Origin of the sequence: Lentibacillus cibarius, assembly GCF_005887555.1 — a bacterium.
Lineage (GTDB): Bacteria > Bacillota > Bacilli > Bacillales > Amphibacillaceae > Lentibacillus > Lentibacillus cibarius.
The window spans coordinates 403,700-461,370 of sequence record NZ_VCIA01000001.1; the positions used below are offsets into that span (position 1 = coordinate 403,700).

At 42.0% G+C, this 57,671-nt stretch carries 54 protein-coding genes, 1 other RNA gene, 4 pseudogenes and 2 other annotated features (2 of these 61 running past the window's edge); of the genes and pseudogenes, 7 read left to right on the forward strand and 52 right to left on the reverse strand.

Annotation, left to right across the window (positions count from 1 at the left end):
* A protein-coding gene (gene sigK / locus FFL34_RS02100; RefSeq protein ID WP_138600902.1) for an RNA polymerase sporulation sigma factor SigK crosses the window boundary here: on the forward strand, positions 1–596 show its 3' portion. Its footprint begins 112 nt before the window's first position; the window shows 596 of its 708 coding nt (coding positions 113–708); its start codon lies beyond the left edge, outside the window; its stop codon occupies positions 594–596.
* Between the two features lie 326 nt (positions 597–922).
* The gene (gene betA / locus FFL34_RS02105) at positions 923–2,608 is read left to right on the forward strand and encodes a choline dehydrogenase (protein WP_138600904.1); all 1,686 of its coding nucleotides are present in this window, start codon (positions 923–925) and stop codon (positions 2,606–2,608) included.
* Positions 2,609–2,713: 105 nt separating this feature from the next.
* On the opposite strand, the gene mtnN is transcribed toward betA, so the two are convergent.
* The 17 genes from mtnN to cymR form a co-directional block, all read right to left on the reverse strand.
* On the reverse strand, positions 2,714–3,403 hold the full coding sequence (gene mtnN / locus FFL34_RS02110) for a 5'-methylthioadenosine/S-adenosylhomocysteine nucleosidase (RefSeq protein WP_138600906.1): 690 nt from the start codon (positions 3,401–3,403) through the stop codon (positions 2,714–2,716).
* Between the two features lie 24 nt (positions 3,404–3,427).
* Entirely contained in the window at positions 3,428–4,108 is a 681-nt protein-coding gene (locus tag FFL34_RS02115) for a YrrS family protein (RefSeq protein WP_138600908.1), read from the reverse strand.
* Between the two features lie 204 nt (positions 4,109–4,312).
* On the reverse strand, positions 4,313–4,789 hold the full coding sequence (gene greA / locus FFL34_RS02120) for a transcription elongation factor GreA (RefSeq protein WP_138600910.1): 477 nt from the start codon (positions 4,787–4,789) through the stop codon (positions 4,313–4,315).
* 225 nt (positions 4,790–5,014) lie between these two features.
* Positions 5,015–5,656 carry a uridine kinase gene (udk, locus tag FFL34_RS02125; RefSeq protein WP_138600912.1) on the reverse strand — a complete coding sequence of 214 codons (642 nt, stop codon included), beginning with the start codon at positions 5,654–5,656 and terminating at the stop codon, positions 5,015–5,017.
* A gap of 19 nt (positions 5,657–5,675) precedes the next feature.
* On the reverse strand, positions 5,676–6,308 hold the full coding sequence (locus FFL34_RS02130) for an O-methyltransferase (RefSeq protein WP_138600913.1): 633 nt from the start codon (positions 6,306–6,308) through the stop codon (positions 5,676–5,678).
* 170 nt (positions 6,309–6,478) lie between these two features.
* Positions 6,479–7,597, reverse strand: coding sequence for an endolytic transglycosylase MltG (mltG, locus tag FFL34_RS02135; protein WP_138600915.1), 1,119 nt, complete (start codon positions 7,595–7,597; stop codon positions 6,479–6,481).
* A 230-nt stretch (positions 7,598–7,827) separates the two neighbouring features.
* The gene (locus FFL34_RS02140) at positions 7,828–8,118 is read right to left on the reverse strand and encodes a DUF1292 domain-containing protein (RefSeq protein WP_138600918.1); all 291 of its coding nucleotides are present in this window, start codon (positions 8,116–8,118) and stop codon (positions 7,828–7,830) included.
* Between the two features lie 2 nt (positions 8,119–8,120).
* Positions 8,121–8,549, reverse strand: coding sequence for a Holliday junction resolvase RuvX (ruvX, locus tag FFL34_RS02145; protein ID WP_138600920.1), 429 nt, complete (start codon positions 8,547–8,549; stop codon positions 8,121–8,123).
* Entirely contained in the window at positions 8,550–8,819 is a 270-nt protein-coding gene (locus FFL34_RS02150; protein ID WP_138600922.1) for an IreB family regulatory phosphoprotein, read from the reverse strand. It lies immediately after the preceding gene.
* A gap of 139 nt (positions 8,820–8,958) precedes the next feature.
* Positions 8,959–11,601, reverse strand: coding sequence for an alanine--tRNA ligase (gene alaS, locus FFL34_RS02155; protein WP_138600924.1), 2,643 nt, complete (start codon positions 11,599–11,601; stop codon positions 8,959–8,961).
* Positions 11,602–11,945: 344 nt separating this feature from the next.
* Positions 11,946–13,013: an AI-2E family transporter gene (locus FFL34_RS02160; RefSeq protein ID WP_138600926.1), complete on the reverse strand. Its 1,068-nt coding sequence runs from the start codon at positions 13,011–13,013 to the stop codon at positions 11,946–11,948.
* A 46-nt stretch (positions 13,014–13,059) separates the two neighbouring features.
* Positions 13,060–13,251: a hypothetical protein gene (locus tag FFL34_RS02165; protein ID WP_138600928.1), complete on the reverse strand. Its 192-nt coding sequence runs from the start codon at positions 13,249–13,251 to the stop codon at positions 13,060–13,062.
* A 62-nt stretch (positions 13,252–13,313) separates the two neighbouring features.
* Positions 13,314–15,638, reverse strand: coding sequence for an SF1B family DNA helicase RecD2 (recD2, locus tag FFL34_RS02170; protein WP_138600930.1), 2,325 nt, complete (start codon positions 15,636–15,638; stop codon positions 13,314–13,316).
* 23 nt (positions 15,639–15,661) lie between these two features.
* Positions 15,662–16,330 carry a tetratricopeptide repeat protein gene (locus FFL34_RS02175; protein WP_138600932.1) on the reverse strand — a complete coding sequence of 223 codons (669 nt, stop codon included), beginning with the start codon at positions 16,328–16,330 and terminating at the stop codon, positions 15,662–15,664.
* A 110-nt stretch (positions 16,331–16,440) separates the two neighbouring features.
* A complete protein-coding gene (gene mnmA, locus FFL34_RS02180; protein ID WP_138600934.1) occupies positions 16,441–17,550 on the reverse strand; it encodes a tRNA 2-thiouridine(34) synthase MnmA in 1,110 nt (369 codons plus the stop codon).
* Between the two features lie 54 nt (positions 17,551–17,604).
* The gene (locus FFL34_RS02185) at positions 17,605–18,747 is read right to left on the reverse strand and encodes a cysteine desulfurase family protein (RefSeq protein WP_138600936.1); all 1,143 of its coding nucleotides are present in this window, start codon (positions 18,745–18,747) and stop codon (positions 17,605–17,607) included.
* A 29-nt stretch (positions 18,748–18,776) separates the two neighbouring features.
* Positions 18,777–19,196, reverse strand: a complete 420-nt coding sequence (cymR, locus tag FFL34_RS02190) for a cysteine metabolism transcriptional regulator CymR (RefSeq protein WP_138600938.1) — start codon at positions 19,194–19,196, stop codon at positions 18,777–18,779.
* 1,010 nt (positions 19,197–20,206) lie between these two features.
* On the opposite strand from cymR, the gene FFL34_RS02195 reads away from it, so the two are divergent.
* Positions 20,207–21,490 (forward strand): replication-associated recombination protein A, encoded by a 1,284-nt coding sequence (locus tag FFL34_RS02195; protein WP_138600940.1) that lies wholly within the window; start codon positions 20,207–20,209, stop codon positions 21,488–21,490.
* A 197-nt stretch (positions 21,491–21,687) separates the two neighbouring features.
* Positions 21,688–22,388: pseudogene (locus FFL34_RS02200) on the forward strand (RsfA family transcriptional regulator).
* 98 nt (positions 22,389–22,486) lie between these two features.
* Here FFL34_RS02200 and ssrS read toward each other — a convergent pair.
* The 4 genes and pseudogenes from ssrS to FFL34_RS18115 form a co-directional block, all read right to left on the reverse strand.
* A non-coding RNA gene (gene ssrS / locus FFL34_RS02205) (6S RNA) lies at positions 22,487–22,673 on the reverse strand.
* 122 nt (positions 22,674–22,795) lie between these two features.
* Positions 22,796–24,564, reverse strand: a pseudogene (gene aspS / locus FFL34_RS02210) (aspartate--tRNA ligase).
* The gene (gene hisS / locus FFL34_RS02215; RefSeq protein ID WP_138604645.1) at positions 24,557–25,840 is read right to left on the reverse strand and encodes a histidine--tRNA ligase; all 1,284 of its coding nucleotides are present in this window, start codon (positions 25,838–25,840) and stop codon (positions 24,557–24,559) included. The pseudogene aspS and the gene hisS overlap by 8 nt, the downstream one beginning before the upstream one ends.
* Before the next feature lie 61 nt (positions 25,841–25,901).
* Positions 25,902–26,125: a binding site (T-box leader), on the reverse strand.
* A gap of 49 nt (positions 26,126–26,174) precedes the next feature.
* Complete coding sequence (locus FFL34_RS18115) at positions 26,175–26,348, reverse strand: hypothetical protein (protein ID WP_171046244.1); 174 nt, start codon at positions 26,346–26,348, stop codon at positions 26,175–26,177.
* A 155-nt stretch (positions 26,349–26,503) separates the two neighbouring features.
* Between FFL34_RS18115 and FFL34_RS02220 the strand changes: the two genes are divergently transcribed.
* Positions 26,504–27,388: an N-acetylmuramoyl-L-alanine amidase gene (locus FFL34_RS02220; protein WP_171046245.1), complete on the forward strand. Its 885-nt coding sequence runs from the start codon at positions 26,504–26,506 to the stop codon at positions 27,386–27,388.
* Positions 27,389–27,423: 35 nt separating this feature from the next.
* Here the strand turns inward: FFL34_RS02220 and dtd are convergent, their stop codons facing one another.
* From dtd to FFL34_RS02255, 7 genes are all read right to left on the reverse strand, one after another.
* Positions 27,424–27,870 (reverse strand): D-aminoacyl-tRNA deacylase, encoded by a 447-nt coding sequence (gene dtd, locus FFL34_RS02225; protein ID WP_138600944.1) that lies wholly within the window; start codon positions 27,868–27,870, stop codon positions 27,424–27,426.
* 30 nt (positions 27,871–27,900) lie between these two features.
* Entirely contained in the window at positions 27,901–30,096 is a 2,196-nt protein-coding gene (locus FFL34_RS02230) for a RelA/SpoT family protein (RefSeq protein ID WP_138600946.1), read from the reverse strand.
* Between the two features lie 238 nt (positions 30,097–30,334).
* A complete protein-coding gene (locus FFL34_RS02235; RefSeq protein ID WP_138600948.1) occupies positions 30,335–30,847 on the reverse strand; it encodes an adenine phosphoribosyltransferase in 513 nt (170 codons plus the stop codon).
* Entirely contained in the window at positions 30,847–33,165 is a 2,319-nt protein-coding gene (gene recJ / locus FFL34_RS02240) for a single-stranded-DNA-specific exonuclease RecJ (protein WP_138600950.1), read from the reverse strand. Before recJ ends, FFL34_RS02235 begins: the two co-directional genes overlap by 1 nt.
* Positions 33,166–33,215: 50 nt before the next feature.
* Complete coding sequence (locus FFL34_RS02245; protein WP_138600952.1) at positions 33,216–33,557, reverse strand: LapA family protein; 342 nt, start codon at positions 33,555–33,557, stop codon at positions 33,216–33,218.
* A gap of 185 nt (positions 33,558–33,742) precedes the next feature.
* A complete protein-coding gene (gene secDF, locus FFL34_RS02250; protein ID WP_138600954.1) occupies positions 33,743–36,019 on the reverse strand; it encodes a protein translocase subunit SecDF in 2,277 nt (758 codons plus the stop codon).
* Positions 36,020–36,067: 48 nt separating this feature from the next.
* A complete protein-coding gene (locus tag FFL34_RS02255) occupies positions 36,068–36,352 on the reverse strand; it encodes a post-transcriptional regulator (RefSeq protein ID WP_138604646.1) in 285 nt (94 codons plus the stop codon).
* Positions 36,353–36,487: 135 nt separating this feature from the next.
* Between FFL34_RS02255 and spoVB the strand changes: the two genes are divergently transcribed.
* Entirely contained in the window at positions 36,488–38,041 is a 1,554-nt protein-coding gene (spoVB, locus tag FFL34_RS02260) for a stage V sporulation protein B (protein ID WP_138600956.1), read from the forward strand.
* A gap of 239 nt (positions 38,042–38,280) precedes the next feature.
* Here the strand turns inward: spoVB and FFL34_RS02265 are convergent, their stop codons facing one another.
* Positions 38,281–39,573: an ArsB/NhaD family transporter gene (locus tag FFL34_RS02265; protein ID WP_138600958.1), complete on the reverse strand. Its 1,293-nt coding sequence runs from the start codon at positions 39,571–39,573 to the stop codon at positions 38,281–38,283.
* 139 nt (positions 39,574–39,712) lie between these two features.
* Here FFL34_RS02265 and FFL34_RS02270 point away from each other — a divergent pair, with 139 nt between their 5' ends.
* Positions 39,713–40,093: a TIGR04086 family membrane protein gene (locus FFL34_RS02270; protein WP_138600960.1), complete on the forward strand. Its 381-nt coding sequence runs from the start codon at positions 39,713–39,715 to the stop codon at positions 40,091–40,093.
* 72 nt (positions 40,094–40,165) lie between these two features.
* On the opposite strand, the gene yajC is transcribed toward FFL34_RS02270, so the two are convergent.
* The 23 genes and pseudogenes from yajC to FFL34_RS02385 form a co-directional block, all read right to left on the reverse strand.
* A complete protein-coding gene (yajC, locus tag FFL34_RS02275) occupies positions 40,166–40,432 on the reverse strand; it encodes a preprotein translocase subunit YajC (RefSeq protein WP_138600962.1) in 267 nt (88 codons plus the stop codon).
* 16 nt (positions 40,433–40,448) lie between these two features.
* Positions 40,449–41,587: pseudogene (gene tgt, locus FFL34_RS02280) on the reverse strand (tRNA guanosine(34) transglycosylase Tgt).
* 112 nt (positions 41,588–41,699) lie between these two features.
* On the reverse strand, positions 41,700–42,728 hold the full coding sequence (gene queA, locus FFL34_RS02285; RefSeq protein WP_138600964.1) for a tRNA preQ1(34) S-adenosylmethionine ribosyltransferase-isomerase QueA: 1,029 nt from the start codon (positions 42,726–42,728) through the stop codon (positions 41,700–41,702).
* Between the two features lie 18 nt (positions 42,729–42,746).
* A complete protein-coding gene (locus FFL34_RS02290) occupies positions 42,747–42,938 on the reverse strand; it encodes a DUF2905 domain-containing protein (RefSeq protein WP_138600966.1) in 192 nt (63 codons plus the stop codon).
* A gap of 1 nt (position 42,939) precedes the next feature.
* On the reverse strand, positions 42,940–43,941 hold the full coding sequence (ruvB, locus tag FFL34_RS02295; RefSeq protein WP_138600968.1) for a Holliday junction branch migration DNA helicase RuvB: 1,002 nt from the start codon (positions 43,939–43,941) through the stop codon (positions 42,940–42,942).
* A 15-nt stretch (positions 43,942–43,956) separates the two neighbouring features.
* Positions 43,957–44,562 carry a Holliday junction branch migration protein RuvA gene (gene ruvA, locus FFL34_RS02300; protein ID WP_138600970.1) on the reverse strand — a complete coding sequence of 202 codons (606 nt, stop codon included), beginning with the start codon at positions 44,560–44,562 and terminating at the stop codon, positions 43,957–43,959.
* Between the two features lie 190 nt (positions 44,563–44,752).
* Complete coding sequence (locus FFL34_RS02305) at positions 44,753–45,484, reverse strand: YebC/PmpR family DNA-binding transcriptional regulator (protein ID WP_138600972.1); 732 nt, start codon at positions 45,482–45,484, stop codon at positions 44,753–44,755.
* Between the two features lie 173 nt (positions 45,485–45,657).
* Positions 45,658–46,215: a YhcN/YlaJ family sporulation lipoprotein gene (locus tag FFL34_RS02310; RefSeq protein ID WP_138600974.1), complete on the reverse strand. Its 558-nt coding sequence runs from the start codon at positions 46,213–46,215 to the stop codon at positions 45,658–45,660.
* A 70-nt stretch (positions 46,216–46,285) separates the two neighbouring features.
* Positions 46,286–47,029 (reverse strand): NAD(+) synthase, encoded by a 744-nt coding sequence (nadE, locus tag FFL34_RS02315; protein ID WP_138600976.1) that lies wholly within the window; start codon positions 47,027–47,029, stop codon positions 46,286–46,288.
* A 136-nt stretch (positions 47,030–47,165) separates the two neighbouring features.
* Positions 47,166–48,239, reverse strand: coding sequence for a SafA/ExsA family spore coat assembly protein (gene safA / locus FFL34_RS18895; protein WP_138600978.1), 1,074 nt, complete (start codon positions 48,237–48,239; stop codon positions 47,166–47,168).
* A gap of 340 nt (positions 48,240–48,579) precedes the next feature.
* Positions 48,580–49,431, reverse strand: coding sequence for a prephenate dehydratase (gene pheA / locus FFL34_RS02325; protein ID WP_138600980.1), 852 nt, complete (start codon positions 49,429–49,431; stop codon positions 48,580–48,582).
* A gap of 37 nt (positions 49,432–49,468) precedes the next feature.
* Positions 49,469–50,752 (reverse strand): GTPase ObgE, encoded by a 1,284-nt coding sequence (gene obgE, locus FFL34_RS02330; RefSeq protein ID WP_138600982.1) that lies wholly within the window; start codon positions 50,750–50,752, stop codon positions 49,469–49,471.
* 15 nt (positions 50,753–50,767) lie between these two features.
* Complete coding sequence (locus FFL34_RS02335; protein WP_138600985.1) at positions 50,768–51,289, reverse strand: Spo0B domain-containing protein; 522 nt, start codon at positions 51,287–51,289, stop codon at positions 50,768–50,770.
* 151 nt (positions 51,290–51,440) lie between these two features.
* Positions 51,441–51,731 (reverse strand): 50S ribosomal protein L27, encoded by a 291-nt coding sequence (gene rpmA / locus FFL34_RS02340; RefSeq protein WP_138600987.1) that lies wholly within the window; start codon positions 51,729–51,731, stop codon positions 51,441–51,443.
* A 16-nt stretch (positions 51,732–51,747) separates the two neighbouring features.
* The gene (locus tag FFL34_RS02345) at positions 51,748–52,074 is read right to left on the reverse strand and encodes a ribosomal-processing cysteine protease Prp (RefSeq protein WP_138600989.1); all 327 of its coding nucleotides are present in this window, start codon (positions 52,072–52,074) and stop codon (positions 51,748–51,750) included.
* Between the two features lie 11 nt (positions 52,075–52,085).
* Entirely contained in the window at positions 52,086–52,394 is a 309-nt protein-coding gene (rplU, locus tag FFL34_RS02350) for a 50S ribosomal protein L21 (protein ID WP_138600991.1), read from the reverse strand.
* A gap of 12 nt (positions 52,395–52,406) precedes the next feature.
* Positions 52,407–52,498 (reverse strand) — a sequence feature (ribosomal protein L21 leader region).
* Between the two features lie 71 nt (positions 52,499–52,569).
* Positions 52,570–53,433 (reverse strand): site-2 protease family protein, encoded by an 864-nt coding sequence (locus tag FFL34_RS02355; protein ID WP_138600993.1) that lies wholly within the window; start codon positions 53,431–53,433, stop codon positions 52,570–52,572.
* Positions 53,420–54,202 (reverse strand): M23 family metallopeptidase, encoded by a 783-nt coding sequence (locus FFL34_RS02360; protein ID WP_138600995.1) that lies wholly within the window; start codon positions 54,200–54,202, stop codon positions 53,420–53,422. Before FFL34_RS02360 ends, FFL34_RS02355 begins: the two co-directional genes overlap by 14 nt.
* A 182-nt stretch (positions 54,203–54,384) precedes the next feature.
* Positions 54,385–55,184, reverse strand: a pseudogene (gene minD / locus FFL34_RS02365) (septum site-determining protein MinD).
* The gene (minC, locus tag FFL34_RS02370) at positions 55,177–55,863 is read right to left on the reverse strand and encodes a septum site-determining protein MinC (protein WP_138600996.1); all 687 of its coding nucleotides are present in this window, start codon (positions 55,861–55,863) and stop codon (positions 55,177–55,179) included. The pseudogene minD and the gene minC overlap by 8 nt, the downstream one beginning before the upstream one ends.
* A gap of 38 nt (positions 55,864–55,901) precedes the next feature.
* Positions 55,902–56,444 carry a rod shape-determining protein MreD gene (gene mreD, locus FFL34_RS02375; protein ID WP_138600998.1) on the reverse strand — a complete coding sequence of 181 codons (543 nt, stop codon included), beginning with the start codon at positions 56,442–56,444 and terminating at the stop codon, positions 55,902–55,904.
* Between the two features lie 2 nt (positions 56,445–56,446).
* Positions 56,447–57,319 (reverse strand): rod shape-determining protein MreC, encoded by an 873-nt coding sequence (gene mreC / locus FFL34_RS02380; RefSeq protein ID WP_138601000.1) that lies wholly within the window; start codon positions 57,317–57,319, stop codon positions 56,447–56,449.
* 13 nt (positions 57,320–57,332) lie between these two features.
* Positions 57,333–57,671 carry the end of a rod shape-determining protein gene (locus FFL34_RS02385; RefSeq protein ID WP_138601002.1) on the reverse strand. 702 nt of this gene lie beyond the right edge of the window, so 339 of the gene's 1,041 nt are visible here — the last part of the coding sequence; its start codon lies beyond the right edge, outside the window — the gene reads right to left on this strand; it ends in the stop codon at positions 57,333–57,335.

Genomic DNA, 57,671 nt, shown 5'->3' on the forward strand with positions numbered 1-57,671 from the left:
AATACATTAAACAAATGCAGGATGGTGATGAAGATGCCAGGAACAAACTAATTGAACATAATTTACGGTTAGTTGCACACATTGTAAAAAAATTCGAAAATACCGGGGAGGATATGGAGGATCTAATATCCATAGGTACCATTGGGTTAATAAAAGGAATTGAAAGCTATTCGGCGGATAAAGGAACAAAACTGGCAACCTATGCTGCCCGATGCATCGAAAATGAAATTCTAATGCATTTACGGTCCCTGAAAAAAGTAAAGAAAGATGTTTCTCTTCACGATCCAATTGGTCAAGACAAAGAAGGCAATGAAATCAGCCTGATGGATATTCTAGAAGCAGAAAACCAAAACATCATTGAGTACATCCAGTTGAACATGGAGATTGAAAAAATGAATGAATACTTGGCTATTCTTGACAGCAGAGAAAAAGAAGTTGTCGTGTATCGTTATGGGCTGAACAATTATAAAGAAATGACACAGCGTGAAATTGCAAAAATGCTTGATATTTCACGGAGCTATGTATCTCGAATCGAAAAAAGAGCACTTATGAAGGTGTTTCACGAATATTACCGAAAAGAAAAAGAGAGGGAATGATGCGCGCATATTTCATGCGCGCTCTTTTTTATGACGTCGGAAAGTATAAAATATGGATGACCTTATAATAAAAACTTCGGTATTCGCTGTAAGACGAGGTGAATGCCAAGTTTTTCTAATATGTTCCCCTTTTTTTAAAAATAAGGGGTTTCTTGGCAAAGATAATAAATGGTTTCACTAAAAGTATTTACAAAGTTAATTTTACGTGGTATATTTTTTATAAATTATATTAAATATTTTTTTAATGTATTAAATTATTTTATTGGGATGAATATGTTTATATTACTTTACACTTTCCATTTACAATCTTTGAGGAGGTTTTACAAATGAATCAAACATACGACTATGTAATCATTGGTGGCGGCAGTGCAGGTTCTGTACTTGGCAACCGTCTAAGTCAAGATAAATCAAGCAGTGTTCTTGTTCTGGAAGCAGGGCGTCGCGATTATTTTTGGGATTTGTTTATTCAAATGCCAGCAGCTTTGATGTTCCCATCAGGTAACAGCTTCTATGACTGGGTCTATTCCACGGATGAAGAGCCTTATATGAATGGACGGCGTGTTGCTCATGCCCGGGGGAAAGTACTCGGCGGATCGAGTTCTATCAATGGCATGATTTATCAGCGCGGCAACCCTTTGGACTATGAACGGTGGGGATCTGACCCAGGTATGGAAACGTGGGATTATGCCCATTGTCTCCCGTACTTTAAGCGACTGGAAACGGCCTTTGGTGCAGACCCATCGGATGAACACCGTGGCCACCATGGTCCAGTTAAATTAAAACGCGGGCCTGCAACGAATCCTTTATTTCAAGCCTTTTTTGACGCAGCTGTAGAGGCTGGTTACTCGAGAACACCTGATGTAAATGGTTTTCGTCAAGAAGGATTTGGCCCATTTGACAGCCAGGTGCATAACGGAAGACGGGTTTCTGCTTCACGCGCCTATTTGCGTCCTGCGATGCGGCGCAAGAACCTGACAGTTGAGACACGGGCATTTGTTACGAACATCAATTTTGACGGTACAAAAGCTACAGGCTTAACCTATCAAAAGAATGGAAAAACCTATGTTGTTCATGCGGGTGAAGTGATCCTTGCCGGTGGTGCATTCAATACACCGCAATTACTGCAGTTGTCCGGTGTTGGCGATGCTGATCATCTGCGCTCACTTGGCATTGACCCAATCGTTGACTTGCCGGGTGTGGGAGAAAATCTTGAAGATCATCTGGAAGTATATATTCAACACGCTTGCCCGCAGCCGGTTTCGGAACAACCTAGCTTAAATAAAGCAAAAATGCCTTGGATCGGATTACAATGGCTACTTGGACGTACTGGCCCGGCAGCCTCGAACCACTTTGAAGGTGGTGGGTTCGTTCGCTCAAATGAAGAAGTGGATTATCCGAATCTGATGTTTCATTTCCTTCCATTGGCGGTCCGATATGATGGACAAAAAGCGGATACGGAACATGGATTTCAAGTACACGTAGGACCAATGTATTCCAACTCTAGAGGAAGCCTAAAAATCCGTTCACGTGATCCTTTTCAACATCCAAGTATCGTATTTAACTATCTATCTACCGAAAAGGATAGACGTGAGTGGATTGAAGCAATACGCGTTTCACGGGAAATCCTGTCGCAGCCAGCGATAGCACCATACAGTACAGGCGAAATTTCACCTGGTCCTTCTGTCCAAACGGATGAGGAAATTCTCGAATGGGTAGCAAATGACGCGGAAACGGCACTTCATCCATCCTGTACGGCGAAAATGGGGCCTGCCTCAGATCCTATGGCTGTCGTAGATCCGCTGACCATGAAAGTTCATGGCCTGGATAACGTACGGGTTGTGGATGCATCCGCTATGCCGCATACGACGAATGGAAATATCCATGCACCGGTGTTAATGCTGGCAGAAAAAGCAGCTGACATTATTCGTGGGCAAAAACCGATGAAGCCTGAGTATATAGACTATTACCGTCATGGCGTTCATCCAAAGGACGCAGGTACAGTAGAAAAGTAAGGGAAAGAAGATAAGCCCGTTTGGCAAAGGAAAGAGAGGGATAATGCGAGCATTAACCCTCTCTTTTTCCCTTATTCTCGCCCATGGAGTTGAATTATAATTAAGCTATATTGATTTAACCATATCCATAATCAGTGTTCCCGCATTTTGAGCTGCAGTTTCCAGAAATTCGTCAAAAGAGGTGGAAGAATCTTTGCCTGCGATATCCGATAAGGCTCTGATAACAATAAATGGTGTCTCATATTGATAACACACTTGTGCTATAGCAGCAGCTTCCATTTCTGCAGCAATCATTGATGGGAATTTTTCGCGGACGTAGGAAACGCGAGTAGCATCCGACATGAATGAATCGCCTGTTGCAATAATCCCTTTCTGCCAGTTGAGTCCGAGCCGTTGTATTACCTGTTGTGCCTTTTCAATCAACACAGCATCAGCACTGTACATCGCCGGCATACCAGGAACCTGCCCGTACGCATAGTCAAAAGCAGTAGCATCAACATCATGGTGAACAATATCAGTCGAAATGACAACATCGCCAACATCCAATTCCTTGCTAAATCCACCAGCTGATCCGGTATTAATGACATATGTAGGATGAAACTGTTCATGCATGATGGTTGCTGCCATTGCTGCATTAACTTTTCCAATTCCTGATTTTAATAATACAACATCATGTCCAAAAAGCTTGCCGTGAATAAACAGACAGCCAGCAACCATTTCATCAGTAATATCTGTCATCTTCTCTCTTACTGCAGTGATTTCCTCATCCATTGCTCCAATGATCCCTATAGTCATATGTTTTCCTCCTAGTAACATGCATCATTCAAAGCGCCATTTCTGATCATTCTCTTTTAACCGTTCAACCTTGGTCGGCTTCCATCCTTGGTTGCTGACCCATGAAAGATAAACACGATAAATATCTGATTCATCCTCGCTGGAAACAGTAGCGATTGCTTTTTGCTCACCGTTTCTGGCAATCCACCACATGACGAATTTATCCTCATTTAGGTGCGTTGCTGTCGTAACAGCTTGGCGCATTTCTTCTCTGTCCTGCGATCCTTCATCAAAATTGATGGTGTGGGGTTCAGATTGTTCGGTATCAACCGGTTTCCAATCACCTTTGTAAGCCTCAATGACATTATCGTCAGAAGGCTCAACCTTCTCTGTGGCTATACGCTCACTGGAACCCGTGTCCTCTGAGTTATCTTCTCCATTATCTTGCGCAGACTCATGCTCGGCGCCTTTGTTCCCCGGCTTGTCCACATCGTCACTGCTACTATTATCAGATTCGTTTTCTTTACTGGATGCTTGGGGATCCTGTTCTGTTTCCTTTTGGTCATTGGATGCAGAGTCTGTTTGGTCATCTCCCCCAAAAATAAAGAGAAGCACTAGTGCGATTACCAATATACTTCCTAGTACGATGAAGACAGACAGAGACTTGGTATTTTTTCTTCTTTTCTCATATTTATTTACTCTTGATAATTCATTATGATCAGACATGGTCCATCCCCCTCCTATCTCCTCATCCTAATTATAGTATCATATTTCTCGAATGACGTTATATTCCCTTTCTAGCAGATTTGCTGGTAAAAACGTGATAAACATTTTCTATTCAGCTTCTTTATTTTTTTAAAGTGCAAAAAAGAGAAGCCATTTAGCCTCTCTTGATTATTTTCCATTTATCTGCAAGCGACACCTGTTTACTTATTCAACATTTTCAATTCGCACAAATAAGTCGCCGCCTGGTGTCGCCACAGAAACTTCTGCACCAATTTCTTGACCAATCAGACTTTTGGCCATTGGTGAATCATTTGATATTTTCCCTTCAAAAGGATCTGCTTCGGCACTGCCAACAATCGTATACGTTTCTGTATCTCCATCAGGCAATTCTTTAAAGGTCACCGTCTTGCCTAGTGAAACGACATCAGGATCCTCGTTATCGTTTTCTATAATAACTGCATTCCGAATCATCTGTTCCACTTGGGAAATACGTGATTCTACAAATGCTTGGTCATCTTTAGCGGCATCATATTCGGAGTTCTCGGAAAGGTCCCCAAAGCTACGTGCAACCTTGATTCGCTCCACAACTTCTTTTCTTCGTTCTGTTTTCAAATAATGCAATTCCTCTTCCAATTTTTCTTTCCCCTCTTGGGTCATGTAAAAGCTTTTCTCTGTTGCCATTAATTTACACTCCTTTTATCAAATATGACATGCAACGTGATTATGTCGTTACTATAATAGCCTATAGCAAATATTTCATAAAACTACTATGGCAGAGTCAGTTAAGATTTTCAATACTTTTCATTTAAAGATATGTCTTGTATTCAAACTTAATGAAAGCGTTACCGAAACAAGTATGTCCTACCGAGGTGGGGTGAGGGCTTGAACTACGGACATATGCCATATTCAAATGTTGTTTTCCTGATTCCGAGACAGAATCTTCTCAACCTTTGTCGCCATAAGGTCTATTGCCACATGGTTTTGGCCGCCTTCCGGTATAATAATATCTGCATAGCGCTTTGTTGGTTCAACAAATTGCAGATGCATCGGCCGTACATTATTTTCATATTGATCAATAACAGAATCAAGCGTTCTGCCCCGTTCTTTTATATCACGCATAAGTCTACGAATGATGCGGATATCTGCATCAGTATCAACAAATACTTTGATATCCATGAGATCAACAAGACGTGGATCCTCAAGTATTAAAATCCCCTCTAGAATAATTACCTCTTTTGGCTCTACAGTGATTATCTCATTTGATCTTGTATGCATTTTATAGTCATATACAGGTTTCTGAATAGGCTGTTGGTTAACCAGCTTATGAATATGCTGTACCAATAACTCATTGTCAAAAGCCAAAGGATGATCATAATTAGTATTCAATCGCTCCTCAAACGGCAAGTGGCTTTGATCTTTATAATAATAATCCTGCTCAATGACGAGGATTGTTTTATCCTGAAAACGCTGGCATATCGAGCGTGTTACGGTTGTCTTGCCACTGCCGCTGCCTCCTGCAACGCCAATAACAACTGGTTTTTCGGACATGAATAGGAGACTCCTTTCACTATATTTTTTTGCTGATCGCTATTCCATCCCCGATGGGTACAATCGTTGTTGTGAAATCCGGGTGTTTTACAAGCCAGTCGTTATACGCACGAATCTTAGCGGCGATTTTTTGATATCTTGGATGCTGTTTCTCGGTATCTGCTACAAATCCTTTAAATAAAACATTATCAGTCACCACAAAGCCATCGTTCGACAGCAACGGCACTGACAGCTCAAAAAATTCCTTATACGCGCCTTTAGCGGCATCAATCAGCACCATGTCAAATTTGTTACCGGTCAGCTTTGGAAGTTCTTCCGTTGCATCCCCGCAGATTACATCAATTATATGGAGTTTATCCATTTCGCGAATATTTGCAACTGCCTGCCTATATCGTTGTTCATCTCGTTCAATCGAGACAATCGAAGCATTACTATTGGCCTCTGCCATACGCAAGGCCGAGTATCCAACAGCAGTACCTATTTCCAATATTCGCTCCGGTTTTGTCAGACGGATTAATTGCATGACTAAGTTCATCCCAAGTGGGTCCATAATTGGAATCTGGTCATTTCTCGCCTTCTGTTCCAAATCTTTCACCCAATCCGCCTCAGATGGAAGTGACTTCATCAAATAGTCTGTCAGCGTATCATTCATCCTATCAGCCTCTTTTATAATTTAAAACTTCATTTAGTGTGGATGTTACTGTCTTATTTTAATGTAATATAAAAGTGAAAAATATCATTCCATTGTGAACTGAAACACGAACGATCCTAAAGCGTTGAGAATAAAGAAACCATCGTTCTTTATTCCACGGTTGAATCGAATTAGTCGATATACTTTGCTTTTAACTGTCTGTGTTTCTCAACCGTTTCAGCATAATGAATATTCCCTTTGTCGTCATGAAGGAAATATTTATAGGCGGATTCTTCCGGGTTGATGGTTGCCTGCAATGACGTTTTGGCAAAGTTGGATATTGGTCCAACCGGAAGTGTATTAACATGGTACGTATTATACGGTGATTCCACTTCTAGATCTTTTAACAATACTTTCTTTTTATGCTTGCCTAGTGCGTAAAGAACAGTCGGATCTGTCTGTAGCGGCATGCCTTCCTCCAACCTATTAAAGAATACACCGGCAATTTTTTTCCGCTGTTTTTGTGAACTGGCCTCATTTTCGACGAGTGAAGCCATCGTCAATGCCTCATGTACGGTTAAGTCCTGTGAGGCAATTTCATCCAGATATGGTGTGACCACCTCAACCGTTTTTTTAAGCATCTTATTAATGACTTTTTCAACACTCGGTTGCTTGCTGTAAAAATGATAAGTCGCCGCAAATAAGTATCCTTCTAGCGGTGTCCTTATTTCCGGATTCAAAATACTGTTTGACAAAATATCTGGATACGTATTAATCAGCGTCTCTATATATTGCGGGTCATTTACTTGATTTAAAAACGCCTTTTCCTTGAAAGGTAATGCAGCCGCATAGATGGACGCCATTTCCTTAATTGTCTTCCCTTCAGGAATTGTGACAGTATATTCCGGTTCTTCAAGCACTTTTCCTTTTTGCAGCGCCTGAATCAGTTCGTCTATTTCCATTGAGGGTGAAAGTGTATATTCACCTGCTTGAAAGTCGGATTCATTTTTAAACTTTATATAAAAACGAAAAATCGTACTGTCTTTGATAATTCCATTTTCTTCAAGAACCCTCGCAATCTCGGATGTAGAAGAACCCAAGGGAATTTCAATTGTAACATCTTCCTTGCTATCAGGGTTGACAGGCTGTAATGCAGATTTTATGTACAGAAATCCGGAGATACCACCAACGATGAAAATAAGCACCAATGAAATGATAATGACTGAAGCGATTCGCCGTACTATTTTGGCATCTTCATTACGCTTAGTCAGATGGTCCTCATAGTCTCCCGGTGTCTTCTTTTTGGACATGCGGCTTCCCTCCTTCACCCTGATTTATTATACTAAAATATTACACCATCCGCTACATAAAGTTACATTTCAAGCTGTACTCCCTTGTCATTCTACAACCAAACGAATACTCAAGGAAATGAATGCATTTGACCGGTTGCTTTTTTTCTTTTGCACCGTCTTCATCTATAAAAGAATAGGAAAAGGCTGATATCCCCACCAGGATACCAGCCTTCAACGAACCAAATCCGTTACTGGTCATCATTATCCTCGTCAACCAGGGTGTTCAGCATCTCCTCAACCATTTCCCATTCCTCTTCTGATTCTATCGGGAATAGGGAAAGATCATCGTCTTCCTTTTCCTGTTCCTCATACCGGAACGCGTAGACTTCAACTTCCTCGTTATCCTGTTGGTCAACCGGGACGACTGCAATATATGAGTGTCCAGTTTTATCAACTTCGAACGTGAATAATACTTCAAACAGATGTTCTTCTCCGTTTTCATCTGGTATAATAATCCGTTCTTTTTTTTCTAATGCCATGCCTACACTCCTTTTTGATTTTCCTGATCAAGATAGCCCTGTAAAATCATCACAGCCGCCATTTTATCTATCACTTTTTTTCTTTTTTTTCGGCTCATGTCTGCTTCGAGCAAGACACGTTCCGCAGCAACGGTCGATAACCGTTCATCCCACAGAACGGTGGGGATGTCATGAACCTCTTCCATATGCCGGGCATACGCTTGAGAGGCTTTCCCACGTTCCCCAACTGTTCCATTCATATTTTTTGGGAATCCAATAACAGCCTTCCCGATTTCGTGTTCGTCTATTATCTCCCGCAGCTCAGTATCTGCGGAAAAAATATCTTGCTCGTCCCATTTAATTGTTTTGATCCCTTGGGCTGTCCAGCCTAAAGCATCACTAACAGCCACTCCGATTGTTTTGGATCCTACGTCCAGACCAATTGTTTTCATCTAATACCCTTTCCGCTGCTCCTTGAGGTAAAATTTTACAAGTTCTTCTATAACTTCGTCCCGTTCCACCTTACGAATCAAACTCCGTGCATCATTATACCTCGGTATATATGCAGGGTCACCGGATAATAAATATCCAACAATCTGATTGTTTGGATTATAGCCTTTCTCTTTCAATGCACTGTGAACAGTCAGTAAAATCTCTTTGATATTCTGTTCATAAGGCTCTTCCGAAAAATCAAATTTCATTGTTTTGTCAATAGAGCTCATAGTGACACCTCATTCCATGTTTTCCCATTATCTGCCTATTCAAAAAGGACCAGACTTTCTGAACAACCTCTTTGTCAGCTATTTTAACATGTTTTGCTTCCATATTATATATATTTCATTCAACTCAAGACTAAATTGTCTAATTTGCGGCATTGTTCTCGACATATTCCCTTGCAGCATTTAGTGCGTCATTCATTTTTTCAGGATTCTTACCACCGGCCTGTGCCATGTCCGGGCGGCCACCCCCGCCGCCGCCACAGCGTTCGGCAGCCTGTTTTACCAAATGGCCTGCATGCAGACCACTTTTCGTTAAATCCGTGGTTATGCCGGCAGCCAGCTGGACTTTAGCATTCGCCTCTGCTGCCAATAAGATAACACCTGAACCCAATTTTTGCTTTAATTCATCGACCATGTTACGAAGCTGGTTCATATCCTTTACATCAACCTTTTGCGCAAGTACGGTAAGACCATTTATTGTCTCTGTTTTTTCCGTTATGGACGATGCCTCCGCATTTGACAATTTCGCATTTAAAGATTCATTTGTTTTTTGTAAATCCTTCAGTTCCTGGAACAAGCTTTCCAAGCGGGCCGGAACATTTTCATCGTTTGTTTTCAAGAGACTTGCCGCAGATTCAAGTAATCCTACTTTTTCATTAACAAAGTTGTACGCCTGCTTGCTGGAAACTGCTTCAATTCTCCGAGAACCAGCGCCGATTCCTGATTCGGAAACAATTTTAAACAGACCAATCTCAGCAGTATTCCGGACATGGCAACCGCCACACAATTCAATACTGTAATCACTGATTTCGACAACCCTGACAATGTCACCGTATTTCTCTCCAAAAAGTGCCATTGCGCCTATTTCTTTTGCCTCATCCAGTTTTTTATTATCAATAGACACAGGGATGGAGGCCCAAATTTTTTCGTTGACGAGCTGTTCAATACGTTCTAACTCATCCTTATTTACCGAACTGAAATGAGTGAAGTCAAACCGAAGCCTCTCCGGTGTCACAAGTGAACCAGCCTGATTTACATGGTCACCAAGAACATCTTTCAATGCCTGGTGTAATAAATGGGTGGCTGTATGATTTTTTACTACCCCGGTACGGAAAGCCTTCTCAACCACTGCTTTCACATGATCACCTGTCCGAATTTCGCCTTCCTTAACTTGTATTTTGTGAACATGTTGTCCAAGTGGCGCTTTCTGAACATCTGTAACGTATGCAGAAGCATCATCCGTATACAGCCAGCCTTTGTCGGCTACTTGTCCACCGCTTTCCGCATAAAATGGCGTCTCGCTTAAAAAGACAAGCACTTCATCACCTTCTGTGGCGATATCGGTGAATTCCTTCCCTTGCACGATCGTCACAACTGTCGTGTCAGTCTCCAGTTGATCATACCCGGTAAAGGTGCTTTCCAATTCTACTTCACCAAGTACACCATCTTGTACCTGCATAGAGTCCACTTGCTGCCGAGCGTTCCTGGCTCGTTCACGCTGTTTTTCCATCTCTTCGGTGAAACCCTGTTCATCAATCGTAAATCCCTGTTCTTTCACATATTCCTCGGTAAGTTCTTTTGGAAAACCATACGTATCATACAGCCGAAACACTTCAACACCTGGAAAAATATCACTACCTAGACGTTTTTCTCTGACGATCACCTTATTAAGAATCTCGAGTCCATCATTCAGTGTTTCATGAAAACGCTCTTCTTCAGCTTTGACTACCTGGGCAATCGTTTCGTGCCTGTTGCTGACCTCAGGATAGAATTCTTGCATGATTTCACCAACTACGGGTACCAGCCTGTACATGAATGGTTCATCGATTCCGAGCTGTTTAGCAAAGCGGACAGCACGTCGCAAAAGCCGCCGTAAAACGTAACCCCTTCCCTCATTGGATGGTAATGCCTTGTCACTGACAGCAAAGGTGACTGTCCGGATATGGTCAGCAATTACTTTAAATGCTGTGTCATCTTCCGTCGACTCCCCGTATTTTTTCCCGGATATCGCTTCGGTTTCCCGAATGAGCGGCATGAATAAATCCGTCTCGAAATTGGTCGGTACATCTTGAATGACAGAAACCACTCGTTCAAGGCCCATGCCGGTATCAATATTTTTCTTCGGCAGCGGTGAATAGGTATCATCAGGATTGTGATTGAACTGGGAAAACACCAAATTCCAGATTTCGAGATACCGTTCATTTTCACCACCAGGATAAAGTTCAGGGTCATTCGGGTCGTTACCATAACTGGCACCACGGTCGTAAAATATTTCCGTATTCGGTCCGCTTGGGCCTTCACCTATGTCCCAGAAGTTTTCCTCCAGGCGAATAATTCGTTCTTTTGGGAGTTCGATATCATTAAGCCAAATATCATAAGCTTCATCATCTTCCGGATGGACGGTTACTGACAACAACGCCGGGTCAAACCCAATCCAGTCATCGCTTGTCAGAAACTCCCATGCCCATTCAATCGCCTCTTGCTTGAAATAATCACCAATAGAGAAATTTCCAAGCATTTCAAAAAAAGTATGGTGTCTTGCGGTGAACCCGACATTTTCAATATCATTTGTTCTGATTGATTTTTGGGCATTGACAAGACGTGGATTATCCGGAACCACCCGGCCATCAAAATATTTTTTTAATGTTGCCACCCCGCTATTAATCCAAAGCAGTGTCGGATCCTCCCTCGGTACAAGAGACGCACTGGGCTCCACCTGATGTCCTTTTTCTTTAAAAAAGTCGAGAAACATTTGTCGTACTTGCGCTGATGATAACCGTTCCATTTTTTGACCTCCAAGCCTTTTTATCCAATTTTTTGCAACAATAAAAAAATCCCCTCTCCATATTAATGTTAGAGACGAGATAACTTCCGCGGTACCACCCTAATTATGAATGACTCCCATTCATCACTTCACATGATAACGGTGTGATACCGACGGGGATTGGCCGTACTCCGGTTTAGCATTCCATGACTCAACATCCAGGGTTTCTCACAGCCGATGGAAACCCCTCTCTGCCGGATGGAGGCACATGTACTTAGAACCTTCCTTGTGTTAACCTATCGAATCGTACAAAAGCAATGGTAATTTATTATTTGTCGATATTATAGACAACTATACTACAATTGTCAATTATATTGTCTGAACGACAAAATATGAGGAACAACTACTTTCAGCACTGCCAGAACCGGAACAGCCAAAATCATTCCAGGCACCCCAAATAATTGACCACCTAGTAGCAATACGAAAATGATGGCAATCGGATGAATATCAATACTTTTGCCAACAATGTATGGAGACAATAAATTACCATCGATAACTTGGATGATAAAGATACTGATAGTAACGATCAGGACCAGTTTACCGGAAGTAGTTGCAGTAATGGCTATAGCCGGTACCGCACCAAGAATCGGTCCAAAATAAGGGATGATGTTTGTTAAGCCCATGATGATTGCCAACAATAAACCATAAGGTATCCCCAGTACACGGAAAACACCAAATGCAGCGACACTGACAAACAGACAAACAATCAGCTGCCCCCTTATATAGTTGCCGAGCCCTTTGTCTATTCCCCGGCATAGGGCGCTTGTCCGCTTGTGGTATTTTTCAGGAATCCATTTCTTCACATATTTTTTAATTGTAGTAAAGTCTTTTAGAAAATAGAAAACAAGTACCGGAATGACAGTGATGACAATAATCATATCAATTATTTTAGAAAAACCTCTGACCACGTCAGCGAGTAAATCCTCCATGTATGCCTCGAACTCGGAGATAAGCTCATCCATGTTATCGTGCACTGTTTCCGGCAAAAAAGATGTATACTCATAAAGGCTGTGAATAAAGCCCCGGTACATGTCTATCAATTGTGGCAACTGCTCCTGCAAATCGCTTAACTGGTTAATCATAGTCGGGTAGACACGATAAATAAGATACGCACCACCGCCAAAAAAAAGAAGATAAATAAGAAGGATGGCCAGACTTCTTGGCATATTGTACTGATGCATCTTATCAACAACAGGATACAATAGATATGCAATTAAAGCGGAGATTAGAAAAGGGAGCAGTAGATGCCAAAGAAACGAAACAACCGCATCATACATAGGAAAAAGTTTCACTAACAAATAAAAAAATAAAAAGACCAGAATTCCGGATAACACCCAAAAAAGAAAATTCAATGGTGTGCTGTCTTTAAACATGTCCAGCACCTCCTTTTACAAAGAAGGGCCATATATTTCCAAAACATTACCATTGAATCTTCCGCTCATCATCGGTAAACAAATCATCTAGTGAACTCAATGAACCATCCGCTTCAACCTGATGAATGACCAATCTATCATTAAATACGGACAATTCAATAAAACAGTTCCAACAGTAAAATTGTTGTGTTCCTATTCTTCCTATATTTTTTTCATTACAATTCGGACACACTACCATAGAAACAAACTCCCTTTTTATTTTTCTATGATTGCCCGAATTTATAAAAATATACTGGTTTGTCACATAAAATCATACGGCGTTATGTCTTCCTCCGATGAATCTGCCATATTCTTTTGTTCTGCATGGCCTTTAAGTTTAAGGAGCTGTTCTTTTAGTGTTGTAAAGCGTTGATTGGAATCAAGTGTGCGAACCCCTCGCAAAAAAGCTTCTAGTTCCCCACAAATAATTAGCGATTTCTTACTTCTTGTAATAGCAGTATATAATAGATTTTTCTTAAGCATACGGCGATAGGCCAGTACTACTGGCAGAATAACAATTGGAAATTCGCTGCCTTGTGATTTATGGATTGAAATGCAGTAAGCATGCATCATATTGATATAATCTTTCCGTTCGTAGACGACTTCTTTTCCATCATAGGAAACAACAAGCTGTTCGGTTTTATCGACATTTTCATTCGCCTCAAAAATCGCGACAACCTCACCAATGTCCCCATTAAAAATGCCGTCCTCCGGCTGATTTACAAGCTGCAGTACTTTATCTCCCACCCTGTATGTGGCATCATTTGCTTTCACTTCCCGTTTGGACGGGGATGCAGGATTAACCAGACGCTGCAGATATTTATTAATCATGTTGATCCCTGTCTGGGACCGGTACATTGGTGCCAGCACCTGAATGTTTTTCACATCAATGCCTTTTGTTTTTGCTTTATTGAAGACGGTAATAATAACATCCATTAACTGTGATTCACTGCAAGGAATGAAACTGAAATCATGATCATTTTTCAAGTCACTTGGTTCACATGCATCCTGCTTAATTAAATGCGCCAATTCAATAATTTTAGATCCTTCTTTTTGGCGATAAACATCATTAAGGCTTACAAACGGAATCCGTTCACTCCCGAGCAAATCCGCTAGCACTTGGCCAGGTCCAACCGATGGAAGCTGATCCTCATCACCGACCAAAAGCACCTGCATATCGTCAGGAATCGCTTTAAACAGACTGTTGGCAAGCCAGATATCTACCATAGAGAATTCGTCAACAATCAGGTAGCTGCCTGTTAATGGTTCATGTTCATCCTTATCAAAACCGGTCTGTCCGTCCCATCCTAACAACCGATGAATAGTAACTGCCGGAAGCCCGGTTGATTCAGTTAGTCGCTTGGCAGCTCTGCCGGTGGGTGCGGCCAAAATGAACGGATAATCAGCATTCGAATCATAGGCTGCCGGATCGAGTGCTATATTATGTACCGTTGCATAAGCATTGAGAATTCCCTTGATGACTGTTGTCTTCCCGGTTCCGGGACCTCCCGTCACAGCCATTAACCTGGAATTTAACGCTTGCTTAATGGCTTCAAATTGTTCCTTCCCGTAGCTAATCGCTTCTTGTTCTTCAATATCCCCGATGATTTTCATCAGTTCCGCCAGTGGAATATCATGCTCAACAGGTTTGCTCATAAGCCGGTCAACATGGGAAGCAAAACCATCCTCAGCATAATACAAGGACGGCAAATAAACATTGCCGTCTCTCATAATCAACTTTTTTTCCCTGTTTAGATCTTCCAGGCGATCTGTCACAAAATCCTTTTCTAGTGGCTCATCTGTTTCGGTAAGGATATCCAGGACTTGATTTATACACGTCTCTATTGGCAAATAGACATGACCATTCTGTATATTTTTTTGCAGCACATAAATGCATCCAGCACCGATACGATTCGGATGTGTAAATGACAGCCCATTTTGCCGGGCGATCTGATCGGCAGTCTGAAAACCAAAGCCGTCAATGTCAAATACAAATTGATACGGGTCATCCTGAAGTACGTGAAGAGCCTCTTCTTTATATTGACGGTATATTTTTTGGGCCATTTTCAAACCGATGCCGTATTTAGACAAATAGACAGCAATATGCTCGAACCCCTGATTTTCCTTGACAGTTTTAGAGAGAAGTTCCGCTTTGCCTTTTTTTAGCCCCGGTATTTCATTTAACGAATCCGGATTGTTCAATATTTTCGTAATGGCGTTATCACCTAAATGGTCAACAATTTTTTCAGCAGTTTTTTTGCCGATCCCTTGAAACAGATCGCTGGACAGATAGCTAATAAGGCCGTCTTTGGTATCCGGTATAAATGTTTGATAGGAAGTCACTTGATACTGCAATCCAAATTTAGCATGATGTTCAAACGTTCCATAAAACAAGTAAGCCGTTGACTCCTGCAAACTAGAGAAATAGCCTTTAACTACAATTTCTTTTTCCTGATAATCTTCATTCGTTTCATGGACAGTAATTTTGGCAATTGTGAACTGTTCCTCTGCATTGCGAAAAATCGTATATAGCAGTTCGCCCTTTATAAAACCTTGTTCATTGTGAGATGGTTTATCCGGTACCATTGTAAACAACCTCGCTATCTAACTCACTTATCAGTAGTATTCATTGCATCGGTAATCTGTTTTTTAGCATTAGCTGCCAGGACATGTTCCGGCTGTATGTCCAATGCGCGTTGAAAATGTTCCAGTGCAGCGGCGGGGTCTTCTTCATACAAGGCAATGACCCCGAGATTATAATGGGCATCACTATGTTCTTCATTTGAGTTAAGCACTTGTTGAAAAACCGATTTCGCATCACTTATATATTCGCTTTGAGCAAGTGTTAGCCCATACTGGAACAAGTACTCCAGATCATCCGGACTCAATTCAGACGCCCGCATTAAATAGGGTAATGCCAGCTTATAATTTTCCTGATGAACAAACGTCATCCCCAACAGAAAATAAGCATCCGCTTCATCGAGTCCAATATCAATCGCTTGTTGAAAATGCTTTTGTGCTGCTGGATAATCCGATTTGTCGTAATAAAGGTTCCCAAGCCCGTAATGGGCAGTTGCAGCCTGTTCATCGAGTTCCAATGCACGTTGAAAAAATCGTTCCGCACGTTCTGTATCGTTCATGTGCAAAAGCAAATTACCAAAGTTGATATAACCGACCGGATCTTGCGGATTTTCCTCGATAATCGCATTAAAAAGTTCTGCCGCTTCTTCATATTTCTGCTCTTTCATCCGTTCAATTGCTTGCTGATTTTTGTCCATGGTTTCACCTCAATCGTATGCATACTACACTTTTTAAGCTGAACTTGCCGCTACTAACAAATAGAAAACCGATTCCAAATTCCAAAACAAGCAGCCTTTCATCCAGTTCTTTATCCAACATACGCAAGCTGTTCATCATTTTTTAGAACTGTATCAATAGTCCCGCCACCCAGGCATACATCACCATCATAGAAAACGACAGCTTGTCCGGGTGTAATGGCCCGCTGTGCTTCATGGAAAGCGACATGAACCTTCCCGTCTGCCTTCTGTGTGACTGTAACCGCACTATCCTTCTGCCGATACCGGAATTTTGCTGTACAGATGAATGACTCGTCAGTTATATGATTAATCCAATTAACATCAGTTGCGATTAAGCTGTCTGAGTACAGCTTTTCATTATGAAATCCCTGCCCGACGTATAATACATTCTCGTTTAGATTTTTGCCGACAACAAACCAAGGCTCACCAGATCCGCCGATGCCCAAACCTTGCCGTTGACCGATTGTATAATACATAAGTCCGTCATGTCTGCCTTTTTCAATTCCGTCCAATGTTTTCATGACACCGGGTTGAGCTGGTAAATATTCACTTAAGAATTCTTTGAAATTGCGTTCCCCGATGAAACAAATACCAGTACTGTCTTTTTTGCTGGCAGTCACAAGATCGTGTTCTTTAGCAATGGCACGCACCTCTTGTTTTGGCATATGCCCAAGTGGAAACATAACCTTTTCCAATACATCACTAGTTAATTGATTCAAGAAATACGTCTGATCCTTATTGTCATCAGCTCCGCGCAGCATTTCATACGTTCCATTATTGTTGCGCACTTGCGCATAATGTCCCGTGGCCAAATAATCCGCCCCAAGTGACATGGCATGTTCCAGAAATGCTTTAAATTTAATCTCTTTATTGCACATGACGTCAGGGTTCGGCGTTCTTCCGGCTTTATATTCATCAAGAAAGTAAGTGAAAACTTTATCCCAGTATTGTTTTTCGAAATTGACCGCGAAATATGGGATATCCAGCTGGTTGCACACCCGTACAACGTCATCATAATCCTCTGTTGCGGTGCATACGCCGTTTTCATCTGTATCATCCCAGTTTTTCATAAAAATGCCGACAACATCATAACCCTGTTCTTTTAAAATTAATGCAGCTACGGATGAATCGACACCACCACTCATACCTACAACGACACGTGTATCTTCTTTGCGTTTCATATACGCCACCTCCTTTATTTATCCCACAAAAACGGGCACCTACTAATCAATAAGTCACTTGGTTAGTCGCTTGACGATTTTTGCCACTCTGTCTGCAGCTTCTGACACATTTTCATCAGTATTAAATGATCCGAAGCTAAACCGGATGGAATTCGTGGTTCGATCATCTTCCTGTCCATACATGGCCGCTAAAACATGGGATGGCTCGACTGATCCCGCCGTACATGCACTCCCGCTGGAAGCCGCGATCCCATCAAGGTCAAAATTTGTCAGCAACGATTCGACATTCGTTCCAGGAAAACTAATATTGACGATGGATGCAATCGTTTGATCAACATTCCCATTCACCGTAAAATTCACCCCATTCCGGGCAAGTTGTTCCATGAATAAATCTTTATAACGTTGGTACGTCTGTTTTCGCTCCATCCTTTCCTGCATAATAAGTTCAACAGCCTTTTGAAATCCAACAGTAGCTGGAACGTTTTCCGTACCCGGACGACGTTTCCGCTCTTGTTCACCACCAAACTGCAATGTACTTAAAGCTGTCCCATCCTTTACATACAAAAAGGCAATTCCTTTTGGTCCATTTAGCTTATGAGCAGAAACAGTCATCAAATCGATGTCTACTTGTTTTACATCGATATCAAGAAGACCGAATGCCTGTACAGCATCCGTGTGCAAATATGCCTGATGATCCTGGAGTACTTCAGCTATTGCTTCAATCGGCTGAATCACCCCGGTTTCATTGTTGACAAACATAACGGAAACAACAATCGTTTCATCAGTCAGCGCATGCTTTAGCTCGTCTATGGAGATAATCCCATTCTCATTTACAGATAAATACGTTACGCGAAATCCTTGTTTTTCCAAGTGCTGTGCTGCGTGCAGACTGGCATGATGTTCCTGAACGGTAGTAATGATATGATTTCCTTTGTGCCTGTTAGCCATAGCTGTACCAATAATGGCTAAATTGTCCGCTTCCGTTCCACCACTTGTAAAAATAATCTCTTTTTCATCGGAATTGATACTCTGAGCCATTGTTCGTCTTGCTTTGTCAAGATATTGCCGTGCTGACCGCCCATATGCATGGACACTTGACGGATTGCCGAAAACATCAGTAAATACAGGCGTCATCACCTCGGCAACCCGCCGGTCCATAGGGGTTGTTGCTGCATGGTCCATATAAATACGTTCCATTTTTTCAATCCTTTCTCTGCCCTTTTGTACTAAATATAAAACATAAACGCGTCCTGGTACACATCATTTTCATGCCGGCGCAAATCCTCAAGGGTCGTCGTGTCAAGGACATCTTTCACAGCGTCTCTGATACGAATCCATAACGCCTGTTTCGCCGGTTCTTCATCTTCTATCCCTTCAACGGGGGAAATCGGTCCTTCTAAAACTCGAATAATATCGCCAGCTTTTATATCACGTGGGTCTCTTGCCAGTACATAGCCACCATAAGCACCTCTGACACTTTTGACTAGGCCTGAATTACGCAGTGGTGAGGCTAACTGCTCCAGATAATGCTCGGATAGGTTCTTTTCCCGTGCTATTGCCTTTAATGATAACGGTCCCTCACCATACTTTCTGGCAAGTTCAAGCATAATCGTCAACCCGTATCGCCCTTTTGTCGAAATCTTCATTTATAACACCTCTATAACGCTAACTTTGCTAAACAGTCATTGGTTATTTACAATACAGCATATTATAGCACGAATCGCCTGTTTCTTGCATTTTATCGCAATCACCATTACGCTTTTACCATATAACCTATTAAAATTTCAACTTTCGCAGCCTGAAACGAACACATAAGACTTGGAAGAAGAAAGTTGGACACATACTGCGCTGGGTGACTTTTTGGATGAATGATTGGTTGTTTTATCATCGTAGTTAAGATAAACGGCGACGTAAGTGCTAGGTTGATTTCCGTTCAAGCCGCTTTCCGCGGGCAACGCTTCAGCTTCCTCGGAAGAAAACCGCTTCCTGCGGGATCTTCGACGCACAGGACGTGCTAGTGCAGGCGTTGCGACAGGACGTCGCGAACTTAGCCTGCCTTCCTTTTCCCGCAGGAGTCGACTGGCCTCCACTCCAATCAACCATCAAAATAGTAGTTCATCATTCTTTGTGATTTAATTATGTAATAAATGTTATGAAATAGTTAAACACAAGCGGAGGAAATACACGGAGACTCCTGCGGGAACAGTGGCGAGGTCACTGAAAAATTACCATCTTTTTAATCGATTCAAAATCGAATCCCAAATTTCACGGCAATAACCGCCTTGATGTGGGGAGTAACATATACTTTTGCATTTGATTTACACTATAAAGTGGGAAAATAAATTTCCAAAATATGTTTTTCAGCAGCCTCGAACAGTGGCGAATGTGAGACCCCGCAGCGAGGTACGAGCGAGGAGGCTCACGGGTCACCCGCGGAAAGCGTAGTGTAATTCCGGAGCGGTCGCACTTGATTTTTTCTCTACGTCGCATTCTATATCTTTTGTGTGCTAAAATAACCTTTTAGAATACAGTTTTTATGATTGTCAAGGTTGTCAAAAGTAACACTTAGTAGCGTTTCAAGTTTTCCACAGCTATCTGTAGGAGCTTCATTTTTTAATGCGAAGGTTGAGTTAAATTTATGCAAAGGACGATTAAAATGAATCAACAACCACTTGCTTATCGCATGCGGCCAGAACACATAGACGACATCATCGGCCAGGAACAGCTGGTCGCTGAAGGAAAAATACTGAACCGTATGATTCAGGCTGCACGTTTATCTTCCATGATTCTATACGGGCCACCCGGAACTGGCAAGACCTCGATGGCTTTTGCGCTGGCAAAAAGTTTAGATATGCCGGTAAAAATGCTGAATGCTGTTGTTGACAAGAAAAAAGATATGGAAATTGCCGTTGAAGAAGCTAAAATGAGCGGACAAATCGTGTTAGTGCTTGATGAGGTACACAGACTTGATAAAGCAAAGCAAGACTTTTTACTCCCGCACATTGAAAGCAATCGCGTGACACTCATCGGCTGTACTACAAGCAATCCTTATCATTCTATCAATCCTGCAATCCGAAGCCGATGCCATTTGTTTGAATTGTATCGCCTGACGGAAGAAGACATCAAAACAGCGGTAGTCAGAGCTTCCCAAAATGTCCAAAACGGACTCGGCGACCGAAACATCGAATTAACAGAAGACGCGCTAGAGCACTTTGCGTCTGCAGCTAATGGCGACATGCGTTCAGCACTGAACGGTCTGGAACTTGCCGCATCATCCACCCCAGCCGATGCTGAGGGGAAAATAATTATTACGCTAGCTATTGCCGAAGAGTGCATGCAGAAAAAAAGCTTCACCCATGATAAAGACGGGGATGCCCACTACGACGTGCTTTCTGCCTTTCAGAAATCCATTCGGGGCAGTGATGTAGATGCAGCCCTTCACTATCTTGGACGGTTAATTGAAGCAGGTGACCTTGACAGTATCGCTCGCCGCATGATTGTTTGTGCCTATGAAGACATCGGCCTCGCAAACCCGCAGGCCGGGCCTCGAGCAATCGCTGCCGTTGAAGCTGCAGAACGTGTCGGCTTTCCTGAAGCCCGCATTCCATTAGCCTCGGCCATTGTCGAACTCAGCCTTTCACCAAAATCAAATACAGCGTATAAGGCACTTGACCATGCACTGGCAGATATACGGAACGGAAAAAGCGGTGAAGTTCCGGCTCATTTAAAGGACACGCATTACCAGGGCGCTAAAACAATGGGACGAGGCATTAATTATAAATATCCACATCACGACGAAGAAGGATGGGTCAACCAGCAGTATTTGCCGGATTCACTCAAGAACAAACATTATTATCAGCCAAAAAACACCGGTAAATTTGAACAGGCGCTGAAACAGGTATACGATAACATTCAGGCTAAAAAAAATAATAATAGATGATAGAAGTATAAATTCTTTTTCAAACGGTCAGACTATCAATAACGATAAAACAGGCAATTATTCGCCACTTCTCTCCTTTCATACATTGAGTAGGAGAAATCTATGAATAAAAGCCTATATTACGTATCTATTCTGTCTTTTGAACAATCGTTATAACAAATTATAGTTACCGTTATTGAAAAAGGAGTTGAAGCTAGATGACTAAAGTAAGACAAGATGCATGGTCACATGAGGATGATTTATTATTGGCAGAAACAGTTCTGCGACATATCAGAGAAGGAAGCACACAGTTAAATGCTTTTGAAGAAGTTGGCGACAAATTGAATCGAACGTCTGCTGCCTGCGGATTTCGTTGGAATGCCGAAATAAGAAACAAATACACGGATGCCATTGAACTTGCCAAACGCCAGCGAAAGGAAAAGAAGCGCGCAAATGCGGTAAAAGCGAAACAGCCAATCATGCACGTACCGCAAATTGAAGAAAGGCATGAAGAACAGGTGTTCACGGAGGCAGACGTAGAAGGTGCTAAAGTTACAGCAGCGAATGAAGAACATAATACGGGAAACAGAGAGATGCTCACAATGGATTCCGTCATACAATTTTTAAAACAGGTAAAAAAAGACTATCAGGCTTCCAATCAATCAAAGGTATCTGCTGAACAGTTGGAAAAGGAAAATAATTCTTAAAAGATAAAGTGAATGAATTGGAAGAGCAACTGTCAAGCACTGAAAAACATCTAGAATCGCTTCAGGAAGATTATCAAGTATTTATGAAAATTATTGACAGAGCACGCAAGATGACTGTTCTAGATGATCAAGGTTCATTCCAGGCACCATCATTCCGAATGGATAAAAACGGAAACCTTCAGCAAGTTACCGAGGAAGCTTCCAATCAATAAGGGGCACCCAATTTCAACAAGAAACAAGAAACAAGCAGGGAATCGGCTAATAACCGATTCCCTGCTTGTTTGAATTAATGATTATTAATTATGTAACTACTAATCCCAATGGTGCCGTCTGCCTCTAAGTTTTGATCCCGCTCACAGCAGGTGGGTGCCCTGTTCCATGTTTTTTGTACTTCCTGTAGAAACAGGCATGCACGCAACATGAAAACCTATGCGGGCTCCCTTTTATAAAAATTGTTCGGTCAAAACGAATGCTTCAGACGAACACATCAGGATTGTAGCGGCTCATGAACCTTTTTTAACTGTGTTTATAATATAACATACATGGTGTAACTTATCAATATTTAGTTTTAAAAATATACATGGCTAATGTGACAGTTATATAACATTGTCACATTACTTTACTTTTCTTCTCGGATTTGAATGGACAATTCATCAAGTTGTGCCGTACTGACAGTTCCTGGTGCATCTGTCAGTAAATCAGAGGCCGAGGCCGTCTTCGGAAATAGGATTGTATCCCGAAGATTTGATCTACCAGCAAGAATCATAACAATCCGATCCAGTCCCATTGCAATCCCACCATGTGGAGGTGCACCATATTCCAGTGCTTCTAATAGAAAACCGAATTGTTCTTCCGCAGCTTCCTTTGAAAAACCTAGTACTTCAAACATTTTATCCTGCTGTTCCTTTTTATAGTTACGAAGGGACCCCCACCAAGTTCATAGCCATTCAAGACAAGATCATAGGCATTAGCACGGACATCTTCCGGATTCGTATCCAGCTTAGCAAGATCTTCTTCCACCGGTTTAGTGAACGGATGGTGTGCAGCAAAATATCGTTCAAGATCCTCATCATACTCTAAGAGGGGCCAATCAGTTACCCATAGAAAATGGAATTTGTTATCATCAATAAGACCTAATTCGTTTCCAAGCTTGAGCCGCAACGCTCCTAAGCTGTCATGGACAATCGATAATTTGGCATCGGCACCAAACAGAAGTAAGTCACCGTCTTCTACCTCTCCACGACGAATAAGCCCTTTTTTCTCCTCATCGGTTAGGAATTTGGCGATTGGACCACTTAATTCACCTTCATCAGCTTTCAGCCATGCAAGTCCTTTAGCGCCATATATTTTCACAAATTCTGTCAGTTTATCAATTGCTTTTCGCGAATAATTGGCTGCCTGGCCCTTCACATTAAGAAGCGACACTTTTCCGCCAGCATTAAGTGCGTCACTGAAGACCTTAAAGGATGAATCAGCTAATATATCTGAAACCTGAATCAGCTCCATGCCAAAGCGCGTATCCGGCTTGTCCGATCCAAAACGTTCCATCGCCTCATCATAAGACATTTTGGGGAATGGGCGGGGAAGGTCCACATCTTTCACCTTTTTCATCACACTGGCCATCATTTTTTCAGTCATATCCATAATGGCGTCACTTGTCATAAATGACGTTTCAATATCAATTTGGGTGAATTCAGGCTGTCGATCAGCTCGTAAATCTTCATCACGGAAACAGCGAGCAATCTGATAATACTTTTCAAAGCCACTCATCATAATAAGCTGTTTAAACAGTTGTGGTGACTGTGGCAAGGCATAAAATTCCCCATTATGCACACGGCTTGGTACAAGATAATCTCTTGCACCCTCTGGTGTACTTTTTGTCAAAATAGGTGTTTCCATCTCAATAAAACCATCATCATTTAAAAAGTCTCTAACAGCCTGTATGATTTGATGTCTCATTTTAAACGTTTCCTGCAAACTTTGCCTTCGCAAGTCAATATACCGGTACTTCAGTCGCAAATCCTCCGCTACATCTGTTTCCTCTTGGATAAGAAATGGCGGCGTCTTTGCCTTATTCAAGATGTAAGCCTGTGTTGCAAGCACTTCAATTTTTCCTGTTTCCAGCGCCGAATTGACTGTATCCGGGTCACGGGCCACCACTTGCCCATGAATTTCGATAACATATTCACTACGGACAGTTTCGGCTACCTGAAGCGCTTCAGGGGAGCGATCCGGGTTGAACACTACTTGTACAAGTCCAGATTTGTCACGCAAATCTATGAAAATCAGACCGCCCAAATCCCGGCGCCGCTGTACCCATCCCTTCAGCGTTATTTCCTGATCGATGTTCTTTTCACTCAGCGTACCAGCCAATATTCGTTCACTCATTGCTATTTCCTCCTGACAACTTTCCCTGGATATAGGTAATCACCTGTTCCAATGGTATTTGCTTCTGATCACCAGTCTGCATTTCCTTCACGTTTACTAATTGCTTCTGTATCTCACTTTCACCTAAGATTAAGACAAATTTTGCACGATAGCGGTCTGCCGCTTTAAACTGTGCTTTCATTTTTCGGCCTTGATAATCTCTATCAACCTGGATCCCATTCATCCGTAAATCGTGAATGAGTTTAACAGATGCTTGATCAGCTTCATCACCAACCGCTACAAGGAAGCAATCCAAGTCATCGTCTGCCGGAATTTCAATATTCTCAGCTTCCAAAGCCATCAGCAATCGTTCGATTCCCATTCCAAATCCAATGCCTGGTGTTTGTGGACCACCAAGTTCTTCTGTCAGCCCATTATATCTTCCACCACCGGCAAGGGTTGTTATTGCACCAAAACCTTCTGCCTCACTCATAATTTCAAATGCAGTATGGTTATAATAATCGAGACCGCGTACCAGATTTGCATCAACTTCAAAATCAATCCCCATGAGGGTCAGGTAATTTTTCACTTGTTCAAAATACGACTGGGAATACGTATTCAAATGATCAAGAATAGAAGGAGCATTCTCCATTGCAGGATGCTCCCTGTCTGTTTTACAATCAAGAATCCGCAACGGGTTTTGCTCGAGTCGCGTCCGGCAATCATTGCACAATTCATCCTTGTATGGTGAAAAGTGATCCACCAATGCTTGGCGATGACTTTCACGGCTTTCATTATCCCCTAAGGAATTGATGATTAGCTTCAGTGAACGTAGACCGAGTTCCTGATAAACTGACATCGCCAAATCAATAACTTCAGCATCTACAGCCGGATCCGAACTTCCTAGTACTTCAACACCAAACTGATTCAACTGCCGCATTCTTCCCTTTTGCGGGCGCTCATACCGAAACATTGGTGCAAAATAATACAGTTTGACCGGCTGGCTTGGATTGCCATGCATCTTGTGTTCCACAAACGAACGCACAACAGAAGCAGTTCCTTCCGGGCGCAATGTGAGACTTCTTCCACCGCGGTCTTCAAATGTGTACATTTCTTTCTGGACAATATCGGTTGAGTCTCCCACCCCTCGCTGAAATACTTCTGTATGTTCAAACAAAGGTGTCCGTATCTCATGGAAATGGTACCTATTGCAAATATCCTTCATTTTATTTTCAACAAACTGCCATTTAACAGCTTCTTCCGGCAGTATGTCAACCGTCCCTCGTGGAGCTTTCATACTACTCATTCAAATACCCCCTAGATTCTGTATATAGAAAAGACTCCCATCCCTTATAATAATAAGGGACGGGAGCCTGCCCGCGTTGCCACCCTGATTGATGTGTTTAAAACATCCGCTCTTCACAGTTAACGCCTGCAAGACGTCTATACCTACTCCTGTCTCGTTCGATATAGAACCTAAGGAATGTCGTTCATCAGGGCAACATGCGAAAATGGTTTCAGCCTGTGCCATCTTCTCTCTTTACATATGCGGTCTGATTACTTTTTCCCTCACTGGTTATGTTCACGTATTCACCGAATGATTCTTATATTAATGTTTCCTGATCTTGTTGTCAAGTACGGTTAACTTTTTTTTTCAGCTGTTTAACCTCACCAAGTGTAATACCCAATTCTTCAGCAATTTCCATATGTGGAGACTGATCTTCCAATTCCATAAAACGATGAAAATCCGCACCATAAATGCCTTTATTGACAGACGCATTCCATTGTTTTTCGTGAACACGCATCAGCTATTCCTCCTTTTACTGCTTCTAGCTTTGCCGCGGAGGAATCTTTTTATCCCTTTCATGGTAATAATACATAAATGATACCCATCATGGGTCGACTTTTAAATCAAACACATATAAAATAGAAAAAAATGTCCAAATGGAGGAAGTTTTCATTGCATTTAAACAAAGCAGCAATAATCATCCTTGGCTCCTTATATTTTGCATTTGCTCCAACAGTGGAAATAGGTGAGGCCGTTATCAAGACAGACACCTTAAATGTACGATTAGGTCCTGGAATTGATTTTAAAAGGGTAGGAAAAGTTTACAGTGGTGAGGTATATCCGATTCAGAAACAAGAAAATGGTTGGATTCAAATAAAAACCACAGCTCTAACCGGCTGGGTCGCCAGTAGGTACACTGAAGTGAAGCGCAATCCCTTGGATCAGGTGTCATCAAAAAAGAAATCATCAACATTCGATTCAGCACAAAGTAACAAGTCACACACGGTAAATGGTTTGCAGCAGAAAACGATTGTACTCGATGCAGGTCACGGGGGACGAGACAGTGGTGCAATAAGTGCCAGTGGTGCAAATGAAAAGATCTTTACACGTGCAACCGTGCAGAACCTGGAACAATTACTGACGACCCTAGGAGCAAAGGTTATTTTGACGCGTAAGGATGACCGGTTTGTCTCGCTCGCAGGCAGGGCTGCCCTTGCGAACATAGCAGATGCCGATGCCTTTATAAGCATCCACTATAACAGTTTCCCGCAGGCACCAAGTGTCACCGGTACAGGAACCTATTATTACACTGGTCAGGATAAATCACTTGCCCGTTCTGTGCAGAAAGGGATGATCAAGGCAACAGGGGCGGACGACCGCGGGATAAGTGAGGGGGATTTCCAAGTGCTCAGACAAAATACTATTCCGGCAATCTTGGTTGAATCAGGATTTATCTCCAATGCGAAACAAGAACAGCTCTTCTCTTCAAGCATGTACCAAAAACAACTTGCTTCCGGAATCGCCATGGGATTGAACGATTATTTTCTTGCACAGTAAAATAAAGCGGAGGGCACTCATCACCATGCCTCCCGCTATCTGTCTTTCGTGTCCAATATAATTGTTACGGGTCCCGAATTAGTTAATTGCACATTCATCATCGCACCGAATTCACCCGTTTCCACGGCGATACCATGCTGTTCAATCCGTTGATTCAAATAATCATATAAGGAAGCAGCCTGTTCGGGTTTGGCTGCATGTAAATAATTCGGTCGCCTACCCTTTCTTGTATCAGCATAAAGTGTAAACTGAGAAATAGACAGGACTTTTCCACCAGTTTCCTTTAGCGAATGGTTCATCTTCCCATTTTCATCATCAAAAATACGTAAGTTGACCAGCTTATCAGCAAGATAGTCTGCATCTTCTTCCGTATCATCATGCGTGACACCAGCTAAAACCACTAAACCGTAATCAATTGCCCCCGTCTCGGTACCATCAACTGTCACATTTGCATCTATTGCACGTTGAATTACTGCTTTCATTACACCATTTCCCTTCCATTTCGAAAGTGTCTATTGAATTGTCCTTGTTACCGAATAAACATCTCTAATCTGTTTAATACGTTCGACAATCCGTTTTAAATGACCCGTGTTATGAATAAGGATAGTAATTTGGATGACAGCCATTTTATTCCGGTCTGAACGACCATTGACTTGGGTGATATTCGTTTTTGTTTCATTTACCGCCTGTAATACTTCGTTAAACAAACCACGGCGGTCATATCCGGATATTTCCAAATCCACATGATACTGTTTTTTATCAGTATGACTGTCCTCCCATTCAACATGCAGGAAGCGCTGTTTCGCTTCCTCTGTCTGAACATTTGGGCAATCCGCTCTATGAACGGATACCCCCCGACCTTTTGTAATATAGCCGGTAATCGGGTCACCAGGAACCGGATTACAGCATTTGGACAGGCGTACCAAAAGATTATCCACGCCTTCCACTTTGACACCGGAATCCCTTTTCTGCATTTTCTTTGTTGGTGGCTCACTTTTCACTTTTTCAAGTGTTTCTTCCAGGTTTTGCTTTTTCTGATTTGTATTACGAATTTTTTCCGTCAGCCGGGTTGCAATTAAAGCAGCTGTTATTCCCTGATACCCGACAGCAGCATACATATCGTCTTCATTTGTGAAATTGAATCGCTCAAAAACGCGTTTTAAATTATCGTGGGTAAGCACTTCTTTCGGCTCCATACCCATGGAGCGAATTTCTTTTTCAACAGCTTCTTTACCCTTACTGATATTTTCTTCGCGGCGCTGTCTTTTGAAAAATTGTTTAATTTTGCTTTTTGCCTGCGATGTCTGGGTGATTGACAGCCAATCCTGTGATGGTCCATACGAATGTTTGGACGTCATCACTTCCACAATATCTCCGTTCTTTAGCTTATAATCAAGTGGCTCCATTTTCCCATTCACTTTGGATCCAATGGTTTTATTACCCACTTCCGTATGGATGCGGTATGCAAAATCAAGCGGCACTGACCCGGATGGTAGCTCTATGACATCCCCTTTTGGTGTGAACACATAAACCATATCTGAAAACAAGTCAACTTTCAGGGTCTCCATGAACTCTTCTGCATCATGTGTTTCACTCTGCCAGTCAAGAATTTCCCTGAACCATGTCAGTTTCTCCTCAAACGACTTTGTTGCGGAACGTTTGCCTTCTTTATAAGCCCAATGTGCAGCAATACCATATTCAGCAATTTCGTGCATTTCTTTTGTCCGAATCTGCACTTCAAGTGGATCGCCTTTTGGTCCTATAACCGTTGTATGAAGGGACTGGTATAAATTTGGTTTCGGCATAGCAATATAATCTTTAAATCTGCCGGGCATCGGTTTCCAGCATGTATGGATAATCCCGAGGACGGCATAGCAATCTTTAATACTACTAACGATAATCCGCACAGCCAATAAATCATATATCTCATTAAATTGTTTGTTTTGCTTAACCATTTTCCGATATATACTGTATAAATGCTTTGGCCTTCCTGAAATGTCCGCTTCAATATCCACATCTTCCAGTTGATCCTTCACTTGATCAATAACTTCATCAATATACGTTTCTCGTTCGTTTCGTTTTTGTCTCATTAACTGGACAATACGATAATACTGCTGCGGATTTAAATAACGTAATGCAGTGTCCTCCAGTTCCCATTTGATTGTGGAAATTCCGAGACGATGAGCCAGCGGGGCAAATATTTCTAGCGTTTCATTCGAGATTCGGCGTTGCTTCTCCGGTGGTAAATGTTTTAATGTACGCATATTATGCAAGCGATCAGCTAGTTTTATTAGGATGACCCGGATGTCCTTAGCCATGGCTACAAACATTTTTCGGTGGTTTTCCGCTTGTATCGCTTCTTTCGATTTATATTTTATTTTACCGAGCTTTGTGACACCGTCCACGAGCAGAGCCACTTCATTTTCAAACGCAGCTTCTAAGTCTTCAAGTGTCACACTTGTATCTTCAACAACATCGTGCAAGAAGCCGCCCGCAATGGTCACCGGATCCATACCAAGCTCAACAAGGATTCCAGCTACCTGAACAGGGTGGACGATATAAGGCTCACCGGATTTCCGGAACTGATCCTTATGTGCATCCCTGGCGAACGCATAAGCACGGTGAAGGAAATCAATATCTTCCTCTGTCAGATAAGAACCGGCCTTTTCAATTACTTCTTCACTTGTCATTATTCCTTCATTTGCCATATAAAATCACCTGCATTCGCTGGACAAAGTTTTCAACTCCCGAATCCAGCATCTGTACATTTGCGCATCATATCGTTTATGCAGTGTATGCTGGCATTCGCTTTTCTTACTAGTATTAAAAATTTTTTCGGAAATGTAAAGAAAAACACTTCCACACGCTCTTGCATCAATCAAGACGTTGTTTTCACTCATAATAATAGGCCTGACAATCATTGGCCAGACCTTGTTTTAGGGAGATTCAAAAGCTTGTAACTGTCAGCACATCATAACCTTCCAGTTTTTCCGACCCATTCAGGTATGAAAGTTCTACAAGAAATGCACAGCCGACAACAATACCACCTAGTGCTTCCACTAATTGAATCATTGCCTCAATCGTTCCGCCCGTTGCAAGTAAGTCGTCCGTAATCAATACACGCTGCCCGGGTTTAATGGCGTCTTTATGGATTGTGAGAACGTTTTTGCCGTATTCCAGTCCATAGTCGACTTTAATTACTTCTCTTGGTAGTTTACCTTCTTTGCGTACAGGGGCAAAGCCAACTTCCAGCGCATAGGAAACCGGACAGCCAATAATGAAGCCTCTTGCTTCCGGACCGACAACAAGATCGATATTTTTTTGACGTGCAAATGTCACAATTTCATCAACAGCTGTTTTAAAAACTTTTCCGTTATCCATCAATGGGGTAATATCTTTGAACTGTATACCTTCTTTTGGCCAGTCGTCGACGATTTTTATATAATTTTTATAATCCATCAGTCAATTTCCTCCTCAGGCTCTAACCTGCATTCCAAACAATTGGAAAACCACGTTTTTAGTTCATTATATGTTGAATAATAAAGTGTTTTTTCAATTTCAACTCGGTTTAATCGTTCCTGATACTTAGCCGATTCACTTAAATCTTTCTTTAAAGGATTAGCGTTAAGTTTCATTGTACCTTCTTCTATTTTAACAAAATCTAATTCAAAAAACACGTTTGACATAAACAATATTCTATCTTTCGTCCAACCTTTCGCATCCATAACCATTGGCAATTCCTTCTGTAAATGGATGGTTTGCCGTTTGGCCAGGAGTCCATATAGCCATTTAAAGTCCTCTCTCGCTGGAAAAGCTTTCATAAATGTACTATCCTGCAAATAAAAACATACATGAATATTATCCGGTTTAAGATTTTTAACAAGATTCTCCATCACCGTTAAACTGGGTGGAAAATCATATAAAAACAGTGTGTGGATACCTTTTAAGCTGCTAACATCTGTATCATAAGTAACACACACAACATTGCCGGGAAGCTGATTTGCATCAGGTAATTGCTGGAATACCGCGGCATACCCTGTATCTTGCTGTACATACGGCGTGATGTCAAACCCTTTCATTCCACGGTGATCAAACAACTGCCATTCGTCAATTTGCATGTCTTGGATAACCATCTGAACCTTTCTGAAGCCATTCCATTCATTGATATTCAGCTCCCCAACCACCGACAACGGGGTTTGTCGCGACAACTGTTGATAAAGGTTACCTAATCCGAACGCGATGCCATCCAATTTATAATTATCTTTTTGGAATTGTAGCTTTAGATGCTTTTTTCCATTACCAATTTGACGTACGCCCGATGGTATAGCTTTTACGTGGAACACTGGTTTGGGATTGGCCATGCCGAACGGTGCCAGTTGACTGATTTCGGTAACCAATTCTTCATTAATTTCCGGAATGGTTATTGTTTTAGAAATCTCAACTACTTGTGCAAAATCTGCTTTAGAAAGCTGCTGGAAGATCATAGCGTTCAGCTCCTGCTTCAATGTCTGCACATTGCTTAGCGGGAGTGTCATTCCAGCTGCTTGGGCATGTCCACCAAAATGAGTGAAAATATCCCTTATCTCCATGCAGGCTGAGAATAAATCAAAAGCGGGTATGCTTCTAGCCGATCCTTTCACTTCACCATTTTCAGGAAAAATAGACAACACGATTGCCGGACGGTCGTATTTCCGTACAAGATTGGACGCCACAATCCCTAATACTCCCTGATTCCATCCCTCTTTGGCAACAACGATAACGCCTTGATCGTTTACCGGACTTGCCATATTTTCCGCTTCTTTGACGATTTCACTTACTATACTCTTTCGCTCCAGGTTGATTTCTTCCACCATGCCGGCTATACGGGCTGCATCATCCGTGTCGTCAGCCATCAATAGCTGAACGGCCAGGTCTGCATCCTGTAATCTGCCTACTGCGTTAAGTCTGGGTCCTATGGAGAAACCGACATCATCTTCAGTGACATGACCTTGTATACCGGATTCATTCTTTATCGCAATTATACCGGGCCTCGATGTGGTCGTTAATTTTTGCAAACCGTAATGGGCAATAATTCGATTTTCACCAAGTAACGGGACTAAGTCTGCAATAGTACCAATTGCTGCCAGATCAAGCAATTGCTTTGGAAAATAGCCAAGCAGACTTTCGGAAAATTTGAGTGCTACTCCAGCCCCCGCCAATTCCTTAAACGGATAATCCGGCGAGCATTTTGGATGTACAATCGCATAGGCATCCGGAAGCTCAGCCTGTACTTCATGGTGGTCAGTAATAATCAAATCAATTCCTAATCTTTTTGCGACTTCCGCTTCATGAACGGAAGCAATCCCTGTATCCACAGTAACAATTAATCGAAAGCCGTTTTCATAAGCTGCACGAAAGGCTGCTTCATTCGGGCCGTATCCTTCTGTGAAGCGGTTTGGTATATAATAATCACAGTCAGCTCCAAGATTCTGAAGTGTTTCCATCATTATGGTGGTTGAACTGACACCATCTGCATCATAGTCGCCATACACAAGAATCTTTTCCTCTACTTCGATCGCTCTATGTATACGGTTGGTTGCCTTCTGAATATCTGATAACCATTCCACATTATATAATTGTGCTAAATCAGGTGATAAAAATTTCTTAGCATCTTCGTTAGACTTTATCCCCCGCTGCATTAACAATTCACTGATGAGCGGTGAGAAGTTACCGATATCAAAGTCCACCGGCCTTGTTATTGTTTCTGGAAAGTTCCATTTCATCTTGCTCTGTAGCATGTACTCACCCCTGACCAATATAGTATACAGGAGATTGGTCTCGTGAGCAATTAGGTTTCGCTACCAGATTGTTTTTCAATGGAATCGTCTTCTTCGGATTCTGTTATTTGTTCAGATTCATCCACACCATGTTCCTTCAGGATGGATCTTAAGCGATTACACTCTGCCTGTAATGCCTTGTGTTCGCGCTGCTGCCGAATTATTTTCACAACACCTGCTGATGCTGTAATGATACCTCCCATTAATACGGAAAATAAAATAACAAGTATAAGCGGGGCCTTCCCAATTCCCAATAGATAATTGACCTCTACCGGACTGACGTTCGCGACAGCAAAAACGGCAACAATAATAACAAAAATAATGGCAAGAATAACATAGGATTGCCATTTCACAGCAATACCTCCTTTAGAGTTTGGTCCTGTAAACTAAATTACCCTTTTTCAGCCTTTTTTAAAAGATAAGAAACCATAAAATTTAGCGAAATGACTTGGATAATCCACGGTCCGGCTTCAGCGCCTTTGTTCACCATGAAAGACCCCCGAAGCAGTTCGATTCGGGGGTCTTCTTGTTGGCCAAATTACACTTGCGGGCCTTCAGTACGTTTCTTTTTGGCGAATTCAACTGGTTTGTCTTTAATATTTTTCCCGCGCCAAACGAGCCACAGCTGTGATGCCAAGAACAGAGAAGAATACGTACCTGCTAATAGTCCGACTGCCAGCGCAATTGCAAAACCGGCGATGGACTGTGCACCAAGAAACAGAAAAGCCAATACAGCAATTAGTGTTGTTATGGTTGTATTAACGCTTCGGGTCAAGGTTTGCACAAGGCTCCTGTTAACGACTTTGGCAAGTTCTTTAAACGTTTTAATTCGTTTTTCCTTGCGTAAGTTCTCTCGTATTCTGTCGAACGTAACGATTGTGTCGTTAATCGAGTAACCAATGATGGTTAGAATGGCCGCGACGATTGTGACGTCAAACTCAATCTGGGTCAAGCTGAAGATTGCCAATATGAAAAACGCATCATGGATTAACGCAATAATCGCTGTAATAGCAAAAAACAGCTCGAATCGTAATGTTACATAAAGAACGATTCCGATTGATGCAATAGCTACTGCGTAAATCGCATTTTTAACCAGTTCTTCTCCTACAATTGGGGAGACAACGCTCACACTGGTATCCGCATCAAAGTTTTTCTTGAAATATGCTTGTACATCAGCAATCCTGTCCTCATCAATGACCTTATCATAACGGAGGACGGCACCTTTATTGTTGTTACCGGTCAAGACAACGGATTTAGCTGGCAAATTAAGTTCATCCAGTCCATTTTCTATTTCCTCTGCACTAAGACTGTTATCCGCTGCCAACTGAACTCGTGATCCGGCTGTGAAATCAATTCCCGGATTCAATTGAAAGATACCGAGTGAGACAGCACCAAGAATAACCATGGTCGCTGAGGCAATGAAAAATTTCTTCCGATGGTGGACAACATTCAATTCCCTATTAAATGCTTTCGGCTCACGCTCAGTTGTATCAGCGATATCCTTAATGTCCTTCTGTTTGACACCGAACCAGCCAGGACGATTTTTCAAGAACCTGCTGCGCACCCATAATCCCATTAATAATCTGGTGCCGTATACCGCTGTTAGGAAGCTCACGACAATACTCAAGATGAGCATGGTTGCAAAACCTTTGACTGAGCTAGTACCAAAACTAAACAGTACCGCTGCAGCAAGTAGCGTCGTAATATTGGCATCAACAATTGCCCTTAGTGAGTTTTTCGAACCTGCCTTAAACGACGCAAAAATAGATTTACCTTCCCTGATCTCTTCTTTGATCCGCTCGAATGTGATCACATTCGCATCAACCGCCATACCGACACCGAGAATTAGCGCTGCTATACCCTGCAGTGTCAGGACACCGTTCATCAGATTAAACACTAGTAAAATCAGATAAATGTATATACTTAAATTAATCGCTGCGATAACACCAGGAAAACGATAAACAGCCATTATAAATAAAAAGATAATGCTAATCCCGACGATCCCGGCAAAAACTGTTTTATCCAGTGCCTGTTCACCAAACTGCGCACCTACCGTATTAGAGTACAGTTCCTCCATATTGACCGGTAGCGAACCTGCGTTGATAATATCTGCCAGCCGTTGTGCCGATTCGACCGTGAAATTTCCTTCAATCATGACATTGGTCGTATTCAGCGTTTCTTTAACACCTGCAGCAGAAACATATTTTGGATCTTCTTTCTTCACCTCTTCTTGAAATGAATCCCCTTTCTGATAATCCATCCAGATAACGAGAAGATCCTTACGTTGCGGGAATGGTATACCGCGTTGATACTTTGAAGATAACTTACTAGTGATATCCCGGAATTTCGATGAATCTTTTAGCTTCAAGGTAACAATCGGCTCATTTGACCGCTGATGGAAATCCTGCTTTGCCGCTCCCTCAACAAGATTGTTTCCGTCCATTAGTTTTTCATCATTTACATTTCGGAATGAGATCCGTGCGGAAGTCGATAAAAGTTCCCGTGCTTCTTCCGGGTTTTCAACGCCGGCAAGCTGAACACGAATTCGATCATCACCTTCAATATCGATATTTGCTTCACTGATGCCAAGCCGGTTCACTCGGTCATTCAGTATTCGGACAGTCGACTCAAGTAAAGCTCTGTCCGTCTCTTCATCTTCATCAACAGGTTCCACTTTATATAAAATTTCAAAGCCGCCCTGCAGATCAAGACCTAAATTAGTATCTTTTGTAATTCCTGTCACCGTTGTTCCGATCGTTCCTGCGAATAGTAAGACAATCAGAAAAAAGGCAACGATTCTGCCTCTGTTTTTCATCCGATGGTAGCCTCCCTTAATTGCGTTCGGACATTTTCAACTATATAATTACGATTCCTTTTTGGTCAGCGCAGCAATCGACGCCATTAAATTATCATCCTGATGAGCATTTATTGTCAAGTAACTCATGTAAACATTTGATGATAGACGGAGAATATCCTGAACGATTTCAAACAGTCGTTTAGATGGGTTATTTTTCCATACTTTCTCGTTCAAGCAATTCCATATATCTTCCGCGGTAACTTTATCATATCCCATAAGCCGGAATTCGCTTGCTTTACTTTCCAGCGCAGGAAACACTTCTTCTTTCCATTCATGAACCGATTTAACCATCTCCACGTAAATCCCCCTCCTCCTTCAAAAGACCATTTCTGTTTATCGGTTGATGCTTGTCATGCTTGGCCTATTCTACTGCATATACATTATTGTATCCGAAATTTTATTTTTTGAGAAGGTAGGTTGGCCATATTGAGCAAACAAACATTTTTACAGGGAACATTGATCCTGATAGCCGCTGGCATGGTAACTAGACTACTGGGCTTTATCAACCGCCTTGTCGTTGCTAGGGTAATGGGTGAAGAAGGTGTTGGCCTTTATATGATGGCATTGCCTACATTATTCCTTGTCATCACCTTAACACAGCTTGGGCTCCCTGTGGCCATTTCTAAACGGGTTTCAGAAGCAGAAGCAAAACATGATCGAGCAAAAGTTAAGCGAATACTAGTTGTGTCACTCATCATAACCGGTATAACAAGCATTGTTTTCACAGTAGGCATGATTCTTGGTGCACCCTTTATTGCTTCAACACTTCTAACAGACGACAGGACCATGTATCCATTAATAGCAATCAGTCCAATCGTTCCAATCACCGCCATGTCTTCCGTGATACGGGGTTATTTTCAGGGAAGGCAGAATATGAAACCGCAGAGTTATGCGCTAGTGATTGAACAAACAGTCCGCATCGTATTCGTTGCCTTTTTTGTAAATCTGCTTATGCCGTATGGTGTTGAATTTGCTGCGGCAGGTGCCATGTTCAGTGTGATACTTGGTGAATTTGCTTCGTTGTTATTTCTCGTATGGTTATTTAAACGGAATAAAGTAGTACGCATCAGACATCGGTTTTTCCATTACATCAAGTCTAGTAAAGAAACGATAAGAGAGCTTTTTTCTATTTCTCTGCCAAGTACTGGTAGCCGATTCATCGGAAATATATCACATTTCCTTGAGCCAATTCTTGTTGCTCAGAGCTTGGCAATTGCCGGCATTTCCAGTTCAATGGCAACCAAGCAATACGGTGAACTGACAGGATACGTGTTACCATTACTGTTTTTGCCTACGTTTATAACGAATTCGTTGTCGATTGCATTAGTACCATCCATTTCGGAGGCGGATGCCCACAAAAATAGCCACCTTATCCATTACCGGGTTCACCAGGCTATTCGGATTTCATTTGCTTCCGGCGGTCTGGCAACCGTTGTACTCACATTGTTCGCTCAACCGATCCTGACATTTATGTATGGTACTGACAGCGCAAGCAACTTTCTGATACTGATGGCACCTTTTTTCCTTTTACTTTATATTCAGTCACCACTACAGGCCGCTTTGCAGGCACTTGATTTGGCCAGACCAGCGATGTGGAATAGTTTCATTGGAGCAGGGGTGAAACTGACTGTGCTCTTTTTCCTTGCGTCCAACCCAACATTCGGCATCAATGGGGTTGCTATCGCTATGTCCGTCGGTGTTATTCTCGTAACACTACTGCATTTGGCTAGTCTTCATAAGGAGATCAAGTTTTCAATACCAGGGAAAGATATTTTAAAAATGGGAATGTTAATTGGTTTAACGTGGTTAAGTGGACACTATATAAAAAATGCTTTCTCCGGACTTGAATCGAATTTATTCTTTTTAATGCTAATCCTTGCACTGTTGTCCTTCATATACGTCATTTTGCTGTTTGTATTACGATTCATCACCAAAGACGAACTGCGACAGATACCGATTATACAAAAGTGGGTACAGTAAAGGAGAAAATATAAACGTTCGCCTTGCACCTTCACGTATGTTGTTGACTCATGTTCAGTAGTGAAGGGTTTACATCCACTAATGTGTAGTAAAAAGAAAAATCCGAACTGATTCAAAATTTGACGAAAAAATTTTGAATCACCGTTCGGATTTTTCTAATTAAATATCAACTTTCGCAACCTAAAATGAATACATAGACTTGTAAGAATAAAGAAAGCTTGCCATGTCTCATTAAATGCTTATCCCATATACGGAATCAAATAGCGGATATATAAATAAATGGTAGCTATCGCAAGGGACAATAGTACAAATGGTACTCCATAGAGCATGAAACGCAGAAATGGAATCTTTTGACCATCTCCTTCTGCAAGACCAGCAACAACGACATTGGCGGATGCACCAATCAATGTTGCATTGCCGCCCATACAAGCGCCCAGTGCTAGTGACCACCAGATCGGGTCGAGATAAACCATGCCGTAGCTTTCAAATTCTTCAATAACAGGGATCATCGCCGCGACAAATGGAATATTATCAACAATCCCTGAAAACAAACCGGAAATCCATAAAATTAGTATCGCTGTCGCCGCATAGTCTCCATCTGTCCAAAGCACAATCGCCCTAGCCAATTCATCAATTATGCCTACTTCCTCCAGGCCACCAACTAACGCAAACAGACCAATGAAGAAAAATAGTGTCACCCATTCCACTTGCGAAAAAACTTGTTCCGTCGACAGTTCACCTTCTGATAGTAAAAGCAAAAGAACCGCACCGCTTAAAGCTATCACCGTTAAATCAATATGAAGAAATGTTTGGAAGATAAAACCAGTTAACGTCATGATAAGAACGGTGATTGATTGATAAAGCATTGGGCTGCGTACAAGATAGGTTGATGCGTCCATTTCCATCAGCTTTTGCTTATTTGATGCGCTTGATTTTAGTGTCTTCCGGAATAAGGGAAGCAATATGGCAAGCATCGTGATAAACATGATGCCAGCTATCGGCGCCAAATGATTGATAAATGATAGAAAAGTAAGATGATCGACCGCCTGTCCAATCATAATATTGGGTGGGTCTCCGATTAGCGTCGCTGTCCCGCCAAGGTTGGAACTGAAAATCACTGCCAATAAATATGGAAAGACCGGGAGTTGCAGCTGCCTTGTTATTTTCAGAACTATTGGTACTAATATCAGAACCGTTGTCACATTATCAAGCAGGGCAGAGCCTATTGCTGTTAGAACACACAAACCTGCCATAAGCGGAATTGGCGCACCTCTTACCTGCTGCGCGAAACGGATAGCAATGAACGAAAACAGACCAGTTTTTTCCGTAATCGATATAAGCACCATCATAGAAAACAACAAAGCAATGGTATTCCAATCGACATAATGCAAAAACACGTCATTAACACGATAAATTCCTGTTAATAACAGTAAAGTTCCACCGGCAAGCGCAACAACAGCACGGTTTATTTTCTCCGTCATAATAAACAGATAACTAACAGCGAAAATCACTGCCGCTAAAATGACATCCATACGCCATCCTCTTTCATTAAATGATTGTCCTTTTACCACTGTATGCCAGATAACAGATAAATATTTTCAGTCTATTTTTCTGTTGGAATGAATAGGTTAACAGTGTGTATGGACAATCAATAAGAAGGAGGCTAGAGGCGTGCATAAACAACAATTTACCGCTTTATTGTACGGCTGGATTGCGGTCCTCGGTCTGATTTTAGTGACTAGCATCGTTCTTTCTTTACTGCTTCAATTTACAACAATGGACCAAACCGTATTATCATGGGTTACCTTAGCAGCGGGACTAATCATTTTATTTATTGGTGGCGTGATTGCTGGTATGAAAGGCAAAGAAAAAGGTTGGGTTATTGGTGCAGTGACAGGGCTAGGGTTCACCTTATTCACATTTCTCGTACAGTTTCTCGGGTATCAGCAGACATTCTCCGCTGAACAGTCACTCACCCATACCGGGTTTATCCTTGCTGCATTGGTTGGTGGAGTCATCGGAGTCAATATGGTTAAAGGGGAAACGACATAAAAAATTTAAAGAAGCCGATCCAAAATTGGACTGGCTTCTTTTTTATCCCTTTATGTACGCATTCATAAAGTATTATTCTGCATTATTTTTTACTTCACGGATTGCTGAGCGGTCGAATGTCAACTTCGGCCCATTATCCTCCTGAAGAACGACGGTATCTTCATCCAGTGCATGAATAACTCCATGCAAACCGCCGATTGTTACTATTTTATCTCCTTTTTGCAAATTAGCTTGCATCTCCCTTACTTGCTTCTGCCGCTTTTGCTGCGGACGGATGAGCAGGAAATAAAAAATAACAAAGATTAAAATAATCGGTAATAATGATGCGAGTGTCCCCATTCTAGTCCCTCCTTCGTTAAAAATTCTGTGCATTCTCTTTATTAAAACCATATTGTTCAAAGAATGCTTCCTTAAAATCCCCAAGCCGATCCTCGCTTATCGCAGTTCGTACTTGCTCCATTAATTTTAACAGAAAATACAAGTTATGGTAAGTAGTAAGCCTGAATCCGAATGTTTCATTGCATTTTACTAAATGACGTATATAGGCTCTTGTATAATTCCGGCAAGTATAACAGTTACAATTTTCATCAAGTGGGCGGAAATCCCTGGCATATTTAGCATTCCGGACAACCAATCTGCCAATGGAAGTCATGCATGTCCCATTGCGCGCAATCCGTGTTGGCAGCACACAATCAAACATGTCAACCCCCCGTATAGCACCATCAATTAATGAATCAGGTGAGCCGACCCCCATCAGGTAGCGTGGCTTATTAAACGGCAATAGTGGTGTCGTGGACGCAAGCATCCTGTTCATGACATCTTTCGGTTCACCAACAGAAAGCCCTCCGATTGCATATCCGGGAAAATCTAATGAAACCAAATCCTTGGCACTTTGTCTACGCAAATCTTCATACTCACCACCCTGAACAATACCGAATAACCCTTGTTCAGTTGGCCTGTCATGTGCCCGCAGACAGCGTTCGGCCCAACGTGATGTACGTTCCACAGAAGCCTTCATGTACGCATGAGACGCCGGATATGGCGGGCATTCATCAAAAGCCATCATGATATCTGAGCCAAGCGCATTTTGAATGCACATTGCCTTTTCAGGGGACAGAAAAAGCTTCTCCCCGCTTAGATGGTTACGAAAGTGAACACCTTCTTCCTTAATATCACGCATATCACTCAAGCTGAAAACCTGGAATCCACCCGAATCAGTCAGTATGGCACCATCCCAGTTCATAAACTGATGCAGCCCCCGGCTTCCTGGATAATATCCTCACCAGGTCGGAGCCATAAATGATAGGTGTTGGAAAGTATGATGTTTGCATTCATTTCCCTTAGCTCTTCTGGACTCATTGTTTTAACAGTTGCGAGTGTCCCTACAGGCATGAATGCTGGTGTGTCAAAGGATCCATGCGGTGTATGAACCCTTCCAAGGCGTGCGCCGGTCTGACGACATGTTTTGATATGTTCGTACGTTATTGCTGTCATATATTTCGTTCCTTTACGATAAGTTTTAATTTTACATTGGTAAAAATTAGTTTATCCGGCATGCCCTAATCGTGCCGGAACTTGTCTTTCTAGTATTGACAACGTGCTTTCATTATAAAATTAACATCGCGTCGCCAAAACTGAAAAATCGGTAACGCTGTTCTACAGCCTCACGGTAGGCATTCATAATCCGATCCTTACCAGCAAAAGCACTGACCATCATAATCAACGTTGATTTGGGTAAATGAAAATTAGTAATCAGCCCATCAATGGCTTGGAATCTATACGGCGGATAAATAAAAATGTCTGTCCATCCGCTTGTTTCCCGGAAATCACCATGGTTATCCCGGGCGATGGTTTCTAATGTTCTAGTTGATGTTGTGCCAACAGCAATAATCCGTCCATTATTAGCTCGTACATTGGCCAGGGTGTTAGCTGCTTCTTTCGACATGTGATAAAACTCGGCATGCATGGTATGATCATCAACCGACTCCACACTTACTGGCCTGAACGTCCCCAGTCCGACATGTAGCGTGATGAATACAATCGTAACCCCCATGGACTTGATTTCATCCAGGAGCTCATTGGTGAAATGCAATCCGGCCGTCGGAGCTGCAGCCGACCCTTCTTCCTTGGCATAGACGGTCTGATAACGTTCCTTTTCTGGCAATTGCTCTTTTATATAAGGTGGAAGTGGCATTTCGCCAAGTTCATCAAGGATTTCATAGAGTATACCGTCATACTCAAGGCGTAAAATACGGCCACCATGATCCAACATTTCGGTGCACGTTGCATGAATCTTCCCGCCACCAAATTGAATCACCGTCCCGGGCTTAACTTTTTTCGCAGGTTTCACAAGAACTTCCCACGTATCCTCCTCCCGCTGATGCAATAAAAGCACTTCTACTTTGGCGCCAGTATCTTGTTTTATTCCGTAGAGCCTGGCCGGAAGCACACGCGTATCATTTAAGACGAGGCAGTCACCTTCCTGCAGATAACCTGTGATATCAGAGAAGCGTTTATGCCTTAGACTATCTTTGTCTCTGTCGAGTACGAGCAGACGTGACGCAGCACGATTCTTCAGTGGTGTTTGCGCAATAAGTTCTTCAGGTAAATCAAAATCAAAGTCTTCTGTATTCATATTGTTCTCCTTACTTATTCAACGAATTTTTCCCACAATGTAAAAGATTAAGGATAGTATAATACTAACGACGATGGATGTCACGATCGGAAAATGAAACGTAAAATTTTCCTTTTTAATGGTGATATCACCCGGTAACTTCCCGAAAAGTGACCAGACTAAGCCAATCACTACAAAGATGATACCAATAACGATAAACATCTTTCCCATATCAGCCGTCTTCCTTCCTCATTCCAAGATGCTGGTATGCCCTCTGAGTTACAACTCGTCCCCTTGGTGTGCGCTGGATGAAGCCGGTTTGCAGCAGATATGGTTCATATACATCTTCAATTGTTTGCGCCTCTTCACCAATCGTTGCCGCAATCGTATCCAACCCAACGGGGCCGCCTTGAAACCCATCGATGATACCTTTGAGAAGTTTGTGATCAATATGATCCAGACCTTGATCATCGACTTGCAGCATATGCAATGCCTCGTCTGTCGTTGCCAGGCTAATTTCCTGTTCTCCTTTTACTTGGGAAATATCACGAATTCGTTTAAGCAGCCTATTGGCAATACGTGGTGTTCCGCGTGATCGCCGTGCAACTTCAACAGAAGCTTCGGGAGTAATCGTCGTCGCAAAAATATCGGCAGTCCGCTCGACAATTTCACATAATTCATCGGGCTCATAGAAATCAAGCCGGCTCAGCACCCCAAAACGATCTCTAAGTGGGGCCGATAATAAACCAGCCCTTGTGGTCGCCCCAACCAGCGTGAACGGTGGCAAATCAATTCTTACAGAGCGTGCACTTGGTCCCGTTCCGATGACAATGTCAAGAAAGAAATCCTCCATCGCCGGGTATAAAATTTCTTCAACAGACCGCGGCAACCGATGTATTTCATCAATAAACAATACATCACCGGGCTCTAGTGATGACAGAATAGCAGCCAAATCACCCGAACGCTCGATTGCTGGACCCGAAGTTGAACGGAACTGTACCCCCATTTCATTGGCAATAATCGATGCTAGTGTCGTCTTCCCAAGTCCTGGAGGCCCATACAACAGTACATGATCGAGTGCTTCCTCCCGCATTTTTGCCGCCTGAATAAAAATACTTAAGTTCTCCTTCACCTTTTGTTGGCCAATATATTGATGTAAATTCGCCGGGCGTAGACTAAGCTCAACCGAGGCATCTTCATTTTGCAGTTCACCTGTGACCATCCGTTCTTCCATTTTCATCCCACCTTATTACTGTTCCACTAATAATGCCAACGCTTTACGAACCAGTTCATCTGTACCGGCGACGTTTTCTTTCTGTAGGTCAGTTGCAACAGTCCTGATTTCCCTGTCCGTATAACCAAGGGATTTTAGCACTTCCTGCGTTTCCTGAAGCACTTCTGGTGAGGCATGAACTTGATCCGCTGTTTCCTTAGGCTCGTTAGCGGCAGGTGTTACAACCGGCAACTTCCCTTTCAAATCGAGGATAATTTGCCGTGCTGTCTTTTTACCAATTCCAGGCAGACTGACTAGAAAAGCGTCATCTTCTCTTTCGATGGCATTAACAAGCCCGGCTCCATTTGTAGCTCCAAGCATTGCCAATGCACCTTTAGGGCCAATACCTGAAACGGTTATTAGCTTTGTAAACAGCAATTTCTCCTCTTCACTCTTAAATCCATATAATATCTGTATATCTTCACGAACATAATGATATGTACTAATTGTTACCTGTTTGTTTATTGACGCCTGAAACGCATATGGATCAGCACAGACGATTTCATAACCAATCCCCTGCACGTCTACAATTACCGCATCCCCTTGAATCCTGACTAACAAACCCTTTATATATGCTATCATCAGACCTTCTCCCTTTTTAAGCTCTCGTTTTATTCTAACATAATTGCAGCAGGACGGAAAAAAAGAAACTTCCATTCCCGGACTAACCTAAGAATAGAAGCTACACTTGCCAATTGGCATCCCCCACCTTTTTCCGCTGCATTTGTACCCCTAATGGTGTAGAGATAGCCTTAATGGCTATATGCGGTTTTTACACAGTTGTTTCCATATTATGATGAATGTCTTGTGTATCTTCATTATCTTCCAGCATATCAATCAACTGGAACATTTTCTCCGCATCCTCTTCTGCTGGGTTGGCGTATGTCTGCGGAAACATCGTCACCTCGGCCTCGGCAAGCTCATACTGCTGGTCCCGAAGATAATCCCTCACATCCTGAAAATCCTCAGGCGCTGTATAAACTTCAAAAGCCCCGTCTACCGATGCAATATCTTCTGCTCCAGCTTCAATTGCCTCAAGTGTGATCGTCTCTTCATCGATAGCATCATCTTCATTTTCGATAACAATATATCCTTTCCGGTCGAACATGAACGATACACTGCCATTTTCTCCAAGATTGCCACCGTTTTTCTTAAATGCATGACGGATTTCTGCTGCAGTGCGATTCTTGTTATCTGTAAGGATATGGACAATCACGGCAACGCCACCCGGACCGTATCCTTCATAGGTTATTTCCTCATAATTGACACCATCCAAGCCACCAGTTGCTTTTTTAATTGCGCGATCTATATTATCATTCGGCATATTATCTGCTCTTGCTTTATCAACAGCAAGTCTAAGCGATGCATTTGTCTCGAGATCCCCGCCGCCTTCTTTAGCAGCAGTATAGATATCCTTCGCATGACGCATGAAAATTTTTCCTTTTTTTGCATCTTGTGCATTCTTTCTCCGTTTTATATTGTTCCACTTGGAATGACCAGCCATTGGACATTCTCCTCTCTCCTGGCGTTTTTCTTTTTATACTATATCAAAAATGGTTTAATCAATAAAGAGAAAGTGAGGGTGTTTTTATCTCTCATATCTTAACCAGACAGAAAAAGTGTCATCAGAAAAGGCGATGACACTTCGCTTATCTAAAGCATTCTACAATGAGGTGCTTACCAATCTTCTCTGTCCCGATTGAAAAATTCACGCAAAAATTCTTCCGTATCACCATTAAGCTGATCCAGCCTTGCATCTTTATTGCGCATGCGGTCCCAGAAAATATCATCTGTATATACATAGGCCTCTTTGTTCGGAACCATATCTTGCACTTCCTGTTCGAGACGTTCCCGCATATCTGGTGGAGCAGAGTCATTGATTAATACGCCTACAACAATTCGTTCATCTGTGACAGTGACCTGTGCTTGTTTTACTTTTTTATTCTTTTTCAAATGATTCGCTATGGATATGGATGTTTCGTTAGTGAATTTATCACTTTTTCCGGTTTCATCACCATCATTCAATCTCTTTTGTTCGTTTTGCGGGTATCCTCCACGTTCGCCAATATTCTTTTTTTCTACCCCCTGTCGATCTTGCCGTTCTTTTTCCGTTTCATAATTGATTGGCTGTGTGTTTCCGTTTTCCCCACTGCTCTCCTGGTTGTTATCGTTAGCAGCACAGCCAATCAAGAAAAAGAAAGCAACTATTCCTACCATCCATTTCGTTATACGCATAAAATAACCTCCCTTATCCTTTAGAATGGATAAATGAGGTTTATTTACTCCAGGAAAATAAAAGCAATATCTACCGGGACCGGTGGAACTGCTTCACCGGATTCCGTTTATGTGATGTTCGGGCATGCAATTGTTCGATGAGTTCTTTATCTTTATCAGGAACTTCCTCACCTTGAAGATAGGCATCGATTTTAGCATAGGTTGTGCCCATTTCCGCTTCATCCGTCTGTCCCTCCCAAAGGTCCGCACTTGGCTGTTTTGTCAAGATTTCTTTGGGAATGCCCAAATATTGCCCCAGTTCCTTCACCTCATGTTTCAAAAAGTCAACAAGCGGCAATATATCAACGCCACCGTCACCATATTTCGTGAAATATCCCGTATACCATTCTGCAGCATTGTCAGTCCCAACAACTAAGTAACGGTAATGGGATGCAACCGTATACAGCGTGCTCATTCTTAAACGTGCTCGTAAATTGGCATCCGCCAACTGGTCACTATCTTCCCTAAATGCGTCTTTTGCTTGTAATTTTTCCTGAATTTGGCCATACATTGTCTGATGTGTTTCTGTAAGATCAACAGACAAATGATTAATTCCGCTTGTTTCAATCACTTTTTCCGCATGTTCCATATCATCGGGATTACTGTTTAGTGGCATAATGACAGCTAAAGAATCATCCGGGAAGGCCCGTTGAATAAGATGAGCGACAACGGCTGAATCTAGCCCGCCGCTGACACCCGTCACCAAACCGTTAACGCCTGCATCACGGACACTTGAACGTAACCATTGTACAATTTCGTCTATTACTTTTTCCATAATCATCACCCTGCTTTGTTTGATTAATACTGCATTGATCGTATCATTCTTTGAGCATCTTTTAAAATTTTATCGTTTCTTATCCTCTAAAAAAAGAAGAGAGGTGATCAGTGTCACCTCATCTCCTTGCTTACCATTATTCTCCCACTGATTCATCGTCTAATGTATCGTCGTGATCATCCCTATATCCCGGCGGCATCGGTTGTGAAAAATGATCATCCGGAACATGCGGATTTGTTAGCTGTGGTTTGGGCTGATAATAACTATCGTGCAATCCGGACATGTTAGACGAGTGGTATGGCTGATGAGGATAACAGTCATTAGAATGGTAATGTCCCGATTTCACCTGCTTTTCCATACATGATGATGACCCCATCATCATATCATGCTGAGAAAACGGTGGCATCGGCTTATGCATCGGTTGCTGATACATTGGTTGCTGTGGCATCGGTTTATGCACCGGTTGCTGATACATCGGTTGCTGTGGCATCGGTTTATACATTGGTTGCTCGCACATTGGCTGCTGTGGCATTGGTTTATATATCGGTTGCTCGCACATTGGCTGCTGCGGCATCGGTTTATACATTGGTTGCTCGCACATTGGCTGCTGCGGCATCGGTTTATACATTGGTTGCTGATACATTGGCTGCTGTGCCGGCTTTTTCCCACCACATCCGCAATCCGGTTTACTACCGCTGTACGGTTCCACCTTTGAAACAGGAGGTTGTGGGATTGTCGGGGTATAGTGTGGCTGTTTAGGCGGCATCGGCTTTGGTTGGTAGGGCATTGGTTTTGGTTTTTCCGTTGGTGCCTGTTCTGGCATTGTGTAAGATGGTACCTGAGGAAGGTTGATTGTTGTGTAGTGGTTCATTTCTTGTTCGATAGGTACTTGCATGGCTTGCTGCTGTATTGGCATTTTTGGTTCGACTGGTTTTGGCGGTTTTACATCATCTTCTTTTTCAACTGGCTTCGGTTTGGGTGATGTGTCTTTATATGGTTTTTCAACTTCCGGCTTTTGCATTTCTTTCTTCTTGGTTTTTTCTGGCTTAACCGGTTTCGAGGAGCTTGGTATTTTAATTTTCATCCCGGGCATGATCATATCGGGACTTGATAGCTGTGGATTCATCTCCTTTACCTGCTCAAAATCTGCATTATACTGTTTTGCTATTTCCCATAACGTATCGCCTTTTTGTACAATATGAATTTTCAAATCACTCATACTCCTTTCATTCAATTTCTTGCTGGGCAAATCACTCATTATCACCATATGCAATTAAATTACAAAAGTTGAGGCTAACAACGAACAAATTGAAAAGTTAGTCATTTCAAATGAAATATTATCAAGCATTATTTAGCAGTGGCAGCTAATTCATTAGAACAGTTCAGGCATTCGCCTTGCCCTATAGCGCTTCCCGGGATTTTTTATAAGACCTCCCAAAATTTATTTTTTTCGTTATTAAAATGAAAAATCCGAACTGATTCAAATCTAACGAAAGAGTATTGAACCATTGTTCGGATTTTTCTCAGTTTTATTATATTTGCGGCATTAACTATATATTCATCAAGTAGACCGGATATGTACCAAGAATGGTCACCTTGCATCCTAGTGCTTCCAACTCTGCTATTACACCAGGGAACAATACATCGTCATATGGCTCATTCACATCAACAATAAAAAAGTAATTTCCCAATCCGGTTTTCATCGGACGCGATTCAATTTTTGAAAGGTTCATCTTTCTCCAGGCAAAAGCAGCCAGAACTTGGTACAGCGCCCCTGCATAATCACTTGGCAATGTAATTAAAAGGCTTGTCTTCTCTGTCTGCACCTCATGTTTTATATTGACCTGTTCTTTATCGCTGGCAAGGACCACAAATCTTGTATGGTTATTTGAATAATCATGAATATTATCACGATGAATTGTTAACCCGTATTCACTCGCAGCAAGTTTATTGCCAATGGCCGCAACGTCTCCTCCACTTTCACTTATCATTTCTGCTGCTTTACCTGTGGAGGATGTAAAATGCAAATTCGCATCCGACATTTCGTTATGAAGAAATTGGTGACATTGTGCTATCGCATGGCTGTGTGAATAAACGTCACCAATAGACGATAAATCACCAGAAAAGTCAGGTCCAACGAGCAGATGCTGCTGGATCGGAACAACAATTTCAGCAACAATTGGTAACCGAACCTGATGGACTAGATAATCAACAGTTAATTGTACCGTCCCCTCAATGGCATTTTCCAGTGGTACAACTCCAATATCGATGGAACGGTCACTAACAGCGTCAATACATTCCGGGATGGTATCGAAACTTTGTTTATTTTCCCCGTTAAAAGCGGTATCCACCGCCAGTTTTGTAAATGTCCCGCGCGGACCTAAGTAGCCTATTTGCACCATTCAGTATTCCCCCTTTGCATTAAATCGAATGCTATGTTTAATCCATGAATTCAAACGCTGTATCCAGCAGACGGATTGTATCACCGTCTTTCGCACCACGTTTGCGCAGTGCATCGTCAACTCCCATTTCTCGCAGCTGACGCGCAAATCGCTGAACCGCTTCATCTTTTGTGAAATCTGTCATCTTAAATAATTTTTCAATTCGGGCGCCAGCCAACACAAACGCACCGTCCGGATCTCTTGTAATTCTGAATGGCTCTTCTTTTTTCTGATGACGATATACGACTTGCTCACCAATATCTTCCTCTGGATCCGGGCTAACTTCAGGTATACGGTCAAGCATGTCCGCAACAGCGAACAGCGCTTCGTCCAATCCCTCTTTCGTCACGGCAGAAATGGGATATACAGAATATCCGTCATTCAGTTTTGCCTTAAATTTTTGAAGATTTTCCTTTGCACCAGGCATATCAATCTTATTGGCAACAATTATTTGTGGACGTTCCATTAATTTAGGATCGTACGCTTCTAGCTCCTGATTGATGGTTACCAAATCCTCATACGGGTCGCGTCCTTCTGTTGCAGCCATATCGACTACGTGTAAAATAACCCTTGTGCGCTCAATATGACGCAAAAATTGGTCACCCAATCCAACACCCTCATGCGCACCTTCTATCAAACCAGGCAAATCAGCAATGACAAAGCTGCGCTGATCACCTGTTTCAACTACCCCTAGATTGGGTGTAAGTGTTGTAAAATGATAATCCGCAATTTTAGGTTTGGCTGCGCTAATGACCGATAGTAAAGTAGACTTGCCCACGCTCGGAAAACCGACCAAACCTACATCCGCGATTACTTTCAACTCCACTTTAATTGTCCGTTCTTGACCCGGTTCGCCATTTTCCGATAATTCAGGGGCTGGATTTCTTGCTGTTGCAAAGCGTGTATTGCCACGTCCGCCGCGTCCACCTTTAGCAATCACTGCCTCCTGCTGATGGTATGTCAGATCAGCAATTACTTCTCCTGTCTCCTCATCTTTTACAGTTGTGCCTGGTGGTACTGCGATAACAAGCGAATCAGCATTTTTTCCATGCTTATTTTTACTCATGCCATTTTCTCCGCGCTTTGCCTTATAATGGCGGTTATAACGAAAGTCCATCAATGTATTCAGACCTTCATCAACCTTAAAAACAACATCACCGCCATTACCGCCATCACCACCGGCAGGACCACCTTTTGGCACATATATTTCCCGTCTGTATGCAGTAAGACCGTTACCTCCGTCACCCGCTTTTACATAGACACTTACCTGATCTACAAACATTCTTTCACCTCATTTTCACGGAATGCAGACAGCACACGTAATGCCATCACCGTGTTCGGATACCGTTATCATTTCATTTACTTTACCCATCGTTTCCACTAACGTTGACAAATCCGGAAACCTTCCATCAATAATCAATTCCAGTTGTACTATTCCTGAATTTTTATCATAAATATGTAATTTCAGTTCATACAACTCCATTACATCAATCATATTTTCTGTTATGGCCATTATCTTTTGAAAATATTCCACGAGCAATTGATCTACCTGATGCAAATCCATGTTTTCACTATGTATGTAATAAGATGAACGAAAATTTGGATGTAATGTATCCAATTGAAGCACATATAGTGCAAATAATGGAGCATTTAAATTCATCAATTTACTTTCTTTCTGTAAATGTCCAACATAATCCGCAAGCTTTATTCGTGCTTTTTCGCCCTTCCCCATACTTAAATAACCATCAATAATCTGCAATTGATTCAATAAATCATGCCGGTAGTGGCGGAGCAGCTGTATTACATCTCGTTCCTCCATATTCCTCCTCCTTTTACCGAGATCGTGCTTAAACCGTCAATTGGTTGGCAAATATATCGATAATAAGAAGATTATAGCAAATAAACATAAAAATATCATACAAAAACCCCAGCCAAAAATGACTGGAGTTTTTTCAATTTGCCTATTAAGCTTATGCCTCTTTGGCGATCGGGTAAACACTCACTTTTTTGCGGTCACGGCCAATACGTTCATATTTGACAACACCATCGATTTTAGCGAACAATGTGTCGTCTCCACCGCGTCCCACATTCGTTCCGGGATAAATCTTTGTACCGCGCTGGCGGAAAAGAATAGACCCACCGGTAGCGAACTGGCCATCAGCAAGTTTAGCACCAAGGCGTTTCGATTCGGAGTCACGACCGTTCTTTGTGCTTCCGGTACCTTTCTTCTGGGCGAAAAATTGTAAATCTAGACGTAGCATTTGCTGCACCTCCTTTTCAATTTCGAATCGTAATATAATCACCATATTCTCTTTCAATAGTTTTCAGTGAAACAAGCATTCCTTCGAATAAAACTTGGACTTTTTTCATCGTGTCATCTGTCAATCGATCCGGAACAGTTACACGGAGAAATCCGCCCTCATCACCCTGTTCAATTTCCAAGTCGGCTTCACTGAGTTCCAAAACCGCATTCACGGACCCAAATGTTACAGCCGAGACACCGGCACATACCAAATCAAAACCATAAGGTCCGCTATCAGCATGTCCGGTTAATTCAAACTGTTTGATTTGGCTATCCCGGCGGATTATATCGATATTAATCATAACAGTACCTTCTATGCATTGATTTTATCGATAACCAGCTTTGTATATGGCTGACGATGTCCTTGTTTACGATGATAATTTTTCTTCGGCTTATACTTGAACACATCAATTTTCTTTTGACGTCCATGTTTTTCAACCTTTGCAGTAACCGAAGCACCATCGACGTATGGAGCACCAACTTGTACATCATCTCCACCGATGAAAAGGACTTTATCGAATGTAACAGATTCATTGGCATCAGCGGCCACTTTTTCAACGTAGATTTCCTGTCCTTCTGAAACTTTAACTTGCTTTCCGCCTGTCTCTATAATTGCGTACATACTTGCACCTCCCTAATGACCAAGACTCGCCATCACAGGTACCTTCTCTAACTCATATACTCGAAAAGGGTTTGCAAACCTGTTTTGCGCGGTTGTAGCACTGGTGCTACGATGAATAACGTAATTGATAATATCACGACATGTACGATTCTGTCAACAAATGCCTTAGAAATGATTAGGATACATAATGGACGATTTCACCAAGTGATTTATTATAGTGCCGTCCATGAAAATAACTGTGCAAACAATCCATTTCGTCAATAGACTGGCGGGTATTCCCGGGAAATGTGACGTAAATGGTGTGTTTCTTATCCCGCTGAAAACGATTGAATACGTCCATCAAAACGCTGTGACAGGAAACTTCAATCGGATGGACGCGCTTTATATTCGTTGTACCGTTGTACCGCCGTAACAGAAAGCGCATAAATACATAAAATCGCTCTTTCCAATTTTTTCGATTTTCTATTGCCAAAAATGAAAAAAGCACAAAAGCACTCAATGTAAACGGAACAGCCAAAAGCAATAGTATGATAAATAGGATATTCAGACACAATGAGAACAGAAGAATGGAATGATACGCCTTTCGATAAGGGAAAAGCTTTGAAAAAATAAGAAAGAGTAACTTGCCACCGTCTAATGGCCATATCGGCATTAGATTAAACAGCAGGATCACAGTGTTATAAAAAAAAGCCATCTCGACAAGCGAAGACGATAACAGATGACTTCCGGACAAAAAGAAAAGTAGCATGTAGATTAATAAATGCTGTAGTGGTCCTGCAATAGTGACAAGTACTTCCTCATGAAGCGGTCTAGTCCCATGTTCATCGGTATCCATCACCCCTCCAAACACCCATAGCATAATTCCACGAATGCGCCAACTGAAGGCAGCGGCCATCATAAAATGGCCTAGTTCATGAATTAGAACAATCCCTAGTATAATCATCAACTCAATAAATGTACCAGTCAGAAAGGAAATGATGATAAATACCAGAAGTACGGGGTGTACATGGATTGCCGGCAAAAATTTACGAAGCGTCATCAACTTTAATCACCTGTACAGGATCGATATATGCATCATCTTTTTCAATTGCAAAATAAACATTTTTGCTATCGGGACCAGGTTTGAATGTTCCAAGCGTCTGCCCATCCTCTATAAACTGATAGAGATGGACATTAATCGAACTTAACTGCCCGTAGACAGTTTCGCTATCATCAGCGTGCTGTACAACGATTTTTTTACCTAGATCTTTGTCATTTCCGGCAAAAATGACAACCCCGCCTTGCAAAGCAGAGACATTCGTTTTCTCATCCGGTGAGATCTTTATTCCTGTACCATTAGTCTGAAACGTTTCCGAAACACTCCCGCTTACTGGGAACGCGAGTGCTTGTCCGTCTGCTGAAGTTTGACTTTCTGCAGGTTGTAGTCCCATTGGTGCACCAAACGTTTCCTGATACCACTGATTCACACGTGCAAACGGAAGTTCTTCTGTCAAAGCGTATTCAGTCCATTGTTTCGGCTTTGACAATAAGGAAGAATCCGTTTGGAATAACAACCCCGCGCCAAAAAAGAGCACTGCCGACAACATGCCTTTCAGCACAAATCCAGGCAAGTACCGATTCCTATCCCTTGATGGTAACGGCGTTGATGGCGAACTATCAGTAAATACAGGATAATAGCCATGTTTTTCTTCCTCCTGTGGAAGCGAAGATGGTAGCATTTGGCTGGCTGGTCGTTCGTTTGAAGTTAGTCCCCGGAGCTTTTTCCGACGATTGATTGACTTCCTTACTTTTTTAACCCCTTTGCTCATTCTTCTCACAACCCTTGTTACACGTTTGTACAAGTATATGAAGCAAGTTACCGGGTTATGATTTAATATCAAGAACCAATGTTCACAAAGAGCTGGTTAGTTTTTATGAGAGTGATGATACACAATCACAGCGTTTGTCTCCTGAAATATCTGATAATGAACGAACGTTGACTTGCCGTACATTAGCGAGTTCCAATACCAAAAAAATTCTTTACCCGTTGGAACATCCCCTTCTCATCTTCCAGCGACTGTAGTGGGACCGTTTCACCTAGCATACGCCGGGCTATGTTCCTGTATGCAATGGATGCCTTTGAACTTCCCTGTAGCGCTATAGGCTCACCATTGTTCGAAGCCTTAATCACTTCATCATCGTCAATAACAATACCGATAAGATCAATGGAAAGTATTTGAATAATATCATCAATATCGAGCATATCACCGTTTTTCATCATATGGTTCCTAATACGGTTGATTACTAGTTTTGGTGGTTCAATAGATTCATTTTCTAATAAACCGACAATGCGGTCAGCATCCCTGACACTTGACTTTTCCGGTGTAGTGATGACAATCGCTTTATCGGCCCCGGCCACAGCATTTTGGAAGCCTTGTTCAATGCCTGCAGGGCAATCAATAATGATATAGTCATATTCTTGTTTCAATTCGCTGATAATTGTTTTCATTCCATCCATGGTGACGGCCGCCTTGTCGCTCGTCTGTGCAGCGGGAAAAGTGATAAATAGTCAAACCGTTTATCCTTAATTAATGCTTGTTTGAGTTTGCAGCGTTGTTCAATAACATCAACAATATCATAGATGATCCGATTTTCGAGACCCATAATGACATCAAGATTTCTGAGGCCTATATCCGTATCAATCAGACAGACCTTTTTCTCCATCAGAGCCAGGGCAGTACCAATATTTGCAGTTGTGGTTGTTTTGCCTACCCCTCCTTTACCGGAAGTGATCACAATTGCTTCACCCATTAAGCATTCTCCTTTCAAACCCACTTATATCCTTCCGTTTGCGCGAAAGGACCTGCAGGCGGTCAATTACGATTTTATCCTGTTCTTTATCAATTAGTCCGCATTCCATATAAACCCCTTCCGAATCATAGTCAGGAGCCCGGCTAATATAGTTGGCAATACGGAGCTGATTAGGTTTCATGAAAGAGGCAGCAATCACTGCATCACGGTCCCCTTTAACCCCGGCATGCGCAATTCCAAACAGGTTACCCATAATAAAAATATTTCCCGTCGTTATTACTTTGCCACCCGGATTGACATCACCTACTAGCAATAAGTCACCAACATATTCCAGCACCTGACCGGATCTTACAATACGGTTGACAACCTTAACCTCACTTTCTTCTTTCCACGTTAAAGCCTCATCCCGATGAACGACATTAGAATCAAAAGAATGGATTGAAAAACAATGTTTCGTACTTATCAATTCATTCAGCCGCTCTTTTTGCCAGTCATTCAAATAGCGATTTCCCAGCTTAACCGTGACAGGGATAATAGGTTCATCTCTTTTCGGTTTGTATTCAGAAAGTTTATCACCGAGCTCGTCTAAAATATCATTAAATGAACTGTATTCATCAATGAATAATGTTAAGCCGTCTTTTGTACCTTTAATTGTTATCATTTGTTTCGAATCAAGCACGTCACGTTCACTCCAATAATTCGCCTTGACATTACGCACTAAAAGTATGTAGAGCCCTTGGAATACCGTTCTTCTTTCCATTTCATCAAAAGCTTGGTCAGCAATGGGTACAGCACAAACAAAAATAATCCATTTGCTAGTGCAGTTGGAATTAACCTGTATAACAAGTAATCCTGCCAAATCATTTCTGTTATTCCAGCTACTGAGAATATAATATTGATGAAAATATCAGTAAGGGCAATCCCTATAATACTGAGTAGAATAGCGGCATAAAAGTTAGCATGCAATACTTTAACTAAGCTATGGATCATGTAGATAACGAGAGCGTAGCAGAACATATAAACACCAAGTACTCCCGTATAAACAACATCAATCAGAAACCCAAAGATAAGTCCATGGATGACAGATGCAGATGTGTCTTCTCCGTCAAAAAACATGATTTTCAAAATTAGAAATATCAATACCCAATGGGGAACAAGCTGCAATTCATTTGCAATAAATGAAACAGGGAGCAAATCAAGTGCTACACCTTCTAACACAAGAAGTAAAAAAAGCATGACTGGAATCAGTATTCGGCTCATGACTACTCACCCTTCCCGGAAGTGGCATTATCATTACCGGAATGCCGTTCAACTACGATGACATTATTGATGTCATACATATTTGCTACCGGTTTAACGAAGGCGGTCCGAGTCAGCCCGTACTGATCCGGTTTCACCTCTTGCACCTTTCCAATAGGTAGTCCAGAAGGGAATACGCCACCCATCCCAGAGGAATGTACTAGTTCGCCTTCCTTTAAATCCTTATCAGACTCTTCAATGATTTTAAAAATCAAATTCCCAGTTTTGTTGTCATAGCCTTCAATCATACCGAAAATATCATTACCTTCCTTACGAGCAATCGTGGCAGAAATCCGGCTAAATTGATCAAACCCTGAAAGCAGTTTGACCGATGAGGTGAATTCTGAAGGGGTTTCAATTCTACCAACCATTCCTTCAGAAGTGATGACAGCCATATTTCCCCTTATGCCATCCTGTTTTCCTTTATTAATCGTCACTTTTTCCATCCATTGTTCAGGCGATCTGGATATAACCGAAGCCTGGATCGGGTTATAAGAACGAACGGATTTAGTCTTCTTCAATGTTTCGCGAAGTTCGGAATTCTCTTCTCTTAGCTTTTGTACATCGTAAAACAGACTTTTATACTCAGCAATTTTTTCCCGTAAAAGCTGATTCTCAGAATACGTATGTTTTATATCATTAACATTTTCAAAAATAGTTGTAACATAATCTACCGGTGTGTGTACAATGCTTTGTGTCCATCCGACAGTATCTTTAATGAATTGCTCGGCGGTTGTCAGGTCTTCCCTGTCCCGCAATGAAAAACCTATCATTGCCACCAGTACAATTAGTCCTATTAACAGTATGAATAATCTTTTTTTCCGGAAAAACGACATGGAGAACACCTACTTATTCATTCATGGACCGAGAAGAAACATTCGGATGTGACCGAAAATGCTTAACATATTCCAGCGATTTGCCTGTTCCGTTTGCAACACTTTCTAACGGGGCATCCGTGACAAACACAGGCATTTCCGTTTCTTCACTAATAACCTTGTCCAAATTTTGCAACAAGGCGCCGCCACCGGATAAGACAATTCCGCGATCCATAATATCAGCCGCCAGTTCCGGTGGTGTTTTTTCCAAAGTGTCTTTCACAGCCTCAACAATTGATTCAACAGTGTCACGCAATGAAACGGCGATTTCTGCGGATGTAACCGTGATTGTTTTCGGAAGCCCCGTCAACAA

Bases quoted from the DNA above. Each gene is read 5' to 3' on its own strand.
- FFL34_RS02305 (WP_138600972.1), bottom strand. From the start codon at position 45,484: ATGGCTGGTCATTCCAAGTGGAACAATATAAAACGGAGAAAGAATGCA.
- FFL34_RS02175 (WP_138600932.1), bottom strand. From the start codon at position 16,330: ATGGACAAAAATCAGCAAGCAATTGAACGGATGAAAGAGCAGAAATAT.
- queA (WP_138600964.1), bottom strand. From the start codon at position 42,728: ATGAATACAGAAGACTTTGATTTTGATTTACCTGAAGAACTTATTGCG.
- FFL34_RS02355 (WP_138600993.1), bottom strand. From the start codon at position 53,433: ATGACGCTTCGTAAATTTTTGCCGGCAATCCATGTACACCCCGTACTT.
- FFL34_RS02345 (WP_138600989.1), bottom strand. From the start codon at position 52,074: ATGATTAATATCGATATAATCCGCCGGGATAGCCAAATCAAACAGTTT.
- recD2 (WP_138600930.1), bottom strand. From the start codon at position 15,638: ATGGTACCGGATAAACCATCTCACAATGAACAAGGTTTTATAAAGGGC.
- ruvA (WP_138600970.1), bottom strand. From the start codon at position 44,562: ATGATAGCATATATAAAGGGTTTGTTAGTCAGGATTCAAGGGGATGCG.
- betA (WP_138600904.1), top strand. From the start codon at position 923: ATGAATCAAACATACGACTATGTAATCATTGGTGGCGGCAGTGCAGGT.
- FFL34_RS02160 (WP_138600926.1), bottom strand. From the start codon at position 13,013: ATGTTTAAAGACAGCACACCATTGAATTTTCTTTTTTGGGTGTTATCC.
- FFL34_RS02335 (WP_138600985.1), bottom strand. From the start codon at position 51,289: ATGGAGGAACGAGATGTAATACAGCTGCTCCGCCACTACCGGCATGAT.
- FFL34_RS02255 (WP_138604646.1), bottom strand. From the start codon at position 36,352: ATGGTTAAATCGGTTCATGAATGGAAAGAAGAAGTGTTTCCTGCGCTG.
- FFL34_RS02165 (WP_138600928.1), bottom strand. From the start codon at position 13,251: ATGGTAGTGTGTCCGAATTGTAATGAAAAAAATATAGGAAGAATAGGA.
- ruvB (WP_138600968.1), bottom strand. From the start codon at position 43,941: ATGGAAGAACGGATGGTCACAGGTGAACTGCAAAATGAAGATGCCTCG.
- mreC (WP_138601000.1), bottom strand. From the start codon at position 57,319: ATGTCGTTTTTCCGGAAAAAAAGATTATTCATACTGTTAATAGGACTA.
- FFL34_RS02130 (WP_138600913.1), bottom strand. From the start codon at position 6,308: ATGAATGATACGCTGACAGACTATTTGATGAAGTCACTTCCATCTGAG.
- yajC (WP_138600962.1), bottom strand. From the start codon at position 40,432: ATGGGGACACTCGCATCATTATTACCGATTATTTTAATCTTTGTTATT.
- obgE (WP_138600982.1), bottom strand. From the start codon at position 50,752: ATGTTTGTAGATCAGGTAAGTGTCTATGTAAAAGCGGGTGACGGAGGT.
- FFL34_RS02150 (WP_138600922.1), bottom strand. From the start codon at position 8,819: ATGAGCTCTATTGACAAAACAATGAAATTTGATTTTTCGGAAGAGCCT.
- mreD (WP_138600998.1), bottom strand. From the start codon at position 56,444: ATGAGCCGAATACTGATTCCAGTCATGCTTTTTTTACTTCTTGTGTTA.
- secDF (WP_138600954.1), bottom strand. From the start codon at position 36,019: ATGAAAAACAGAGGCAGAATCGTTGCCTTTTTTCTGATTGTCTTACTA.
- hisS (WP_138604645.1), bottom strand. From the start codon at position 25,840: ATGAAAGCTCCACGAGGGACGGTTGACATACTGCCGGAAGAAGCTGTT.
- alaS (WP_138600924.1), bottom strand. From the start codon at position 11,601: ATGGAACGGTTATCATCAGCGCAAGTACGACAAATGTTTCTCGACTTT.
- FFL34_RS02185 (WP_138600936.1), bottom strand. From the start codon at position 18,747: ATGGAACGTATTTATATGGACCATGCAGCAACAACCCCTATGGACCGG.
- FFL34_RS18115 (WP_171046244.1), bottom strand. From the start codon at position 26,348: ATGCGTGTTCACGAAAAACAATGGAATGCGTCTGTCAATAAAGGCATT.
- FFL34_RS02290 (WP_138600966.1), bottom strand. From the start codon at position 42,938: ATGGGAAAGATGTTTATCGTTATTGGTATCATCTTTGTAGTGATTGGC.
- rpmA (WP_138600987.1), bottom strand. From the start codon at position 51,731: ATGCTACGTCTAGATTTACAATTTTTCGCCCAGAAGAAAGGTACCGGA.
- FFL34_RS02360 (WP_138600995.1), bottom strand. From the start codon at position 54,202: ATGAGCAAAGGGGTTAAAAAAGTAAGGAAGTCAATCAATCGTCGGAAA.
- FFL34_RS02195 (WP_138600940.1), top strand. From the start codon at position 20,207: ATGAATCAACAACCACTTGCTTATCGCATGCGGCCAGAACACATAGAC.
- greA (WP_138600910.1), bottom strand. From the start codon at position 4,789: ATGGCAACAGAGAAAAGCTTTTACATGACCCAAGAGGGGAAAGAAAAA.
- FFL34_RS02115 (WP_138600908.1), bottom strand. From the start codon at position 4,108: ATGTCTGATCATAATGAATTATCAAGAGTAAATAAATATGAGAAAAGA.
- rplU (WP_138600991.1), bottom strand. From the start codon at position 52,394: ATGTACGCAATTATAGAGACAGGCGGAAAGCAAGTTAAAGTTTCAGAA.
- FFL34_RS02310 (WP_138600974.1), bottom strand. From the start codon at position 46,215: ATGCGTATAACGAAATGGATGGTAGGAATAGTTGCTTTCTTTTTCTTG.
- FFL34_RS02265 (WP_138600958.1), bottom strand. From the start codon at position 39,573: ATGGATGTCATTTTAGCGGCAGTGATTTTCGCTGTTAGTTATCTGTTT.
- recJ (WP_138600950.1), bottom strand. From the start codon at position 33,165: ATGCTACAGAGCAAGATGAAATGGAACTTTCCAGAAACAATAACAAGG.
- mnmA (WP_138600934.1), bottom strand. From the start codon at position 17,550: ATGAAACGCAAAGAAGATACACGTGTCGTTGTAGGTATGAGTGGTGGT.
- pheA (WP_138600980.1), bottom strand. From the start codon at position 49,431: ATGGTGCAAATAGGCTACTTAGGTCCGCGCGGGACATTTACAAAACTG.
- cymR (WP_138600938.1), bottom strand. From the start codon at position 19,196: ATGAAGATTTCGACAAAAGGGCGATACGGGTTGACGATTATGCTTGAA.
- mtnN (WP_138600906.1), bottom strand. From the start codon at position 3,403: ATGACTATAGGGATCATTGGAGCAATGGATGAGGAAATCACTGCAGTA.
- FFL34_RS02140 (WP_138600918.1), bottom strand. From the start codon at position 8,118: ATGGCATTAGAAAAAAAAGAACGGATTATTATACCAGATGAAAACGGA.
- udk (WP_138600912.1), bottom strand. From the start codon at position 5,656: ATGTCCGAAAAACCAGTTGTTATTGGCGTTGCAGGAGGCAGCGGCAGT.
- mltG (WP_138600915.1), bottom strand. From the start codon at position 7,597: ATGTCCAAAAAGAAGACACCGGGAGACTATGAGGACCATCTGACTAAG.
- dtd (WP_138600944.1), bottom strand. From the start codon at position 27,870: ATGAAAGCAGTAATTCAACGTGCAATAGATGCAAATGTGACAGTTGAT.
- FFL34_RS02230 (WP_138600946.1), bottom strand. From the start codon at position 30,096: ATGGCAAATGAAGGAATAATGACAAGTGAAGAAGTAATTGAAAAGGCC.
- FFL34_RS02235 (WP_138600948.1), bottom strand. From the start codon at position 30,847: ATGGATTATAAAAATTATATAAAAATCGTCGACGACTGGCCAAAAGAA.
- nadE (WP_138600976.1), bottom strand. From the start codon at position 47,029: ATGGAAAAAGTAATAGACGAAATTGTACAATGGTTACGTTCAAGTGTC.
- ruvX (WP_138600920.1), bottom strand. From the start codon at position 8,549: ATGAAAACAATTGGTCTGGACGTAGGATCCAAAACAATCGGAGTGGCT.